General features: G+C 40.4%; 53 protein-coding genes and 1 tRNA gene (1 of these 54 cut by a window edge). 27 read left to right on the top strand and 27 right to left on the bottom strand.

Features of this window, described 5'->3' with window-relative positions:
- Together KSK55_RS01965 and KSK55_RS01960 are read right to left on the bottom strand one after the other, a co-directional pair.
- Positions 1–1,078, bottom strand: the beginning of a protein-coding gene (locus KSK55_RS01965) for an efflux RND transporter permease subunit (RefSeq protein WP_218607972.1). It extends 1,166 nt beyond the left edge of the window; the window shows 1,078 of its 2,244 coding nt (coding positions 1–1,078); its start codon is at positions 1,076–1,078; its stop codon lies off the left edge, out of view.
- Between the two features lie 22 nt (positions 1,079–1,100).
- Positions 1,101–2,450 carry a COG1361 S-layer family protein gene (locus tag KSK55_RS01960; protein WP_218607971.1) on the bottom strand — a complete coding sequence of 450 codons (1,350 nt, stop codon included), beginning with the start codon at positions 2,448–2,450 and terminating at the stop codon, positions 1,101–1,103.
- Between the two features lie 151 nt (positions 2,451–2,601).
- On the opposite strand from KSK55_RS01960, the gene KSK55_RS01955 reads away from it, so the two are divergent.
- Positions 2,602–3,924, top strand: a complete 1,323-nt coding sequence (locus KSK55_RS01955) for a PAS domain S-box protein (protein WP_218607970.1) — start codon at positions 2,602–2,604, stop codon at positions 3,922–3,924.
- Between the two features lie 222 nt (positions 3,925–4,146).
- Positions 4,147–5,337 carry an ammonium transporter gene (locus KSK55_RS01950; RefSeq protein ID WP_214418466.1) on the top strand — a complete coding sequence of 397 codons (1,191 nt, stop codon included), beginning with the start codon at positions 4,147–4,149 and terminating at the stop codon, positions 5,335–5,337.
- Between the two features lie 12 nt (positions 5,338–5,349).
- Here KSK55_RS01950 and KSK55_RS01945 read toward each other — a convergent pair whose 3' ends face one another.
- The 8 genes from KSK55_RS01945 to KSK55_RS01910 all read right to left on the bottom strand — a co-directional run bounded on the left by KSK55_RS01945 (position 5,350) and on the right by KSK55_RS01910 (position 13,236).
- Entirely contained in the window at positions 5,350–6,276 is a 927-nt protein-coding gene (locus KSK55_RS01945; RefSeq protein WP_218607969.1) for a PEGA domain-containing protein, read from the bottom strand.
- Positions 6,277–6,751: 475 nt separating this feature from the next.
- Positions 6,752–8,230 carry an IS66 family transposase gene (gene tnpC, locus KSK55_RS01940; protein WP_218607127.1) on the bottom strand — a complete coding sequence of 493 codons (1,479 nt, stop codon included), beginning with the start codon at positions 8,228–8,230 and terminating at the stop codon, positions 6,752–6,754.
- Positions 8,231–8,449: 219 nt separating this feature from the next.
- Positions 8,450–8,695 (bottom strand): type II toxin-antitoxin system MqsA family antitoxin, encoded by a 246-nt coding sequence (locus KSK55_RS01935; protein WP_218607968.1) that lies wholly within the window; start codon positions 8,693–8,695, stop codon positions 8,450–8,452.
- Positions 8,696–9,079, bottom strand: coding sequence for a DUF4258 domain-containing protein (locus KSK55_RS01930; protein WP_218607967.1), 384 nt, complete (start codon positions 9,077–9,079; stop codon positions 8,696–8,698).
- A gap of 150 nt (positions 9,080–9,229) precedes the next feature.
- Positions 9,230–9,859 carry a type I restriction endonuclease gene (locus KSK55_RS01925; protein WP_218607966.1) on the bottom strand — a complete coding sequence of 210 codons (630 nt, stop codon included), beginning with the start codon at positions 9,857–9,859 and terminating at the stop codon, positions 9,230–9,232.
- Positions 9,860–10,146: 287 nt separating this feature from the next.
- A complete protein-coding gene (locus tag KSK55_RS01920; protein WP_218607965.1) occupies positions 10,147–10,755 on the bottom strand; it encodes a transposase in 609 nt (202 codons plus the stop codon).
- A gap of 701 nt (positions 10,756–11,456) precedes the next feature.
- Entirely contained in the window at positions 11,457–12,131 is a 675-nt protein-coding gene (locus tag KSK55_RS01915) for a DUF4276 family protein (protein ID WP_218607964.1), read from the bottom strand.
- A 4-nt stretch (positions 12,132–12,135) separates the two neighbouring features.
- Positions 12,136–13,236, bottom strand: a complete 1,101-nt coding sequence (locus KSK55_RS01910) for an AAA family ATPase (protein WP_218607963.1) — start codon at positions 13,234–13,236, stop codon at positions 12,136–12,138.
- A gap of 396 nt (positions 13,237–13,632) precedes the next feature.
- Here KSK55_RS01910 and KSK55_RS16650 point away from each other — a divergent pair, with 396 nt between their 5' ends.
- Positions 13,633–13,947: a DUF2637 domain-containing protein gene (locus KSK55_RS16650; protein ID WP_218608848.1), complete on the top strand. Its 315-nt coding sequence runs from the start codon at positions 13,633–13,635 to the stop codon at positions 13,945–13,947.
- An 8-nt stretch (positions 13,948–13,955) separates the two neighbouring features.
- Here the strand turns inward: KSK55_RS16650 and KSK55_RS01900 are convergent, their stop codons facing one another.
- Entirely contained in the window at positions 13,956–14,558 is a 603-nt protein-coding gene (locus KSK55_RS01900) for a hypothetical protein (RefSeq protein WP_218607962.1), read from the bottom strand.
- 57 nt (positions 14,559–14,615) lie between these two features.
- Here KSK55_RS01900 and KSK55_RS01895 point away from each other — a divergent pair, with 57 nt between their 5' ends.
- A complete protein-coding gene (locus tag KSK55_RS01895) occupies positions 14,616–14,798 on the top strand; it encodes a hypothetical protein (protein WP_218607961.1) in 183 nt (60 codons plus the stop codon).
- A 56-nt stretch (positions 14,799–14,854) separates the two neighbouring features.
- Here KSK55_RS01895 and KSK55_RS01890 read toward each other — a convergent pair whose 3' ends face one another.
- The 5 genes from KSK55_RS01890 to KSK55_RS01870 form a co-directional block, all read right to left on the bottom strand.
- Positions 14,855–15,412, bottom strand: coding sequence for a hypothetical protein (locus KSK55_RS01890; RefSeq protein WP_218607960.1), 558 nt, complete (start codon positions 15,410–15,412; stop codon positions 14,855–14,857).
- A gap of 29 nt (positions 15,413–15,441) precedes the next feature.
- Positions 15,442–15,945, bottom strand: coding sequence for a hypothetical protein (locus KSK55_RS01885; RefSeq protein WP_218607959.1), 504 nt, complete (start codon positions 15,943–15,945; stop codon positions 15,442–15,444).
- A 409-nt stretch (positions 15,946–16,354) separates the two neighbouring features.
- Positions 16,355–17,689, bottom strand: coding sequence for a Fic family protein (locus tag KSK55_RS01880; protein WP_218607958.1), 1,335 nt, complete (start codon positions 17,687–17,689; stop codon positions 16,355–16,357).
- 453 nt (positions 17,690–18,142) lie between these two features.
- Positions 18,143–19,450, bottom strand: coding sequence for a condensation domain-containing protein (locus tag KSK55_RS01875; RefSeq protein WP_218607957.1), 1,308 nt, complete (start codon positions 19,448–19,450; stop codon positions 18,143–18,145).
- Between the two features lie 120 nt (positions 19,451–19,570).
- Complete coding sequence (locus KSK55_RS01870) at positions 19,571–20,569, bottom strand: hypothetical protein (protein WP_218607956.1); 999 nt, start codon at positions 20,567–20,569, stop codon at positions 19,571–19,573.
- Between the two features lie 113 nt (positions 20,570–20,682).
- Here KSK55_RS01870 and KSK55_RS01865 point away from each other — a divergent pair, with 113 nt between their 5' ends.
- Positions 20,683–21,951, top strand: coding sequence for a divalent metal cation transporter (locus KSK55_RS01865; RefSeq protein WP_218607955.1), 1,269 nt, complete (start codon positions 20,683–20,685; stop codon positions 21,949–21,951).
- Between the two features lie 11 nt (positions 21,952–21,962).
- On the opposite strand, the gene KSK55_RS01860 is transcribed toward KSK55_RS01865, so the two are convergent.
- The 4 genes from KSK55_RS01860 to KSK55_RS01845 all read right to left on the bottom strand — a co-directional run bounded on the left by KSK55_RS01860 (position 21,963) and on the right by KSK55_RS01845 (position 29,218).
- The gene (locus KSK55_RS01860) at positions 21,963–23,273 is read right to left on the bottom strand and encodes a hybrid sensor histidine kinase/response regulator (protein ID WP_218607954.1); all 1,311 of its coding nucleotides are present in this window, start codon (positions 23,271–23,273) and stop codon (positions 21,963–21,965) included.
- 54 nt (positions 23,274–23,327) lie between these two features.
- The gene (locus KSK55_RS01855; RefSeq protein ID WP_218607953.1) at positions 23,328–25,730 is read right to left on the bottom strand and encodes a hybrid sensor histidine kinase/response regulator; all 2,403 of its coding nucleotides are present in this window, start codon (positions 25,728–25,730) and stop codon (positions 23,328–23,330) included.
- 8 nt (positions 25,731–25,738) lie between these two features.
- Positions 25,739–28,126 (bottom strand): methyl-accepting chemotaxis protein, encoded by a 2,388-nt coding sequence (locus KSK55_RS01850; RefSeq protein ID WP_218607952.1) that lies wholly within the window; start codon positions 28,124–28,126, stop codon positions 25,739–25,741.
- Between the two features lie 87 nt (positions 28,127–28,213).
- Positions 28,214–29,218, bottom strand: a complete 1,005-nt coding sequence (locus KSK55_RS01845; RefSeq protein WP_214418696.1) for a chemotaxis protein CheW — start codon at positions 29,216–29,218, stop codon at positions 28,214–28,216.
- A gap of 223 nt (positions 29,219–29,441) precedes the next feature.
- Here KSK55_RS01845 and KSK55_RS01840 point away from each other — a divergent pair, with 223 nt between their 5' ends.
- The 4 genes from KSK55_RS01840 to KSK55_RS01825 all read left to right on the top strand — a co-directional run bounded on the left by KSK55_RS01840 (position 29,442) and on the right by KSK55_RS01825 (position 35,450).
- Entirely contained in the window at positions 29,442–29,834 is a 393-nt protein-coding gene (locus KSK55_RS01840) for a hypothetical protein (RefSeq protein ID WP_214418697.1), read from the top strand.
- 135 nt (positions 29,835–29,969) lie between these two features.
- Entirely contained in the window at positions 29,970–31,604 is a 1,635-nt protein-coding gene (locus tag KSK55_RS01835; protein ID WP_218607951.1) for a CARDB domain-containing protein, read from the top strand.
- Between the two features lie 73 nt (positions 31,605–31,677).
- Entirely contained in the window at positions 31,678–34,878 is a 3,201-nt protein-coding gene (locus KSK55_RS01830; protein WP_218607950.1) for a methyl-accepting chemotaxis protein, read from the top strand.
- Between the two features lie 98 nt (positions 34,879–34,976).
- The gene (locus KSK55_RS01825) at positions 34,977–35,450 is read left to right on the top strand and encodes a hypothetical protein (RefSeq protein ID WP_218607949.1); all 474 of its coding nucleotides are present in this window, start codon (positions 34,977–34,979) and stop codon (positions 35,448–35,450) included.
- Between the two features lie 21 nt (positions 35,451–35,471).
- On the opposite strand, the gene KSK55_RS01820 is transcribed toward KSK55_RS01825, so the two are convergent.
- Positions 35,472–35,960, bottom strand: a complete 489-nt coding sequence (locus KSK55_RS01820) for a helix-turn-helix domain-containing protein (protein WP_214418701.1) — start codon at positions 35,958–35,960, stop codon at positions 35,472–35,474.
- 131 nt (positions 35,961–36,091) lie between these two features.
- On the opposite strand from KSK55_RS01820, the gene hypD reads away from it, so the two are divergent.
- The 7 genes from hypD to KSK55_RS01785 all read left to right on the top strand — a co-directional run bounded on the left by hypD (position 36,092) and on the right by KSK55_RS01785 (position 39,459).
- Positions 36,092–37,120, top strand: a complete 1,029-nt coding sequence (gene hypD / locus KSK55_RS01815; RefSeq protein ID WP_218607948.1) for a hydrogenase formation protein HypD — start codon at positions 36,092–36,094, stop codon at positions 37,118–37,120.
- A 162-nt stretch (positions 37,121–37,282) separates the two neighbouring features.
- The gene (locus tag KSK55_RS16645; protein ID WP_218607947.1) at positions 37,283–37,405 is read left to right on the top strand and encodes an Ltp family lipoprotein; all 123 of its coding nucleotides are present in this window, start codon (positions 37,283–37,285) and stop codon (positions 37,403–37,405) included.
- Positions 37,406–37,489: 84 nt separating this feature from the next.
- Positions 37,490–37,771, top strand: coding sequence for a hypothetical protein (locus KSK55_RS01805; RefSeq protein WP_214418706.1), 282 nt, complete (start codon positions 37,490–37,492; stop codon positions 37,769–37,771).
- Between the two features lie 69 nt (positions 37,772–37,840).
- Positions 37,841–38,020, top strand: coding sequence for a type II toxin-antitoxin system RelE family toxin (locus KSK55_RS16640; RefSeq protein WP_250545144.1), 180 nt, complete (start codon positions 37,841–37,843; stop codon positions 38,018–38,020).
- A gap of 450 nt (positions 38,021–38,470) precedes the next feature.
- Positions 38,471–38,542 (top strand) — tRNA-Arg (locus KSK55_RS01795).
- A gap of 177 nt (positions 38,543–38,719) precedes the next feature.
- Positions 38,720–39,121 carry a PEGA domain-containing protein gene (locus tag KSK55_RS01790; protein WP_218607946.1) on the top strand — a complete coding sequence of 134 codons (402 nt, stop codon included), beginning with the start codon at positions 38,720–38,722 and terminating at the stop codon, positions 39,119–39,121.
- Between the two features lie 161 nt (positions 39,122–39,282).
- Positions 39,283–39,459: a UPF0175 family protein gene (locus tag KSK55_RS01785; RefSeq protein ID WP_218607945.1), complete on the top strand. Its 177-nt coding sequence runs from the start codon at positions 39,283–39,285 to the stop codon at positions 39,457–39,459.
- Positions 39,460–39,468: 9 nt separating this feature from the next.
- Here KSK55_RS01785 and KSK55_RS01780 read toward each other — a convergent pair whose 3' ends face one another.
- The gene (locus KSK55_RS01780; protein WP_218607944.1) at positions 39,469–41,313 is read right to left on the bottom strand and encodes a PASTA domain-containing protein; all 1,845 of its coding nucleotides are present in this window, start codon (positions 41,311–41,313) and stop codon (positions 39,469–39,471) included.
- Between the two features lie 387 nt (positions 41,314–41,700).
- Between KSK55_RS01780 and KSK55_RS16635 the strand changes: the two genes are divergently transcribed.
- The 10 genes from KSK55_RS16635 to KSK55_RS01730 all read left to right on the top strand — a co-directional run bounded on the left by KSK55_RS16635 (position 41,701) and on the right by KSK55_RS01730 (position 53,055).
- Positions 41,701–41,865, top strand: coding sequence for a VOC family protein (locus KSK55_RS16635; RefSeq protein WP_218607943.1), 165 nt, complete (start codon positions 41,701–41,703; stop codon positions 41,863–41,865).
- 348 nt (positions 41,866–42,213) lie between these two features.
- Positions 42,214–42,633: an HI0074 family nucleotidyltransferase substrate-binding subunit gene (locus KSK55_RS01770; RefSeq protein ID WP_218607942.1), complete on the top strand. Its 420-nt coding sequence runs from the start codon at positions 42,214–42,216 to the stop codon at positions 42,631–42,633.
- Positions 42,634–42,977: 344 nt separating this feature from the next.
- Complete coding sequence (locus tag KSK55_RS01765; RefSeq protein ID WP_218607941.1) at positions 42,978–43,478, top strand: VOC family protein; 501 nt, start codon at positions 42,978–42,980, stop codon at positions 43,476–43,478.
- A gap of 22 nt (positions 43,479–43,500) precedes the next feature.
- A complete protein-coding gene (locus KSK55_RS01760; RefSeq protein ID WP_218607940.1) occupies positions 43,501–44,067 on the top strand; it encodes a dihydrofolate reductase family protein in 567 nt (188 codons plus the stop codon).
- A gap of 87 nt (positions 44,068–44,154) precedes the next feature.
- On the top strand, positions 44,155–45,312 hold the full coding sequence (locus tag KSK55_RS01755) for an aldo/keto reductase (RefSeq protein ID WP_218607939.1): 1,158 nt from the start codon (positions 44,155–44,157) through the stop codon (positions 45,310–45,312).
- Positions 45,313–45,564: 252 nt separating this feature from the next.
- Entirely contained in the window at positions 45,565–46,191 is a 627-nt protein-coding gene (locus tag KSK55_RS01750) for a PAS domain-containing protein (protein ID WP_218607938.1), read from the top strand.
- The gene (locus KSK55_RS01745; protein WP_218607937.1) at positions 46,192–47,994 is read left to right on the top strand and encodes a SpoIIE family protein phosphatase; all 1,803 of its coding nucleotides are present in this window, start codon (positions 46,192–46,194) and stop codon (positions 47,992–47,994) included.
- Between the two features lie 187 nt (positions 47,995–48,181).
- Positions 48,182–49,471 (top strand): COG1361 S-layer family protein, encoded by a 1,290-nt coding sequence (locus KSK55_RS01740; RefSeq protein ID WP_218607936.1) that lies wholly within the window; start codon positions 48,182–48,184, stop codon positions 49,469–49,471.
- A gap of 10 nt (positions 49,472–49,481) precedes the next feature.
- Positions 49,482–50,807: a COG1361 S-layer family protein gene (locus KSK55_RS01735; RefSeq protein WP_218607935.1), complete on the top strand. Its 1,326-nt coding sequence runs from the start codon at positions 49,482–49,484 to the stop codon at positions 50,805–50,807.
- A 25-nt stretch (positions 50,808–50,832) separates the two neighbouring features.
- Positions 50,833–53,055, top strand: coding sequence for an efflux RND transporter permease subunit (locus KSK55_RS01730; protein ID WP_218607934.1), 2,223 nt, complete (start codon positions 50,833–50,835; stop codon positions 53,053–53,055).
- Positions 53,056–53,185: 130 nt separating this feature from the next.
- Here KSK55_RS01730 and KSK55_RS01725 read toward each other — a convergent pair whose 3' ends face one another.
- Positions 53,186–53,569, bottom strand: coding sequence for a DUF1428 domain-containing protein (locus KSK55_RS01725; RefSeq protein WP_218607933.1), 384 nt, complete (start codon positions 53,567–53,569; stop codon positions 53,186–53,188).
- 747 nt (positions 53,570–54,316) lie between these two features.
- On the opposite strand from KSK55_RS01725, the gene KSK55_RS01720 reads away from it, so the two are divergent.
- A complete protein-coding gene (locus KSK55_RS01720) occupies positions 54,317–54,763 on the top strand; it encodes a hypothetical protein (RefSeq protein ID WP_218607932.1) in 447 nt (148 codons plus the stop codon).
- An 810-nt stretch (positions 54,764–55,573) separates the two neighbouring features.
- Here KSK55_RS01720 and KSK55_RS16630 read toward each other — a convergent pair.
- The 4 genes from KSK55_RS16630 to KSK55_RS01700 all read right to left on the bottom strand — a co-directional run bounded on the left by KSK55_RS16630 (position 55,574) and on the right by KSK55_RS01700 (position 57,478).
- On the bottom strand, positions 55,574–55,804 hold the full coding sequence (locus KSK55_RS16630; RefSeq protein ID WP_372238740.1) for a HEPN domain-containing protein: 231 nt from the start codon (positions 55,802–55,804) through the stop codon (positions 55,574–55,576).
- Between the two features lie 170 nt (positions 55,805–55,974).
- Positions 55,975–56,307 (bottom strand): nucleotidyltransferase domain-containing protein, encoded by a 333-nt coding sequence (locus tag KSK55_RS01710; RefSeq protein ID WP_214418722.1) that lies wholly within the window; start codon positions 56,305–56,307, stop codon positions 55,975–55,977.
- Positions 56,308–56,844: 537 nt separating this feature from the next.
- Positions 56,845–57,153, bottom strand: coding sequence for a HepT-like ribonuclease domain-containing protein (locus tag KSK55_RS01705; RefSeq protein ID WP_218607931.1), 309 nt, complete (start codon positions 57,151–57,153; stop codon positions 56,845–56,847).
- A gap of 121 nt (positions 57,154–57,274) precedes the next feature.
- Positions 57,275–57,478: a nucleotidyltransferase family protein gene (locus tag KSK55_RS01700; protein WP_218607930.1), complete on the bottom strand. Its 204-nt coding sequence runs from the start codon at positions 57,476–57,478 to the stop codon at positions 57,275–57,277.
- Positions 57,479–57,671: the final 193 nt, after the last annotated feature.

The raw sequence follows: 57,671 nt of genomic DNA, 5'->3' as shown, positions 1-57,671 counted from the left end.
TTGGTTTATATTTAATTAATACTGCAATCAGGGGAATTCCTATGAGTGAAGTGAAATAACAGACGACAACTCCTATTATCGCAACCAGACCAAAAGATCGTATCATGGGAACAGGAGATATGAACATTGCAATAAAACCCATAGTAGTTGCGAGCATTGCAAACATTACCGCAGGTCCGGTTCTTGTTATTGTCATCCTGACAGCATCAGCAAGTGATCCTTTCCTAGCCTCTTCCTCAAGTCTTGCATGAAATTGAATAGCGTAATCGATACCAAGTCCAATCAACACAGGAAATGCAGCTATTACCGCGGTATTTATACTTACTCCAAATAGCCCCATTATCCCGAAGGTAAGAATAAGACCAATGGCTACAATAAGAACAGGAATAAACCGATGACTGACATATGCAAAGAGAAGTCCAAGAACGATAACCATGAGAACCATAGCTCCCATAATCAGGGTTCCCATGGATTTACTCAGTTCATCACCCATTTCCTGCTGGAATACTGGATTTCCGGTTAAAGTAACAGTAACTCCTGGTGGAGGTGAGGTACTATCTAGAAAAGAGCGAACATTATTCATGACACTCTTTTGTTTTTGTTCTGTCATTCCCACATCCAGCTTAATCATCATCATGGTCAGCAGGTTTGAAGGAATGTATCTTTCTAATACTTCAGAAGGAATCGATTCTTTTAACTTTTTAATCTCTCCAGAAGAACGAGGTATTTCTCCATCATTTGCTTGTTTAACAAGATCTGCAATACTTGATACTGAGGAGATATATTGCAGATTTTGGAGAGGCCTGGAGATTTGATCTAAATATTTGATAACATCCGGACTTAACGGATCATTACTTTCAATAAGAATGACCAGGGTATCCTGGCTGAATGTATCTTCATAATGAGAAAATGCAATCCCTTTCGGGGTGTTTTTATCAAGATATGTATCATTTCCAGTCTGCATTGTAAGCATTGACATGCCTATTACAGAGGTAATAAAAACCAGAAAAAGAACGCCAAAAACAATTTTTGGTTTATTTACAATCAGACTGGAGATACTTTCAAAAATGGAACGCATGGTGGATCTCCAAGGAGGTTCCTTATGCAGACCCTGATTTCCTTCGGGTAGTATGGTACCGGTATGCAGCACCAATGATAATCAGCAGGATTACTGCAATGACGATTGGATTTGATATTATTGCGGAAAGTCCGTCTGGCTTTGTAACCATGACTTGTACTTTGATAGTGTCGGATATCTGACTATTATCTAATGCATCACGATATCTGATTTCTGAATCAAGACCATAGGTCTTTTCAATTGCATCAGAGGTCGTTGTCATCTTAAACTTTGCAACAGCACTTTCACCAGGTTTGACATCTCCAAGATACGCAAGATCATCATCACTTGAGAATGGATCCACTGCACTGATACGAGCTTCTGCACTGTATGCAATAGCATCACCATCATTGCGATATTCTACTTCAACAATCTGTTTTCCACCAGCTTTTACTTGTGGTGGATCATTTACCATTGAAAATTTAATCTTACCGCCAACCGGAATACCAATATTTTCTGCCGTTGTATCAAGGGTTTCCCCATCAGCATTCTGGTAAGTAACCATTACTTCAAGTGGATAGTCCTGGGGTTCTGCATCACGGGTAACTGATACTTTAAATTTAGCCTCAAACTCATCTCCTGGTTTAAACTCACCAATATAAACAGTACTGTCTACTGGTACGACCGGAGAATCTCCAGATCTAGTTAATTTTGCAATTGCCTTTCGACCGGTATCAGCACCACTGTTTTTCAGGGTGATGGTAACAAAACCTTCACCACCTGCATTAATATCTTCAGGAGTTACGTTGACAACATCAAGATTGATCGCTGAACGAACTATAAATGGTACATTCAAATTAAGTTTCTTTGTATTGTAACGGTTTACAACACTGTCTGTTCCTACCTGTTCTGCAGATGCAAGATAAGTATATTCAATCTGAACCGGTAAACTATACGTTCCTGCCTGACCATCATCCTTTACTCGTATCTGGAACTTAACTGGTTTGGATTCTGATCCTGAAATGTCACCAACCATTTGGGTATCTGATTTTACAAGAATCGGAGCGCCATCTGGAAGTAGGGTGACACGGACCATTTTTGCTGTAGAAGGTACATCATCCCGGTCAACAATCCCGGACTGTACCATCTTCATGTGATTAAGCCCGCTGTTTTCAATCAGAATGGGAAGTTCTACGGTAGTTCCCGGAGTGAATTCATTAATTCCAGAGATCGCAACTGAAAGATTTGGTTCACCTGAGAGATATTTTGTTCCGGCCATGACCGGTGATGCACAAAATACAGCTAAACATACCCCAATGAGAAAAATGCTCAAAACACGGGTATATTCCGGTAATTTTCGAGAAATATTACATGAATTCATAAGATATGACATATCTGTTACACCTAAGTTCGACTTCTTTGTGTATTATGTCGTGGTATTGTTGCACATATAATACTTTGCCTTATGTGTAACACATAAGTGTTTCCAACATGTGTATGAAACAGTAGTAACTTATTTGTGTACCCAATTATAATCAATAATCATGCATCGGTTGGCTGACGAGCTTGCTCACATCAAAGATCTTCTCAGAAATCATCCACACGGGATGAGTGTTACTGAGATAGCATCTGCTTTGGGCAGAAACAAACATTCAACCGGGCGTTACCTGGATATTCTACATGCGGCCGGACACATAGACTTACGGACCTTTGGTATGGCGAAAGTATTCACTCTTTCAACCAAAGTTCCACTCTCAGCCCTTCTCTCCTACACGAATGACCTTGTCTTTGTTCTTGACCGTGATATGAGAATAATCCAGGGAAATGATCCTTTTTTTGATCTCATCGGAATAAAAGGAGAAATAGTCCTTCAAAAACGATTGGATCAGCTAGAATTATCCCAACCTGATATCCATACTTTTTTAACTGAATTATCTGACAAAATTTTTACAAAAAATGAGACATTTGAAATTGTCAGACGAGGACAAGAACCAAGATACTACAATGGAAAAGTAATTCCAACCATCTTTGATGACGGAAGTTCGGCAGATACCATCATACTGGAAGATGTAACTCTAGAGAAAGAAGCACTCCGGTCATTGCGAGAAAGTGAAGCATTCTTTAGAAGTGTTTCGGACCATCTTTCTGATGGACTTATCGTCTCAGAATTCGTTGATGGGAAAAAGAAAGTAATTTTTCACAATCAGCGATTGTGTGAAATCACCGGCTTTTCTGCAGATGAGATATCACACGTCTCCCCCGAAGATCTTGCCCTCCCGGAAGAAAAGGGCAGATTTATGAAGGCAATTCGGGAAGCAGAAATTGATCAGGGTTCAATGAAAGAAATCAGGTTTTGGGCAAACCGAAAAGATGGAGTACCGATTTATCTTTCTATCAGAGCAAAAATTGTTCCATTTGGCGATACTGTTCGTGGTTATATCCTTATCACCGACATGACCAAATGGAAAAAACAAGAAGAAGCTCAACTACTCCATGCAACCTTAATTCAGCGCCTCCTTACGAATTTTTCTCATCCTATCTTCATAATCGGTGAAAATGGAGTTTTCTTTACAGCAAATCCGGCATTTTGCGATCTGATTCATTCAAAGCAGGAAGATGTTGTTGGAAAACATGTAACCGAAGTTATGCCTGAAAATGTTGCAAAAGAATTTATTAAAGGCAATGATGAACTGGTAACGAAAAAAGAATCGTCACATGTTCATATGGTTGTTCCTTTCTATAAACCTGGAGGCAGTATCGGAGATGTATTAATAGAAAAATCTCCAGTATCATCAGGAGTGAATGCTCCAACATATATCTTTGGAGTTGTCATTATAGATGATATATGCCCTCATAAAAATCTCTGAAAATATTCCGTATGAATAAATAGACTGAGTTTTTACACATTAACTCTGCTACAAAGTTCCTGCGCTATCATTTTTATTTGATTATTTTTTCTACGAAACCAATTATGAATATGTTACTGATATATAATTGAACATAACTTTATATGTGGTAGAAGTTATTTTCTTTCTATCATTTGATCCATCATCCTGGATAGATGATATTGATGATTATGGTGAAAAGTTATGCAAGCCGTTGATACTGCATTTGTTCTGATTTGTACAACTCTTGTCATTTTAATGACCTTCGGGGTGGGTTTTTTTTATGCTGGACTGGTTCATCGGAAAAATATTATTTCGATGATTACCCTATCTTTCATATCCTTTGCTCTGATTTCACTACAATGGATGTTTTTTGGGTATTCGCTCTCTTTTGGTCCGGATATCATGGGCATTATTGGATCTCCAGATAAACTTGCCCTGATGAATGTTGCAACTGATGGTGAGAAACTTCCCGAAATGGTTTTTATGGTATTTCAGATGGCATTTGCCGCGATTACTCTTGCCATTGTAACATCAGCCGTTGCTGAACGAATCAAGTTATCATCATTCCTTATCTTTGGATTAGCTTGGTCCACTTTTATTTATGATCCGGTCGCTCATTGGGTTTGGGGCGGTGGATGGGCACAGCAATTAGGAGTCCTGGATTTTGCAGGTGGCATTGTAGTTCACATCTGCGCAGGTTTTTCTGCATTGGCTCTTGCATTTGTTATAGGAAAAAGAAGAGGATTTGGAGAATATTCTCTCTCTCCGTATAATATCCCAATAACCTTACTGGGAGGAGCTATGTTATGGTTTGGATGGTTTGGTTTTAATGCAGGCTCTGCTCTATCAGTAAATGCTGTTGCAATCAATGCATTTGTTGTAACCAATATTTCTGCCGCTGCCGGAACGTTTTCATACATGCTTACTTCCTGGTATTATGGAAAACCCAGTTCACTCTCCATGATTTCCGGGACAATTGCAGGACTTGGTGCTATTACACCAGCTGCAGGATTTGTCGGTCCTCTGGAAGCATTTATCATAGGTACAATATCAGGTATCATCTGTTATTACGCCTTAGTATTCAGACTTGCTAGACAATGGGATGAAAGTCTTGATGCTTGGGCAATACATGGGTCCGGAGGATTATGGGGGACAATTGCAGCAGGAATTTTCGCTACGGCAACTATTGGTGGAGTCAATGGTTTAATTGCGGGAAATCCTCAACAAGTGATAACTCAGGCAGGTGGAGCTTTTATTATCCTGGCTTATTCATTCATCGGGACCTGGATTCTTGCATTGGCTATTGATAGAATTATGGGACTCCGGGTAAAAGAAGAAGAAGAGTATGTAGGACTTGATATCTCACAACATGGTGAAACAGCCCGTTCATAATTTTTGGAATTATCAGATCATTTTCTCTAATTTTTTATCAATAGTTATCGTTTCTCCTTCAATTGGAAATACCCATTCAGAATAATTCTGATATCCAGTAAGAGAGAGTGTTATTTTATACCGGTTGGGAGGAATATCATTGAGAATTAAAAATCCGGTTTCTGGTACAGTACCAACCCAGATACCGTTTAATGTAACATCAGAACCAATTGGAATTGTTTTAATTCTGATACTCGAAGATGTGGGAGCCTGATTTACTGAATTTAAAAATAAATGTAAATTTGTAGATAAATCCTGTTTCGTTGATACAGTGGCCATATTCTCACGGTATCCCTGCAATCTTGCCAGAACGGTATGTTGACCATCACCAAGTGGACCGATATAGAGGGGGAGGTTTTTTAAACTGGTTCCACGGTAAATCCCATCTACAATAATATTAGCATCTGGTGGAGAAGTAGTAACTACGAGTTCTTTTCTTTCATAATTGGGTATAAGGTAAATTTGTAATGCTGTGAGTGAATCTGGTTCTACTTGTATCTGCGAATTATGATATGATTTGTAACCTGTTTTACTGATAACAATTGAATGTTTACCTTCTGGTACAGACGTAAAGGTATAAGGAGAAGGCACGGTTTTATTTGTATCTAATTGGATAAGACATCCATCCGGGTGAGAGGTTATGTGAATTTCTCCGGTTTTTGGCACGGGTATTAAATTAAGAGAGATTAATTCTTGAGCACCAGAATGAACTAACTGTGAAACATTCAAAGTAATATTATAATAACCTGGTTTGCCTATGTCTAATGAAAATGGAACCAATATTGAAGAATTTGGGATATATAATAACGGAGTAATACCTATTTGAATACCATTAATCTTGACATAGGCACCAGGTGGAACAGATGTAATTGAATATGATCCTCCATTCTGACTATTCATTTGTACTTCACCCTGTACTGAAAAATTTCCGGTAAGAAATAATATGACAAAAAAAACCAGAATAGGTCCCTTCATTATGCCCACAATAATTCCCTGATAAGGGAATACACCGAGTCACAAAATAAAGGAATCGATATTCAAGATCATGGGGTACGAATACAAGCTATTATATTAAAAAGATGAATCCTACAAATATTACTTAGTGATGAATTAAAACGTCTCTACTATAGAAATATAATATGCTCACTAAAAGAATTTTCCCATAAAAAAGAAAAGATGAGAAAAGAAGATAGTTTACAGGAATTAGAAAATTCTGAAAAGGAGGTGATGTCGATGAAGATGATGAGGCAGAATAGACAGGAGAAGTGCCATTCTACATATCTCATCAATCCCCCCAATTTTTTTCGCATTCAGAATTATATAAAAATATGCCATGCAATAGATAATATAAAAAAAATGTAACTATTCAGTCGGCTTAGGCTAATGCAAGATTTTGAGAGAGTAACGACTCTCCACTAATATCTTTGGTTCTATTTGGTGACCATGGAAAATTATGAAATGCTGAAACAATTCCTTCAATAACATTAATTCCATTTTTTCTTATAGTTGAGATGTAACTTCTGATCAGAGCAATCGCACTGGCTGTATCGAAGCTTCTAAATCCACCTGATATTTTCATTTTTACCTTCATCATACGAATATCTCTCTCGGCCTGATTATTGTCGAATGGAACGAGAGGATCATTTATAAATCTCAACACACTCTCTCTCCACTCTTTTAGCCTTTCGAGTAAGTTTCGTACAAATCCCTTTTTCTTCCTGCCCCTTTTTACTTCATCTACAACCGGTGGAGGATTTTCATCCAGTCCTATCTGTATCAATTCATCGTATGACTCCATCAGACTGGTACGAATGATTGGAGGAATAGGAACCCCAACTCCATGAAATATCTCTTTGTTTTCTTTTGCCCCTAATAATAACTCAATAAGATCATAAGGCCATTTTTGAGAGGTTTCTTCTTCAACCCGGATGAGTTCTCGGATAATATGAGCACAACAAAAACTGTGTTCGCAGGAATAGGAAAGATAAGGACCCCAGAAATCATGAACACTAATCCCATGAAATTCAGGAAGGATTCCAATATTATCCATTCCTTCTTTACCTCTTTTTCTCTGAAGGGAATAATGAGTTAGGTTAGGAGTACAGGTCACATGAAGCCAATGAAGTTTTCCTTCTACTCTGACTCCAGTTTCATCATTATGGATTACGGGCTCATTTTGAAGAACGTTTACAATATCATCCTTAAATGATTGTAATTTCTTCGCTAGATTGTGAGTTAAATTTACGATTGTTCCAGGACTAACAGAAAAACCGAAAAGAACTGAGCAGATTTCAGTTACTCGTTCATAAGGGATTAATTGATGATGAGAAAAATAGGTCAGATAAGATTTGACTCTGGATCCATATTGAACTGGATGTGTAACATCTTCGGGAAAATCCCCTGATGTTTTTAAACCACAATGAGGACAGCAGATAGTGAAAGACTGATGTTCTGTTATCTCGATTGTGGGAGGAGGGGGAAGATCAAAAACCTGTCTTTTTTCAATGCCGAGTATTTTTCCAGAAACAAGGCTATGTCCACATTTGGAGCATTCATGAGGTTTATGATATTCGATATGATCTGGATGAGGACTCTGCCTTAAGGTTGTCCCTTTATGGCCGGGTTGACCTCCCGGATATTTCTTTCGAGAATCTGATTTATTTCGATTCTTTTTAGCATACCCATCAGAAGATGGTGGTTTTCCGCTATTTCGACTATTGAGGTTTAGCCTGGATTCGAGTTCTTTGACTCTGGATTCTAATTGATCAATTCTTTCATGTAGGTGAACAATATATGCAATTACTTCAGGAGGACATTCAAGTATTTTGGCTTTGAGTTCTTCTGGAAAGTCCATTTGATAATTTAACGTTAATAGTCATTATAAAAAGATCTTTCGGTAAAAATGAATTTTTAGAAGAAGAGGACTAATATTAGAGTAGGTTTTCAGATGGACGGGATAAGGGCGCTGAGACCGGCTGAATAGTTACATATTTTTACTGAATTCACTATCAAATAAAAAAAATTCGATTCGAAATGCTGATTATTCGGTCATGGATTTAAAAATATGAAAAAATCAGGCAGGTAATTCGATCTCTCCTGCAGCTAGAGGGCGGACGCAGATTCTTCCGGCATGAACATCATGCATGACTTTATCGATTTTTTCTGAGGTCTCATACGAAAACCATGCTTCCCCACACCGTTCACATACAAAGGCGGGTACATCCTTAATAACGATTACCTGATCCCGAACATGGGCAATGAATTCGGTTTTTCCTTCTTTCATAGTGCCTTTGCAAAACTGACAGAGTCCAGGTTTCATTTATTGTCTCCTTATTTTATGGTGAGTCCACCGGTCATCCGGATGATATACGGTGACGATTTTAATATGATCTACACATACTGCAATAACAATATGTATTGCAGTATCGTGAATGTATCCAAGTATCAGATATGAAGGACATGGGGTATCGTCCTCATATGTTTCAATGATCTCTCCATTAGTCAGGATAGGCAATATATCCTCTGATGAAATATCCCGTTCAAACATTCTGGTTCGTGCATGAGAGGAGAAAATTATTGAGCGGGTATCAACCAATCTGTCTATTTTATCAGATAGTTCCATACTATTATCCTCTGGTTTTTCCGGACCAGAACCGGTCCCAAAGAGTGTCGATGTCAGATTTTGTTCTGGAGCAAGTCTCATGATATGTCCGTTGTGAATGTCCAAATAGGTCGTAAGTTGTCTGAATGAATTAATCGAATAATTGCCGATATTTCAGCGATTAACATCATATTGAGTTCTTCTTATGTGAACTCCCAGCATATGTGGATGTCCGAATATGTCCGAATACTTCTAACACAAATTCTGCGTTTTTGAATGCCATAACTGAAAATCATAAGAGAATTGATGATGGCCAGATATGTTCAGGTAATTATTCGGACATGGGTAATGTCCGTAATGTTTGACATTCTCAATGTTCTTGCCCCGATCAACAATATCAGTATTCACGATCACCGGAGCCTCAAACATCAAATGTTCATTCTGAAACCTGATCCGCTCCAGATCCCGTCGTGAATAAAATCCAGAGACTGTCCTGACACCAGCCCTGCTCCGGTCCCAGAACTTTATCTCTTTCCCATTGGTAAGAAAGATGAAGACATCACGCCCGGTTTGAGAACGGATATCATCAGCATATTCTTCTGCCTGTTTCTGACCGACAAGCGGATCCTTGCTGGTTCGATTAGCCTCTATGACAGCAAGAGGTGCACTGGCGGAATCAAGAAGAATATAATCTGCATACTTACTCTCGGCATCATTCTTGAGGGTTTCAGAAACCGTTCGATATTCTTTTAAGATAAAATCAGATTGCTTGGTATCAATCTCTACCCGGACAAAAGAGCGATCAGAGACATCCCACCCTTGTTCAAAAAGAAGGGGATCTATCTTTTCCTTCCTGGTGAGATACTCTGACCGATCTGACATTCCTGACAAATATCAGTCGTGCACCACTATATAAGTATCAGATTTGAATGTAGAGATACGGGTTAATTCTAGAGGTTGTCCAATGAAGGATTTTTGACTGGACAGAAAACGCTTCCAAAATTTCTCAACTGTCGAAATTTTGAGAAAGATGGGAATCTATTTTCTAATTTGTGAGTTCTTTTTTTGGATTGACTGTACTTTGTTTAGATATCCTGCTATAATTAAGAATTTATCTAAAAGAAATAAATAGCATCCGCTATTATAGAAAAAATGGTGATTTTATGGAATTAATAATATTTAGATAAATCTTGAATGTCTGCTGCGTTATTGAACATTCTTGCCAGTAATACTGTTTGATAAGCAATAAAGTTTAAAGCGATATAAAATTCTTTAGACCGGTTTTGAATCCATTTTACCCGAAAATTGAACATCCGTTTCATATGCGAATGTGTTCTTTCACAATCGCCTCTTGATTTGTATTCATTTTTGAAATCTGATTTTATTATATTCTGATTGCGTAGAAACATTCCAACTTGCCTTTCTCTGCCATTATTACTGAGAAAAAGTAGTTTATCTTCAATTGAATCACGAATATTGCCCCCTTTTTTCCACATTTTATTGAGCCAATGATCAATCCTCTCCATAGTTCCATCTTTGTTTATTACAGCATTCTCATTTGGAGCAATTAATGGTAGAATTCTAAACATTTTCCAATATCCCGTATAAATTGCAAATGAATCGTATCTACCATCGAGTTGAATGGTGGTCATACTTGGATTCATTTTAATCACCGCCTCTGCTAATGGAATTGCATATGGGGCATCATGGTCATTTCCTTCAGAGAAAATCTCAAAAAGAGGAAACTCATTCAAATGGAAGATATGCATTTTATACATTTTACATGAATAATGGGGATTGTAATCCGCAAATTGATCATACCTTGAAGCTTATATAGGGGTTGAATCGACCATACCATGTCCATTCTGAATGTTTTGAGATGTAATGGTACCATTAAGGTACATAATTTTGTAAAAAATTCTAATCCAAGACGATTATAAGCAAAATCATGAACATTACTTGCAGAAGGGATGAGAAATTCTCCATTTTCCATTTCTTGAATGCCAAGAGTAATGCAATCTTCGATAGTCAAAGATTTAACTAACCGGCGATAAGATTGTTTGCGAAATGCAAGGACTAAAAGTAGTTTAAACAATAAAATGGGAGGATATATCCACTTTCTACAATGCGCATAGTTAAGATGTTCATGCAATTCAGTTACAATTCTGAAAAAATCCATCATTGCGAGCAATTCAGTAATTGGAATAAGATTATTCAATATTGAAGGTTCGAATAAATCTTGTACTTCTTCTGAAACACAGAGCATGTGGGCCAGTTTTTTGAACTGTATTAAGGTACCGAAAAGTACGTGCAGCGATATTTAACGATCTTCAAAAAGAATAGCGAATGGTTGAAAATTTAAAAAGATTAATTCGTAGAAGGACTCATTGGACAACCTCTAATCATCAGATGACATGTAAATATTATTTGCGAAATAAATATTTTTTATTTACTGATAATGATCATGCATACCTGAGAATTAATTGAGAGGAGACAAATTCTCTATTTTTAATAGCCACTCATTGAAATGTTTACATCGTTCTCTCATTTTTGATAAAGGAATATCTTCAAAAATATGTATACCATGAAGCATTTTTTGGTAATTTGGATATAATGTTTTTAATCGCCTGGAAGGAGCAGTCACAGGGGAATCGTTAATTAACTCAGGATTCTGAAAGTGTGAGAGAATTTCTTTTAACTTTTTCTTTTGTGATATTCCGGAATAGTGAGATAAGTTATCATCTATTTTTTCAATATCACTGAAAAATAGTGCTTCAAATTCGTGAAGTTGAATATATGGAATAAAAGTGGGGATATCAATAATATCAGATAGCGATTTTTCAATCAATTCAATACGTTTATATGGATTTTTTTCATTTTTACTTAAGTCGTACCCAGGAAATGTTGAGGTTAATCCATATAGATCAAAGAAACACCCACAATAACTTTGATTACTATTAAACCTCAAAATATCTTTTTTCAATATTTCAAAGGTAGCATTTCCTACCCCTCCCTGATATTTTCGCTCTTTGATAGACGTTGTAATTTTCGTTGGAGTGATTCTGATATTTCTATCATAGAGATAAGGATTGATAACATTTTTAATGAATATTTCCTCACTATCTCCTTCGACAAATAGTAACAATTGGATCACAATATCACCAGGAGGGCCGCCCGCCAATGATGTTCTTCTCCCATAATTCTCCTAAATTATAATCTTTTAACCAGTCTTCCAATAAATCAGAACTTAAGCGATTAATTCTGGTTTGATCTCTGTCCCGATCAACAACTAAAATATCTTCGGCATCAAAATGATTTACAAGGTTCACTGACTGTGTCGATATGATTATTTGAGTGTTCAAAGCTGCATTTTTAATTAATGAAGCAAGTATTGTAATTGCTAATGGGTGTAATCCTAATTCGGGTTCGTCAATAATGATTACAGATGGTAGATACTTTTTTGGTTGCAATAACAAAGTTGTTAAACAAATAAATCGTAACGTCCCGTCAGATAAATTGTAAGCTCCAAAGGGATAATCTGAACCCTTTTCATGCCACTCCAATTTTATTACATTTTCGTTAAACGGATCCGGCCTTAAATAAAAATCATCAAAAAATGGAAATACAATACGAATTGTTTTCCGGATATTTTCATAAATCTTATTATATTGATGCTTTAATAAAAAAAGGAAGGCAGCTAAATTTTCTGCATTATAACGAAAAAAGGCATTATCATTGATGTTACCTGGCTTTTTTACTGACGCAGTGGAACTTGTATCATGAAAATGGTAAACTCTCCATTCTTTGATAGAATCAATAATATGTGAACAGACAGGGCATTGATTATTTATGGAACGCGATTTTAATAAACTCTCAATATGTCCTGATGAACCTAATAATGCATCGTAGGGTTGACCATAACCTTCCTTATGAAAATTCGCATGTTCAATTAAAAAGTAAAAAGTATCATTATTCGTACTATCAAGGACAAATGAATATGAATTTGGACCAAATGATACTTTTGAACTTATATACTCTGTATTTTTGATTCCATAATGAAGGATCGCATTTGCTCCTCCTTCTTTTCTTACATCTAGTTGTAGTCGGTTATCAATGATTGAATTTAATAATTTAAAAAAACTGATGAAATTGGTTTTCCCGGCTCCGTTTGCACCAATGAGAATATTAATGGGATTAAACTGAATTGAAATTTCTTTAATGGATTTATATCCTTTTAACTCGAGACTATGTAATGTCATTATTTATGATATCCTAATGATCCAATCCTTCCAAATTCGATTTTTAAATATTCTGAGTTCTAATCTTTTAATAGGTTCTTTTTGTTTGTAGGATTTAATAATAATTATTTTGTAGGGATTATCATTACTCTCACCCTTTCTCCTCCTTTTGCCCTTCCACAAACACATACCCGCACTCCTTACATTGATACTTCTGTCTCCTCCCCCCGGACCGGATCGCAAACCCACACTTTATTACTTTCCCGCCACACTTGGGACAGGAATCTATCCCCATACATACTTCTTCAACCGCTACACTAATGAAACGTGTCGGTTGGAAGGTCGGTAGATATTTTAATCATTAATCCCCACACATACTATCCGAACTCCCCAAGGTGATCCCATCCCTACAACTCCATCCATAAAAAAACCGAATCACTCGTCCCAGCTGCAACCGGAACCCTCACCCTGGCCGTAGCCCTCTGTTCCTTCGTCTTCTCCTTTGAGAGCCTCCGATCATCGGCAGTCGAAGCCGGATTTGATCCTCTTCTCGCCTGGTGTTGGCCGATATGTATTGATGCCCTCCTCATCTCCGGGTCGCTCATGGCCCTCCTGGGAAATAGTCCAAGGATCACCTTCAGCATTCGGGTGGATTTTTTCACCGTCGTTGATATCTTCAATATTCGGGTATTCTCACTTCAAACAACAAACATCCCCCCCAAAAATAAGTAAAAAATAATTTAACACACACAATCGTTACCAATAGCCGTACAAGGACCGGTCGGGCAGCAGATCCATCCCCTGAAATCACCGCAATAAAACCCATTCCATCTACAACCCGGAGGACAGTCTGTATTATCGGGGGCATCAAACGAACCTTCCAGATACATACCAACAGATTTCATCTTCTCTTTTTCGACGGTGTCAATCGGTATAGCATTCTTTGCAAACTCTTTGAGCATCACTCCATCATAAAATTCCAGGGAGGCTATCTGCAAGGTGAGTTCTTTATTACCATCAGATAAGGAGAGATTTGAGATCTGAACAAACGAGACCGATTCTTCATCAGGTCCGGAAAAGACAAGTGCAGCATTCATAGGGAACGAATAAAGAGATATCTGCCTGACCGGGAGTAACAGACTCTTATTTCCGTTTGCTGAAAAGATATACGGAACGATATCCTGAATCGTAATCTGCATTCCTCCATCCGCATCTTCAGTTATGGATGATTCCCCACCCTGAAGATATATTGAATACTCCGGAACCTCTTCGGCAACACAGAACCCAGTCAGAGATATTAGCAGAAAGAAGCAGGTAAACCCCGCTAGTATGCCATAATTCATGCAACTGATATTATCATAGGAGCATAAGTACTGATGGTTCAAGGGAGAAGAGTATCGATGTACAAAGATAACCTCATCAGGTTCTGGTTTTATGCCTGGAAAAAAGAAGAGGGGAGATTGTCACCGTTCATCTGCCTCGGCCTGCAAGACCGACTATCCAGAACTCTCCTTCATCATCCTGCTTATGCGAAAATATCTCATGCATTCTGCGATTATGAATATACCATATCCACAGAATAATTGTGTTCAAACAGGATATAAGAGTCAAACCTATCGATACAACCGAAAAAACACCCTCAAATATCATAATCCGCTCCAAATTCCATCTCCTCTGTCAAATTCAAATCACCCAATGCATCCGAACCATGATTCATCTCTTTCCTTCCGTCATCACTCTCAGCCCTGGACAACAGAATACCAGTCCCGTTTGCATGAACCAGGAACCGTGAATTATTACCTTGCATGAGCATAGACGAATACGAACCCTGCTGCATGAGCCCCAGCACAGTGGTCTCATATCGGCTACGTATCGTTTGATCAAATGTATCAAAGAGACAAACATTCTGATCACCGGTACTATTCGACATTGCTGTGGAGTACTCAAAAATCCCCATCGGTCCCTGTGATTTGACCATGGTATTCGTTTGAACAGTCCCGCCAGAGAGAATATCTCTGATAATCGTGGCAGTATCACTCGTGGACATTCGTTCTGACCATGTAGCATCAGGTTGTACAACCGATGATGAGACAAATGATGCACCATTGCAGGTGAGGGAAGATGTAATTGAATCTGCATAGATCAGAAGTGGTATGAAAAGAAGAACGAGGAGGAGTATTCCAGCCTTGTTCACCATTGTACCATCTTATTCGGAATTTCACATACTCAGGCAAGTGCCGGAATAGTATCTGCCCAGGTTTCAATGGTTGTCAGGATAGCATCAGACTCATAACTGGTCACTGATATCTTATCACGCTTGAAGGTGACATTATATAGTTCTCCGTTCGCAGCATGACACTTCAGGGTAATACTGAACCCGTCCTCTGAACTATCATGGGATCCAGTCCCTCCCATTGCTGTTTCGAGTGCCTCATTCGCAAGAACATTCGTGACGGTTGTGTCAAATCCGGCAGAACTCTGGGACTTTACAGAAATACGACCTATCTGCTTACCATCATTATTTTCATAAATGATTGTTCCAGAATAATATTCAGAACTCTTTGACACTGCAGGAAGGTTTTCTCCACCAGATACATACGATGTGCAGCCCCACGGATTATCCACAAGGATATCGCCGATAAGAGTGTTTAATGCTGCTTTATTTGCAAACGGAGTTGCAAGGATTCGTTCTGCTGATTTTACGGTTGATTTTGATACAAAATCTGCCATTGTTCGTTTTCTCTCCTGTCACCAGTGTGACACTTACCTATTGGGAGGGGAGGTATGAGAGGTTGAAAAGAGTTAGAAAATGAGGCCCGAATTAATAAGATATTCAGGTTTCCCACATTACAAAAGTTCCTTGTTTAAAACAGAAGGGGTAACAGGGAGGTTATTATACGTCAGATTATAATGATTCAATAGTTATGAATATCCAGGATTGGCCTTATCCTTGGGAGTATTGATAGAATTTCCTGTATTATCTGTTCATGGACCATACCTGTTTTCTGATAATTATCATCCGGATTCGTTCAATCAAAACTATTTTTGTGTATCCATGAAGTAGATGAACCAAGTTATAAGAAATCTTTCAGATAGAATTACTCACCTCGTTTTATTAAATTGTTACGGATTACCACCATTAATATTCTGGATTACCAGAATTTATCCTATCAATATATTTCAGATTTTCAAGGTCAACATAGAAATAAAACGTTTTTCCTCTTCTGACTTTAGATATCAGGTTCATATCATGCAGATGAAGTAAATCAGTTCTTGCACTCTCTCTGGCAATGACAAACTTTTCAGAAATTTGAGAAATAGTGTATTCATAATTTGGATTTTCGTTCATATCAGTTAGGATTTCAGCCTGCCTCTGTGTTAATCCTTCAATAGAACGAGAGATCATCTGAGCATTCAATTGCAATTCCTGAACTGATTCTGCATACCTGATAAATTCCTGGAATGCCAGGTTCAAACATTCAAGATTATACCGGATAAAGTAGGTCAGGTCGAGATCATCATATTCGGAATACAAATATGCGAGTGCATATTGATTTTTTGTTCGTAAAATTTCTGGGGAAATTGAAAGATATTCCATGAACCAATACCCATGAGACAAAGTATACCAGTAAAAAAGACTTCTTGCAGTTCTCCCATTCCCATCATTAAAAGGATGAATATACCCGATTAAAAAATGTAATACTATCCCTTTTATGATTGGATGAATAAATGATGAGTCGTTGGTTCTGTTGACATAATCACACACATCATCCATCAATGAGTGTATATTTTTAAAATCCGGGGGAATGTGATGAATTGTCCCATATACTGTATCCATTATCTTTATTTCATTATTATTTCGAAAAGATCCGACATCCTCATCAGGAATGGTTTCTTTTGTAACGGTTCTTTGAATTTCAAGAATAAAATCTGGTGTAAGTGGTTTATTCAGATATTTTTTAATCAGGTGCAGAGTCTCATAATTATTCATCACCATCTGTTCACCATCATTTCGAGGCATCTTTTTCTTTTCCAGCATTTCTCTTGCTTCTCTTCTAGTAGTGACAGCCCCCTCTAATAAACTAGAAGAAATAGACTCTTCAATTAAAGAATTTACAATAAACCTGCCATCTAATTTCAAATCCCGGTTATGAATTTGGATATGCCCGGACAAATATGTATCAAATCGATGAAGATTCTGAATAATTTCAGGCAATTGCGTATATCTCATCAGAATTGGCGAATATTGCAGGAGATCTGAACGCATACTCCGGAGAGTTTTCATCATTACCCAGACATTATTTCTTTCATTTCGGTCAGAGATTCGATATTTTAATTCATCCCAATAGAGGTACTTCTCATTATATTCATTAACGAGGTTTCTAAATTCTTCATTTTCATAATATTTTGTAACGATGGATGGAAGAAGCGATTGATCGATTGATTTTGGTATTTTTTCAGGTAATTTTCTCATATTTATCACTCCATTCAATGGAATCTGGTATTATTATATAGGTAAAATATACCAAAATGGGAGATCTTGGTAGATGTTAGGAAATATGAGTCGATAATATATAAATTCTACCAACATAGGAGATATTGGTAGATGTTAGTAGATAGCAAAAATGATAAAATACGAGATAACGAACGTATTATGTCTCTATCAATCTAAAATTATCAATATTCTCATATATCCATATCCTAATCAGATCATTTAGAGACAGGATACTAAAAATCCAGTCCGTCAGGTACAGCCTTATCAGTTATAAGAACCGGATAATAAATATTTCCCGATTATTTATCCATTATATCAACAATTCTGGAATCCCTTATTAATTACAGAATTCATTCAATGATGAGTTCAAAGCCCGTTTTCCTACGTTTTTATGAATGAATTAAAGATCCCTGACTCCAAAGAAAACAGATTTCAGGGAAGAAGGACATCCATGAGTTTTAGAAATTTTTCAATCGTATCTTTCGAATATGGCCCTTCTTCATAGCCTATTATGAGCGTGAGCCGGTTATTACATGTTGATGCAACAGTTAGGAAACAATACGGCCAGCTGACACAGGGAATGATCCATGCATCTGTCAGGGTGAGAACATGACTATCAATCTTCCTTTGAGGATTAAACCAATCCAAATCAATAACTCCGATGTTTGATAATACCGGATTTTTTAGACCGGTTGATTCATATTTCGAATTCATACCCTCAAAAAATGTCCGGACGGCTGAAATTCCATTTTTGTGCAGATCCTCAAACAGGGTAAAACTGGAAGGTCCAAGACCTCCTTCTTTTCGATATTTAAGTTCTGTTGTCACGTTCCCGATGATATCTGACAGACCAGCACCTTCAAAAATACGGAGTTGTATTTCAAATGCAATTGAATAATTCATTGGATAGATAATATCAGTAGCCGGGAGCAGCCGTCGCATATCAGCAGATGTTAAAATCCCCCGGAAAGAATCATAATCCTGTGGATTATCACGTATCCGTATCATTGCCAGGTAAAATACCGCAATAAGAATATCATGAACACTTGCCCCGTGAGATTTACCATATGCTTTGATGGCACTCATTCTGGTTTCTGGTAATGTCAGGTATGCAAGTTTTGGGATCCCCCGTCCGGTGTTTTCATTTGGAAATCTCCAGTTATCTTCGAATATCTGGGCATTTGCATCTGCATGTTTCAATTCCTCTTCAGTATAAGTGGCTAGCAGAGCCCGTGAGGTTCGATCATAGAGTCCCACAGGTTCTGGAATGTAATCTGGTTCTCTGGCTAACCGATGATAAAGATCGAAGAGTTCTCTGGATAGATAAAGGATAGCTCGTGCATCACAAAATCCATGATGACATGTTACGCAAATCCTATTTGAATCCTCTCCCTCTCGCTGAAACAGAGTAACCCGTATTTGTGGACCGCTATACACATCGAGGGGGAGGGGCATGTGATCAGGAGGTACCGGTTCTATTCCTGAATCAATAACAAAGGCTCGTTCCCATAAATCTTTGGGTAATTCTTCCCAGAACGGGATATCATTAATTATGGTGAATTTCGTATGAAGGTAGGGATTTGCAGCTACCAGCCGAAGGGTTGCTGTTTTTAAGCGTTCAACGGAGATTTCACCAGTACCTTGAAAGACGACATGCATTGAGGGTTCATAGAGACATTCGTATAAGACATTGAAGAGATCAAAAGCAGATGCAGGATGTCTTACTGGTGATTGGAGCATTACTACTGGTTTATTCTTCAGTGCGATTATCCTATTGTTTCCGAATGGATAATGAGTATCAAAACCCCGATGCTGAGATTATTCGAAATAACAAAATACGAATCGGATATTTTATTAAAACTATGAAGAAACAGGAAAAGACCTTATTTGAAGCTGAGGATCTCCCTTTTTTTCATAGGTTACATAGACAATCATCTTATCTGAAATTTCAGGCCAGGCATCATTATCCAAATTCGTAGATATCTGATATTCCTTCTGTTCAGTAAGATTATATCCATAAATATCCCATTTTTTATTTCTTTCATCAACCCATACAATCAAATCCCCACTCATCCGGGGAAGCCATTGCCTGGCTGGGTGATGAGTAACCGAGATCTCTTCCCCGCTTATGAGATTATGAGCATAAATATCAAAATTACCATACTTCTGTGCCTGCCAGACTACCCAACTGCCTGATATTGATGGAAACCAGTCTGCCCAGGAAGAATTTGTGATCTGAAGCTCAGTACTCGTCGGGATATGATACGCATAGATATCTCCTCGTGAAAGGGCACCATCCCGCCAGTCTTCCCAAACCACCCATTCACCATCAATATCCGGCTGCCATTGAACATCATGATCCTGGCAAATCATCTTCTCTTCTCCGGATGAAAAATTTACCAAAACAATATCCTCATTTCCATTCCGTTCGTCAACAAAAACCACATAATTTCCTGATACCCGTGGAGTAGTCTTCCTGAACAGACTCAAAGAGATTGGCTGTATCTTTCCAGTAGAAAGATTACTCATGAAAATCTGCCAGATAAGATCCTTTTTTTCCTGCCAGACCACAACATCTCCATCAATATCTGGTCTGTACCTGGTTACCTGCTCACCCTCAAATGGGTGAAAATTTCCTGATGAATAATTATATGAGACAAGATTTGCATAAGTCCAGTCGATTCGGTTTTCAAACACAATCATACCCTTATCTATTGCAGGGAAAACCGGATTTAATCCGGATATGGTGCCATTTTTCTCTCCCGATATAATGAGATGCATCCCAACTAATATCAGAATAAAGATGAGAAAACGAAAGAACAATTGAATATTCTTATTTTTTATAATGATATGAATCATCTGAACTCTGGTCTCTCATCTGATCTTTTATATTCCCAGCATCAAAAACTCACAATCCCTCATGATCATCCACTAACCACGATCTTCTTACCTGATTCGGTGTAATATTCGATATGGATAACCCGGTTCAGGAAAAAAGAGGTACATACCCCTTACCAGGACCTGGATTACTTATTGCATTATCTTCGAGTGGATGGGTTGGGCTTCTTTCTCTCATCTCATTTGGAGCTGATAGTGGATATGCATTTGTAGGAATAACATTCCTCACCCTTCTTTTCAAATATGCGCTCATTACCGGACTAGCTCGATTCACCATCGCAACAGGAACAGACATTTTCACAGGTCTTGGGACAATCCCAGGTCCGAAAAACTGGGTTATCTGGATGATGAATGGAATTTTATACATAGAAATTTTCATGCTCGGATATTCATCCCAAATAGTTGTCAGGCTGTTCAATGAATTGTTCGGGGTGAATCTCAATCCGTTTCATGTCATCATCGGTATATTTGGGCTCTTGTTTCTACTTGTTGCCCTTGATTCATACTGGTTTTTCAGAGAGATACTCATCCGTGCCATACTCTTTATTATGCTCGGATTTGGACTACTCATCCTCTCAATAACCATACCAATAGACGAACTTACTGCTGGAATCATTCCTGATTTAAATACCTATATTGGTGTATATGAAACAGGAATAATACTCAGCAGCGTTGGATCTGGATTTTCTCTCCTCTTTTATTCGGTTTGGATGGTAAGCCACCTGAGAGGAAAGGTATCAGAACAAGAAAAACCAGAAATTCTACGTCGTGCCAGAATCGATGCAGGACTTGGAATGGCAATCCTCTTTCTTCTCTGTGGACTTTTTTATTCAATAGGTTATGTATTTTTTTACGAACACGGTCTAGGAGCACCTGAACCTGACCTGACCCTTGAAGCAATATTTACAGTTATGAACCTAGGGATATATGGGAACATGATTTTTGCCGGTGTCTGCATCACTGCCTTATTTTGCAGTCTCCTTGGTGGATTATATGGACGGGCACAGGTTCTAGAAGTAACACTTCCCCGGACAATTCCTGGATTTTTCATGTCAAAAAAGAAATATCTCTGTATTGTGTTTGTTCTTGTGTTATCTGCAGTATTTTCTGACTTTTTCTTTACCCAGACGATGGTTCGGGAATTCATTGCCATCAGGATGATTCTGTTTAGTATTCTTGGAATCCTCCTCATATGGATAGATAGAAGTCTTCATGTGCAGGACCGTGGATCAGTATGGTGGTATATTATCATGGCAACCGGAACAGTTGCATCGTTCATTATCGGGATAAACCTGATAGAAAGATATATTCAGATACCGTTCTCCTTCCTTCTTAATCTATAGATACGACAAAGTCAGACAAACCTAATGGTGTCTTCAGGGCAGATGATCTCAAATTTTGCGCCTTTTGTGAATATCCCCATCTCTTGAATGGTTATACCAGTTATCGACAGGATTTCTTTCGATAAAAATAGTCCCTGTCCGGTATTTTTTCCATATTGATAGTTAAAAATCATCCCTTTTTCATTCTCAGGTATACCAGTTCCATCGTCTTCACAGATGATGGAATGAACGCCATTTATATATTCATACCTAATTTGAATCTTTGAGATAGTCTCTCCATACCGCACTGCATTTTCAATAAGATTAGAGAAAACCTTTTCTATAAGTGGATCTGCATAGATCTCTAAATTTTCAGGGATGAGGTTTTCAAGTACTACATGATGCAAGGAGGTGTGTTGTAAAGATTTATTCACAAGTTCTCGGCAATTCTGCCAAACTGGAGATTTTACACCGATTTCGGTATATTCTTTTGTAAATTTTACAGTTGTTATCGTCTGTCCCAGGATATCTGTTGCTTTATCAACATAAGACCAGGCCAGGGCAGGATCTTCATCTCTATCCAGAGAAGATAATTCCAGATACCCCTGCAGAGAATTTAACTGGTTTAAAAGGTCATGGCAGGTAATACTCGCCATAAGATAGAGCTTTTTGTTCGCATTTGCCAATGCCGTTTCAACCATTTTCCGCTCATGATTCTCTAATGAGAGTTCCTGGTTTTTCTTCTGAAGTTCTTCCAGGGTTTTCTGCATCTGGTCATTCAGATAGTGAAGTTTTTCCTGTGCAACCTGAAGATCACTATTATTTTTTACGGCCACTTCATAGGTTGACAAAAGGATATTGATGATTTGCAGCCGTGTTGCTGCTATGGTATAGGAGCGATCAGAGAAAACAACCTGCAGAGGAGTTTTGTTATTATTCGGTTCTTGTGTATTATCAGCCTGTAGAATGCTCATAATCCGAGTATAGATTACATCAGGAGTATAGGGTTTGATAATAAAGTTGTCAGCACCCGCTTCAAGCCCTTTAATGACATCAACCGGATTGAATAAATGAGTGACAAGAATTACAGGAATATTTGATGTATCCGGATTCTTTTTAATGGCTGAACAGAGTTCATACCCATCCATCTCCGGCATCATTACATCAGTCAGGATAAGATGTGGACGACTTTGCGCTATAGCCGCCAGTGCTTCTTTTCCGTTTGATGTAATAGTTACCGGGTACCCTTCTTTCTCCAGGATATACCGCAGATACTCACCCTGTGTCCTGTTATCCTCAACGACGAGAATGAACACTGATGAGTTGTTTCTCTTTTTATTCATTTCATCCTGTTTATTATATATTAATGGATTCTCCCCGGTATGAACTTTTAGTATTTATCTTAATAATCCTTTCACTGTTCGTACCAGATCATTCCTTTCAAAACTTCCTTTAAGTATGTATGCATTTGCTCCGGATGAAAGCCCATGATCGCGATCTTCCCGTGAATCTAAAGCAGTTACTAATACAACCGGGAGATGGCTGAGTCGTTCATCACTTCTGATCTTCTCGGTGAGAGTAAATCCATTCATCCTGGGCATGTCCACATCAGATACTACAAGATCTACAGGCTCCTCAAGGAGTTTGCTCAATGCTTCCATCCCGTCTCCTGCGGTGATGACATCAAATCCTGCTTTTTCCAGGGTATTTCGAAGCAATGCCCGAGAGGTTACTGAATCTTCAACAATTAAAACCCGACCTGATGTTTTCGCTCTGGTTTGATACACCGGTGCCAGTCCAGAAAGGCGTAATCCTTCCTGAATTAACTCCGGAGGATCAAGAACGAGGGCAAGTCTTCCATCACCGAGGACTGCAGCTCCGGTTATTCGTTTAATCCGTCGTAATTGGGTCCCAAGAGGACGCACTACTATCTCCTGAACCTGATGCACTTCATCTACGGCATAGGCAATTTTTCCGGCACCATATGCAACAATAACTATTGGAACTTCTTCCTGTGGATTTCCGGATCCACATCCCTGATTTCCCAATGCCTCAGAAAGCCAGACTATCGGGACCATTTCTCCTTTGTAGGTCACCATCTGCCTGACATCTTTTGACTCAACAGTATCTTTCATCACCCTGACGACCTGAAGGATCTGTTGAACTGGAATAACATAATGACAGGTTCCATTTCTGATAACAAGCCCACGAAGCGTTGCTAGCCGGATGGGAAGGATAAGAGAAAATGTTGTTCCTTTACCAAGTTCAGATGAAACCAGAACCTCCCCACCCATACGGGTAATGGTATCCTCAACAATAGCAAGACCAAGGCCACGTCCAGAGAGATCCGTGATCATAGGGCTTGTGGTAAGTCCGGATCGAAATATCAGCCATATTGCTTCATTTTCGCTCATTGACAGGGCCTCATCTTGTGTGAGAAGACCCTTACCCAAAGCGGTCTGACGGATTTTCTCCCGATCAATTCCCCGACCATCATCAGAGAGGGTGATTTCCACTTTACTGCCAGAATGGGCGGTGATTTTTATCCGAATCTGACCACGTGTCGGTTTCCTATGTTCCTGACGCTCATCAGGATATTCAATCCCATGATCAACACTATTATTTATCAGATGCATCAGAGGGACTTTGAGCATATCAAGGATACGCCGGTCCATTTCGATCTCGCCTCCCTCTGATTTTAATTCAACTTCCTTTCCAAGAGCCCGGGAATTTTGCCTGATCTGTCCGGATATCGGTGTCAGAATGCTAGAAACCGGTACTAGAACTGCGTCATGAATAAGATCAACAATCTCCGTAGTGCTCGCTTCCAGAGCTGATCTATCAAGGTCGGTTGCGTGAATGTGAGCAGCCAGGTCGTGTTGCAGATTTGTCACAAATTCGCGATCATAGGTTAAGAAATCCACAACCCGTTCAAGGAATAGTACCAGTTCAGGAGGTAGGGCGGTCCGGTTCTGACCAAAGAGGGTTTCTCTGATAAGATGCAGATCATTAAAGACCAGGCTGTGATTCCATTTCCACAGAGAAAACCGACTCATCATCTCTTCAAGTTCCTGCATCCGGTGAGTCAGGAAAAGACGAGTTGATAATAGGTCATCAGACCCGATAATAAGCCGATCCAGTTTTTTCGCGGCAATCCGAACGGTTCCTGATTCAGCCATCATATGACCATGGTACATATCATTTCCATATCCCTGGCCGTAGGAATGGAGAGCGGGTTTGACCTCAAGAAATGTACTTGGAGCAGCAAAAGCAGCAGGATCAGGATTTAGCGGGATTATTTTCTTCTTGTCCTCACTGCCAGGTTTTCTAATGAACGGAGAAATTTCAGAAAAAACATCCTCCATTGGAGGAAGAACGATATCCTCTATCCGTTCAGATGGTTTTCGCTCGGCCAGAGAGGCACGAAGACGCTGTACAATCTCAACCGGTTGAGGAGTTTTTCGTTCTCCTTCAGCTAGGAAATTCCTGATACTTTTTACCGAATCATGAAAGAGATCAAACTCTGCTGCAGATGCGATGAACTCTTCACGTTTCATCAGGGAGAAGATATTTTCAAGGTTTAAACATACCGATTCTATCTCCCGGAGATTTACCGCCCGTGCTGCTCCTTTCAGACTATGAGTTTTACGAAACACCTCTTCGATATATGAAGGATCAGGACTCTCCTTTGCTTCTTCCAGTTTGATGAGACCTTCAGTAATTCCGGTCAGTAGCTCTTCAGCATCCTCCCGGAATGTAGCCAGGAGGACGGCATAGAATTCATCGTCCGAATGAGTCATTGGGAGGATTATACCTGATACTGGAGGGTTATCTTCTTCAACCTGATACCGAGTTCATGCAGATCTTCTGCTGTTTTTTCTGCTTTATGTGTAATTTCAAGATTCTTCTGGGCAGCACTCCGGATATTTTCAATTGCACCTGATATCTGGTCCATACCGGCTACCTGATCCTGTATGGATGCAGTAATTTCAATGGCTTCATGAGATGAATCAGCAATAGATCTGGTGAGAACCTCAATCGCCTTTCGTGCATCTGTTGTAAGTCTGACTGCATCTGCAACCGTATTTGATCCTCTTTCTGCAGAGACCACGGTTGATGAAACTCCACGCTGAATATCGGTCAATATTGTCCTGATTGTTCCGGTTGCCTGCTTGGACTGCTGGGCAAGATTATGGATTTCATGAGCGACCACAGCAAATCCTTTGCCAAAGTCTCCTGCTTTTGCCGCTTCGATTGACGCATTTACCGCAAGCAGATTTGATTGTTCGGATATATCGGTCACCGTTGCAATAATCTCCCCGATAGCCTGGCTTTGTTCAGAGAGTTTGACAACATTCATACTGATCATATCCATCTGTCTTTGAATGTGATTCATTCCATCAAGAATTTCCTGAACAGATTGCTGACCGGTCTCTGAAACCTCAATCGCCTTCATGGCTTTTTCAGACATTGACTTTGTCTTCAGGTTTACCAAATCGGTCTTTTTCCGAACCGTTTCAGCCGTGTCAGAAGTTTCATTGACCGTTTCTGCAGTCTGACTGCTGGCTGATGATAATTGAGAGGTAACGGTCAGAATCTCACTTGATGCAACCGATAATACAGACACACCTTCAAAAAGTTCCTCAGTTATTAATTTCATGAGCCGGGAAAGCTCAATACCAATCGTATTAAGAGCATTTCTGTATGCAACAAATTCTCCGGCAACAGGTATCTTCTCATCAAACCGGGCGGTAAAGTCACCGGATGCATAACACCCGGCAAGTCTCATGGCTTCATTCACTGGTTCGGTAATGGTCTCAAGGGTCTTGTTAAATCCGGCGATGATCATCCGGTACCCACCCCGGAATGCCCGTTCATCACCTCGGATGGAGAGATCTCCTGCCCGGGCAGCATCTGTCAGTTTAATTGTCTCTTTATGAAGGTGATCAAGCGACTCAACAAGAAGCCGGAGTGATGGACGTATCTGGTCATGCTCATCCACCGGTCCGGTAAATTCCTGGATATATTCACCATTTGCAATTTTGACTATATTTCCAACGACGTTTGTTTGCAAATCATCGGCAAATTCATCCATCGTTGCTGCCATGATACCGATCTCATCTTCCCGCCTGATATTCAGTCTGGCAGATAAATGACCATTCCGGAGTTCTTTGATCATGACAACCACCTGCTGGAGAGGCTCTGCAATTGACCGGCCAAATAAAAATGCTATGACCGCACCGAGTACGATTGACGCGACAACGATAGCGAGGATGGTGTTTCGAATGGTATCAATAGGACCGTCAAAATCAGACATCTCCGCCCGTGAAACAATGTACCAGTCAAGTGGTTCAAAGTAGGTATATGCATCCAAAACCGTTGTTCCGTTTACCTGGTGGATGATGGCTCCGTCTTTTTTCTCAAGCATCTCCTGGACATATCCCATCTGGGACCAGTTTGCACCATCCTGCGTCGGGTGAACAAGTACAATCCCATTACTGTCCAGAACATACATGTATCCGTTTGTGCCGACAACCGTATCACGGATACTCTTTTTTACAACATCTAATGTCTGTTCTTCCTCAGTTCCGACAAATAATACTCCGATGACCGTACCATTCCGATCCCGGATAGGTTCATATGCGGTGACATAATTCACCCCGAACAGGTCCCTTCTTCCATAATAGGTCTCACCTTCTTTCACCGCTACTTCATAGACATTATCAGTAAGGTGAGTCCCAACGGCACGTTCCCCATCTGTTCCCTTGACATTGGTCGATATTCTGACCGCATAAGTGGTATTTACGACCTGGAAGACAGTAGCAGCACCACCCACCAGGTCCCGGACCCCGTCGACTATCTCGAAATTTCCATTCACGACAAATGGTTTTCCGTTTTTGTCTATCAGAGTCATGTTATTATTGATAATCTCCGGTGATCCTTTGGCATAGAAGTTCTGCCTGAGCACATTCAGATCACTATTGACCTTGTTTCTGGTGAGTTTATAGACATCATTGGTCCATCCCTTCATATCCTGGACCTGTGTTTTTAAAAGCGTCTCTATCTGCTCGTTAATCACATTGGTAGAGCTGGTGTACGATACCACACCCAGGAGTAATGTTGGAATAATTGCAAGAAACAGAGAAATTACCAATATTTTTGTGCCGACTTTCATATTAGAAAAAAACTGAATCATAAAGCCTCCTTACGCAGGTTTATTGCAGGGTGTTCAGAGCGAGAGCATTTGTTTCCAAAAGTTCGGAGATCTGTACAATAGATCATGTTATGTTTCAGTATCATCTATTATCATCCTCGGATCAGTCAGAAGCGATTTAGCATTAAGCACATGCAGTGATTCAATTGTTCCACAGATATAATTCTTCCAAATGGAATTTTCCATCCGGTATTTCCGGTCTATCTCATCTATTTTTATCATCCCGATTCCGGTGATCTGATCAGCAAGAAGACCAAACGTCAGATTTCCATCAGTGAGCACAATAACCCGGTTCAGGTCTGTCAGTCCTTTTTCAGGAATTGAAAGTAATACCCGGAGATTTACAAGGGATATTATCTCCCCCCGGACAGAACAGATCCCGGCGATAAAATCAGGTGTTCCAGGCACTGGGGTTATTTCAGAAGTTTGAATAACCTCTCTGATATATTTCATCTCAACCGCATACTCCTGGTACATCAGATTAAACCGAATCACTTCAATGACCGGAGGACGCTCTGTCTGCTCTTTGGGTAATGCCAGTTGATCTGCCCGTTCCTGTAACAAACAGCCGGTGGTGAGATCATCGCGCAGGAAGGAATCGGATGCAGCATCACTCTCATTATCCTGAATTTGAATAACATCCACCAGTTTTGTTTGTGAATGAATGCCATAATCAAGAAATTCAATGAGATCGAAAAAGATGACCAGGTCTGATCGAATGATCCTGATTCCAGGAATCATCGTCTGAAGCCGTTCAGATCTAAACCGGTCGTCCGCCCTCAGGTCGCCTTCCTGAACAATGAAGGTTTCATCCACCCAGAGAGCAACTGTTTCAAGCCCTTTTTGAACGATTATCAGATTATCCGAGGGGAGGGGAGAGCGCTTTTGAAACCCGAATAGTTCACGGAGCGAATACACCGGTAATGTCTCACCATGAAGGTTTATCACTCCTGTTTGTCCTTTTTGCGGATCAGAATATGGTGAAATGCTGACCATCCGGATCATTGATATCGTATCACTGAGAGGGACACCGCATCGGATTCGTTCCACAGAAAAAAACAGGTAATGCTCCATAACTCTGAACTACCGTGAAAGATATTCAAGTTTTGATGTTTTTCATTATAATACCCCAGCATCTGAGAATGGATGAAAAATTTCTTCTCACCCATTTATAAAACAAGGGCTATTTACACCTAATTATAGCAGATTATTGGATTTAAACCTATAAAATGATAGAAATTTTCAGATCGATATAATAATAATATAATAAAAACAATGGAATGAATCAGGGATGGGGATGGGTCCGGATACAGTAGTTCATCTTTCGGATACCGATATACAGATAATTGATATCCTAACCGACGTTGGTTTGAAGAGCGGGGAAGCCAGAATACTTGTTGTCTTGTTCAAGGGGTATGACCTGACATCACGGGAACTGGAACGGATATCAGATCTTCGGCAGCCTGAAGTCAGTATTGCAATCAACCAACTGATTAAGAGAAGTTGGGTTTTTGTTACAAGCCATATTACTGAAAAGAAAGGCCGCCCGGTAAAAGTGTATAGTCTTCAGCGGACAATTGACGAAATTCTTGATCAGATCAAAGGTGAGATAGAAGGAGATTACCGCAAAAAGATCGAAGTTATCGAGCGTGTCAGAGTTATGGTCAGGGAAGCAAAAGAGACAGAATAATATTTTCCATCCTGAAATAACTCTCTTTTTAAATTTTATTTTTGTGAATTTTTTCTATTCGAATTTATGATAGTTTCCACCAAAAATATCAGTGAATGAAGTAATACCCTACTAGTTACTATCTGGTGATCATCTGTGAAAATTGCGTTCTGGCTAGCTGCTACAATACTTACCCTGATAATTTCTGCCGGTATGGTTACTGGCGAAGACATGACCGACCGGATTATATATCCCGATTACTGGTACCAGCAAGGAGTATCAGAGTTTTTGTTACAACATTATGACCGGGCATTATCACTTCTGGACACTGCTGTTGCTCAGGATCCGGATCTTGCTGATGCCTGGTACTGGCGCGGAGTGGTTCTGAGTGCACTTGGTGATAGCAAAGGCTCTGAAGAATCTATCGCGAAAGCAAAGGCAATGAATCCGATGATTGATGATCCCTATCACCGGAGGGTTGGGCCGCTTTCTGAGTTAGTCATTACACCTGTTCCAACACCCCGGATTATCACAGATGAATCTCAACCGCAGATGGTTGAGACCACGATAGATCTCTCAAAGCAACCAGACCCAACCGGTCCGGATATGATGATAACCTCATTTGTTCCAACCGTTCGGGAAGGAAACCCTCAGCTTGAGATTAAAGCAACCGTCGTAAACCAGGGATACCGCCCATCAACAGACTTTTTCATTACTTTTTACGCATCAGATGATGCAACAATTACCAGAGAGGATACCCCAATTGGTTATTACCTGATTCCGAATCTCAAAACAGGTACAGAAAAGAAACTTACCGGGTACTTCCCGATGGACCGTATGACACCAGGAGACTTTTATCTCGGGGCCATTGCAGATCCGGCTAATGAAATCATGGAAGTATCTGAAGATAACAATGTCAAAGGAACAGATTCAAAGGTAACCATTCCGGATGTGAAGAGTTCGGCATTCCTTGTTACTACCGGATCAGTACCTTTCGTTTCAGAGGAATCAGAAGAAGACTCACGGTTTACGATTACCAGACCTGATCTGGTAATAAGTAAGGTTACCAGTCAGCAGAAGGCGGTTCAGGGTGGCCAACTTCCGGTAAATACGACAGTGAAAAACCAGGGAGATGCTCCGGCAGGACCATTCAGAATTTCACTTTATCTCTCTCCTGATGCACTCATTACCGAACAGGACCGTGAAATCGGCTATGGAGACGTTGCAGACCTGAGCGTTGGAATGCTTCGAGATGGAACCGCTGTAGCTACAGTCCCGTCAGATCTCGCTCCGGGTCCGTACTATCTTGGTGTAATGGTAGACTCTGGAAAAATCATTTCTGAAGGGAATGAGGCAAACAACATTCTTTTCGCAGATAAAATGATTGAAATATCCGGGTCACCTGTGCCAATTCAAACCGCTGTTCCAAGTCTGCCTGATTTAATCGTGCCAGATCTCACATCAGATACAGAAGGAACTGTCGGCGGAAATATCAATGTCACTACATCAATTCGGAATACTGGTTCAGGTGATGCAAAATCATTTATTGTTGAATTATACCTGTCATCTGATGGTACACTTTCCGACGAAGATATTCTCATTGGTATGGGGGAGATACCAGAACTACCAGCAGGAACTCAGTCAGATGGAGATGCCCTTTCACCAATTCCTGCAAATATGACACCAGGTCAGTATTTCTTTGGAATTTTAATAGATAGTGAAAATGCAGTTGCTGAAACTGATGAATCCAACAATATCGGATTTGCAAAAATCCCGGTTACAATACAGTAGATCCCCTTATTTTTTATAGTATAAAGGGGGAAAGACTATGCAGGTCTGAACCATACCTAAATGAGATGTTTATATGACAACCCATCTACGAGATATTCTCATCCATATATTATCTGATGATCCTCAGGGCACAAATCCTGAGTTGGAAATGAGTGAAAACCCTGAAGACAACGAAATACTGTCATCCTTTCTTACAAAAAAACAGGAACTCTTACAAACAAAATCCAGAATGGACGCCATATTTGCGCACAGTCCCCAGCCCATTCTCATATTAACCCCGGATGCAAAAATTTCTGATTTTAACCGATCATTTCAAGCGATATCCGGATATGCATTAGAAGATTGGACAGGAAAACCAGTTCAAAGTATATTCCCAGGATTTAGACTACCTGATGATGGATTTTCCAATACAAACGTTGATTCAGAAATATTCACCATAGATTTTTCTACTGGAACACGGGTATTAGAGCAATATCCAATTCCGGTCACGAATTCATCTGGAACGTTAACGGAAATTATTCTTATCTTTAAAGATATTACCATCCGGGTTCAGGCAGAACAAAAAGCTGAAGAGATCAGACAAAAACTCGCCCATGATTATGGTGAACGGGTCAAAGAACAGAGACTCTTCTATAATACGGCATCTCTTATCCAGGACGATTCAAGATCAATTCAGGATATCCTTAGTGAGATAGCAGTACTCATACCTCCAGGGTGGCAATATCCAGAAGAAACTGCAGCACGAATTCAATACCGGGGGGAAATGTTCCAAACACAGAACTTTAAAGAAACTCTCTGGATTCAGAAAGCAACATTCATACCAAGAACAGGAAATGAAGGAATTATCGAAGTTGTTTACCTGAATGAAAAACCCCAGGAATATGAAGGACCGTTCCTTCTTGAAGAGCGGAATCTTATCAACTCCCTTGCTGAGATGCTCAAGACCTATGTTGATAGGAAAGAAGGGGAACTGGAACTTGCAAAAAAGATGCATGATCTGGGGGAACGGGTAAAGGAGCAACAACTTTTTTATAAGACAGCATCGCTTATCCAGGATGATTCCCGGTCAATCCAGGATATTCTAGGTGAGATAGCAGTACTCATACCTCCGGGGTGGCAATATCCAGAAGAAACTGCAGCACGAATTCAATATCGGGGGGAAATGTTCCAGACACGATACTTTAAAGGAACCCCCTGGATTCAAAAAGCAATATTTAAACCAAGAACCGGTAATGAAGGAATTATTGAAGTTGTTTATCTGAATGAAAAACCTCAGGAACACGAAGGACCGTTCCTTCTTGAAGAGCGGAATCTTATCAACTCGCTTGCCGAGATGCTCAAGACCTATGTTGATAGAAAAGAAGGGGAACTGGAACTTGCAAAAAAGATGCATGATCTGGGGGAACGGGTAAAGGAGCAACAACTCTTTTACAAGACATCTTCTCTTATCCAGGATGATTCCAAGAATATTGCACAGGTTTTACAGGATGTCGTTATGCTTATCCCTCCCGGATGGCAGTACCCGGAAGTGACCGAAGCCAGAATACAATATGGGAATGGTTCATTCAAAACAACGAATTTTAAAGAGACAGGATGGATCCAGACCTCTTCTTTTGTAACCAGAACCGGTACCAAGGGAACTATTGATATTGTGTACCTGATAGAAAAGCCTCCAGAACATGAAGGCCCATTCCTTCTCGAAGAGCGAAATCTTATCAATTCACTTGCAGATATGCTCAAAACCTATATCGATCGAAAAGAAGGAGAACAGGAAATTGAACGACGGATGGTTGAGATAGAAGAACTTGAGCACCTGAACAACACCATCGTTCAACAGATACCAATGCCGGTTCTGCTCATAGACGAAAATCAACAGATCCTTGTCACAAATGATGCATACATCAAGTTAACCGGATATACAAAAGACGAACTCCTTCATATGACACCACGTGATATCACCGTCGTGGAATATACCGGAGAGGGGCTGAAAGAGTTACTGTCTTCGGTAAAACCAACATTTGGAGAACTTACTTGTAAGTTTCCACTGGGAGTCAGAATCCTGGAGCAATATGGTATTCCCATCTTTTCACGATCCGGAGCTCTTGAAAATTATCTGATTGTGTACAATGATATTACCGAACGGAAACGGAATGAAGAAGAAGTCCAGAAACTTCTGACTGATTCAAGGACAATGTCTGAGGTTTTGTCAAAAAGTGCAGAGGATCTTGAAACCGGCATGGCACGGATGGCTGAAGGAGATTTGAAATTCAGAGCTCTTGTGATGGATCATGATCCCTTGTTCAATATCAAGACCGATTATAATACAGCACTTCAGGCCATATCTCTGCTAATCCAGGAGTTGGAAGGATCAATATCTCACCTTACCGGCACAACTGAAAAAACCCTGTCACAGACAGATAATATTAAAAATGCGATTCGTGATATTGCTGAAGAGGTGCAAAGTTCGACAACCGGGGCCAGGGAACAGATGGAGGAGACAAGACGGATTTCGGATGATATCCGGTTATTGTCTGAACGAATAAGCCAGATTGTTGATATAACTTCGCGACTTATGGCACTTGCAACCCAGACTGCACAGCAGGGAGTCGAAGCAGGTCAGATTGGAGGCATTGCTAATGAAAAAATGGAATCTGTCGGAAAGATTAGTGCTGCAAGTAAAGAACAGATTACCGGATTAAATGAACAAATGGCAGAGATCGATAAAATTGTTCGTCTTATCTCTGATATTTCCAGCCAGACCAATCTTCTTGCATTAAATGCTGCAATTGAAGCTGCACGAGCCGGTGAACATGGGAGAGGGTTTGCCGTTGTTGCTCAGGAAGTAAAAAACCTTGCGGGACAGTCCAAAATCGCTACAGCACAGATTGAAGATCTAATCCGGGCTATTCAGACAAAGTCTGCTGATACAGTAACCTCAATTGAAGCTGCATATACAGAAATCCAGGAAGGCATTGCAAGCGTAAACAAAACCATTGAGGCATTATCTTCGATTACCTCACAGGTTACTGAGATATCTGATGGTATCAGCCAAGTCACAAATGCAACACAAGATGAGGAACTTCTCATGCATCGGGTTCAGGAAGGAATTGAGGTGATGAACTCTGAGAGTGAGAAGAACCTTGCCCGGATGGAGGAGATCTCCCACCGTATGGATGAAAGTAGAAAAGCAACCGATGATATTGCTGCTTCGTCCCATGAAATTGCACGCCAGTCTGAACACTTAAAAAAGCAGGCAGATCGGTTTATCGTGTAATTGCGAAATGCAATGGTCAGAGATGAACTAAATACGTGTTTCAACCCATACAGCGTGAAGAGAGTACCCTTATATAAAACCAGGATGAACCTTGTGATATGAATGCACGGATAATCCTAGGGCTTTGTACCCTTTTTTTTATCTTCCTTACCATTCCGACATATGCAGCGGAACTTGAATTAACCGCAGATGAACAAGCCTTTTTATCAGATATGAAAGAAACTGGTATCCCTATGCTGTTTCAGACTCCGGAGGCCATGAGTATCGGGGTGTTTTATGGCAGAGATACCGCTATATCTGATATTGCTGCCAAGAAAACAGAAAATCTTGATGCATTTACTGAAAAGATATCAGCATACACTCTTGGTCAGCAGACAGGATCTCTTCGTGAATCATGGTTATCAGCAGCAAAGGTCTTAAAAACTGATCTTGAAGAATATGGAACTCTCATTCCCGGTTGTGGATCCTGTGTTTCAACCATGAATGAGATGTATCCAAAACTATTGGAATCTGCGAGCGGGGTATATGAAGATATGATCTCGTTTTATCAGGAGAATCAGGTTTCATCCTGATTGTAATCTTTTTATTCTATTTTACTCTATTCGATTACACAGTACGTCTATTGCTTCCTGAAATGTTCTGCTATCCGGCCTTACAATCACTACAGGGATATCAACGATGCGTTCAATCAGGGTTGCAAGGATGGGAGCACAAATTATCCCACCAGCTCCTTCTTTTTCAGCCCGGACAGCAGCAACGATGCAATCTTCCATGGTATTTGCGGTATATCCTTTTATCCGGATTTTTCGTCCATTCTTCTCAATGATCCTTCCACCGACTTCATCAAGGAGAAATTTTGCCGCGATAATTGCTATCATATCCTGATCATATGGCTCAAGTGCCTGAACGATAGCCCTGACCGTTGAAAGACGAGGATCCCGTTCTCCAGATGTTATCTTGTAGAGGGTAGCAGGAGGGATTCCCGCTTGTTCAGCCAGTTCTTTCAGGCTCATATGACGTCTGTCAAGAGCTTCTTCGAGAGCAGATTTAAAATCTTGTCTGAAGATAGAGCGGGAAAACATAATATCAGATATAGATGTTCTCCTATGTCACTGTTCAGGTCAGGTCCAGATTCATCATCACCTGAAATCCTGATTTACTGATATCAAATGAGGCATCTTTTTCACGTTTCAGGTTGACGTTTGAGAGATTTATGGCCGGAAAGAATCCGATTGCAGAAAAAATTCACGAACTCACTGACCGGGATCTTACATTTATGCATGTATGCGGGACGCACGAGGCAGCAATTGCACGCCACGGTATCCGAAGTCTGCTCCCAAAAAATGTGAAGATTGTGATGGGACCGGGGTGTCCGGTATGTATTACTCCACAGGGTGAGATTGATGCCGCTCTTGAACTTGCCACAAAAGGGTGTATCATCGCGACATATGGTGATCTGCTCCGTGTTCCGGGAAGTAATGGATCGCTTGAGAGTTGTGGTGCAGATGTCAGAGTCGTCCAGGGTATTTTCAAAGCGATTGAGATCGCAAAAAGTACCGATAAAGAAGTCGTTTTTATTTCGGTCGGATTTGAAACGACTGCACCAACTGTCGCTGCAATGCTTCTGACAAATCCCCCAAAGAACTTTTCAATTCTCAGCTGTCATCGGCTCGTCCCCCCTGCAATGAAATGGCTCTTGTCACAGGGAGAGGCAGCACTGCATGGATTTGTCCTTCCCGGCCACGTGCTCACGGTAACCGGCCTTGATGAGTATAGACAGTTCCCGGTTCCCCAGGTTGTTGCCGGATTTGAACCTGATGATATCCTTCTTGGTATTCTGATGTTGATCCAGCAGATCAGGGATGGGGTTGCCAGAGTGGATAATGCCTATCCCCGGGTAGTGAATGATGATGGGAATCCAAAGGCCATTGCTGTAATGAATCAGGTCTTTGAACCATGTGATGTTGAATGGAGAGGATTTCCGGTCATTCCTCTTTCAGGCTTAAAATTAAGGGAAGAATTCTCTCAATACGACGCCCAGAAAAAATTTGGTGTGGAGATAAAACCTACAAAGAAACATGCAGCGTGTATTTGTGATAAAATTCTGAGGGGTATTGCATCACCGGTTGATTGTAAATTATTTGATAAAACCTGTACTCCCCGGACTCCGGTTGGTCCTTGTATGGTCAGTCATGAAGGGGCATGTAAAATCTGGCACCATTACCATATCAGGAACGTGTAATTAGATTGAAATCGTTGAGAAAATTAGTAAATCTACGTTATAATCGGATATATTATCCAAATCGATATTTTTTCCTTATTTTTTTCGTCAGGTATAACTGATCTTAATTCCATCATTGAACATTTATAAAATTCCGCCACATTGAGTGAAAGAAATGCTGTGATGAAGGCACTAGATTATTTAAAAATCTCGCCATTTTCAAGAGATAGACATTTGAAACAACTCAAATTTGAAGGATTTACTCCTTCACAAGCAAAGTACAGGACGACTGTTGATGGATATTAAATATATACTCATAACTATGAGTCCGAATCCAAATTTTTAAAAATTGATAGAGACTATTTGATACATTGGAGACAATAGATTATTATGCCCGTCACTGTATCGCTGAGTGAATCAGATTACAAGATAATACAAATACTGAAAGCTCGTGACGATGCATCATCTGATAGCGAAGTCCTTCATAAATGTATTATTGGGGCTATCGATCCAACAGAAGCGGAGATTATCGCTGAACTCTTGGAGCAGGCGAATGAACCAGACGAACCTATTGATGAAGAGACTATGAAAGGGATTCGCCGGGGGCTAGAAGATGTGAAACATGGAAGATACCGGCCTCTTGATGAAATTTCCAAAGAAATGGGGATATGATTACAGTATCGTATCTTCTTTTCAGATGAAGCAAAATACACTCTTGAACGGCTTCAACGGGATGTTGCCGTGAGAATTCGAGATAAAATAAAGTATCTTGAAAAAGTAAACAATCCCAGAAAATATCTCAGAAAAGTCGAAGGAATATCTGATATCCCAACATATAGGTACAGGATCGGAGATTATCGGGCATTTCTGACTTTCGAGGATGACAAACTCATCATAATTGTCATCGGAATTGGAAAATAGGAAAATATTTACTCCAAATAATTTTATTTTTTTTGACTAATAAATTCCCGCCCCTTTTATTGTAGGATTAAGGGTCGAGAGAAGAAAACGACATACCATGAACACCAAAGTTGATTCCCGAATAAGAAGAAAGCAATACCCCTCTCCTCTGTTCTTGGAATCAGATATGATGGTTTGGTAATGACCTCCTTGACAAATTGAGATGAATATTCACCTTTTGACAGGATTTACTTTAACTATTTGGATCAAATTGCTCAACAAATAAAATTATAATAGGCATGCATAATCTGTTTTATTCTGGGTCAAAGCCGACTTCTGCGTGTTATATAAAATACTTCATTTTTGTCTGAATTGATGGAAGGTTATTCAATAATTCCCTCTTGGATTTTAAATAATAAAACAAATTGAACCAGAGCCTTTATCAGTGTTTAGTGAGTATATAGTAGGGTTGCCCCGGTAGGGTAGAGGATATCCTTGGAGCCTCCGGAGCTTTAGACCTGGGTTCAAGTCCCAGCCGGGGCGTACTATAAAAACGTTCTAATACTCTTATTTAATAAAGAAATTTTTATTTTTTCTGATATCTATTTTCATGGCTCCTATCCCCACAACTAAAGAATGACGAACAGATTATGGGTGAGGATCGTATAATTTTGGTCAAGAAACCTTATGATTATCCGAGGATAACATAAGCTGTTTCAAATGGTAAAAATTATCGTTAGTTTATTAGGAATCCTGTTAATATTGGGTAGTCTGGCATCTGTTGGAACAGCAGATACAGAATATGACCCCAATGATTATTATGGATCATGGGCAGCAAAATTAGATGCTGAATTTAAAGCAGGGTCTTTTGATACTTCTGCTCCCAAATATGATCCGAACACTGGGTTTAGCATTACCAGTACACCTCCTGGTGCAGAGATTTTTGTAAATGGTGCAAATGAAGGAATTACCCGCTCCTTAAAAGCCAAGGAAATATTAGGATTGATTCCAGGCGAATATAATGTAACTCTTTCATTCCCCGGCTATTCAGACTTTGCTGGCAACTTTACGGTAAATGAAAGTGAGATAAAGAACATTGAGGCTGTTCTTACATTGATTTAGGTTGTTTACAGAATATCTCGTTTATCCATTTTCTCCCCTTTTTTTTATTGAGTTGGTTAAATTGATAACAATCAAACTAAATTCCACAAAGAACAGAACCTTTTTCAGAAAAAATATTCAATCAGCAAAAGGAAGAACAGTACTATACTATCCAATATAACATGGTGATTCCAAGAGGTACGATTTCTGAAGAAATTCTAGAGGCATTTGATCAATTTCCGGCAAATACAAGAGAGATTCTTAAAATGATAATTGCGGTCGCACTCTACGAATCTCCGGAAATAAGCCTGAGCCCATTCAGACCCATAACACCAGTCGGAAATGATCCCATAATTTAATAAAAAAGGTTATTGGGTATTGTAATCAATACGAATCGGACCAGAAAACGAGTTAAAGAGAGCATCACTATCCTCAAGATACTGAAGAATGGCATAAGCTCCGTTGCCCCCGTTCAGATCGCCAAATATGGTCTGATGAACCGTTTCTCCGGTATCCCAATCAAGACCAAGGATCTCCCAGCCACCTGGTGAGCGATACCCGTTAATCAGAGCCATGTTCCCAGAATCGCTGTGAATGGGAACCATACTTGTGGATGACACATCCGGCCGGCTCCAGACCGAGGACCACTCATTCATTTCCGGATTCCATTCAAACCGCTCTGCACCATACGAAGTTTCATACGCCGGGCCCATCAGTGAAACCTGTAAGATCTTATTTTGTCCGATGAGATCATCAGAGACAGAATTTGGCATATTATTGACGACAAATGCTCCGTATCCTGACACAACCACAGACTGTTCGGACTGAATCCAATCTGGCAATGTAGTAAATCCACACGTTACCGGAATCTGACCTGCAATACGCTCTGATCCTTCAGGGATCTCGTCACGCCAGAAAGCTACAAGGTTCATTTGCTGTGCTCCATCAGTTATGAGCACAAGTCTGTCATCATCCCCAAATCCCATCAGTGTCGGAGTGGAACCGGTCCCGATACCCACCTTGATGATTGGGGGCTGGGTGGAGTGTGTGTAGATAGATGACCAGGCACCATCTGACTCGACATCTGATATAGTTGTGCCATTCCAGACAAGTTTTCGCATGATTTTATCGCTTGCGATGTAGATGCCGTTATTCTCATCTACTGCAAGAGAATTGCTGACATATTCATCATCTCCAAACTGATAGAATGAAGCAGTTGCAATATCAAGGTCACGATTTATGACAGCAACCCCATTACTGAAAGTTACAATAAGGTATCCGTCATAGGTCATTGAAAGGCCAAATAATCGGGCATTTGCCGAATGATCTGCTCCCTGTATTGTAGTAACAATATCTTTAATCACATACCGGGGAGTAATACCAGCTGCTGGATTTTCAGGATCGGTTAGGGCAAATGCATACAGATTTGATCCATAGTTGGTATAGAGAACATTTTCAGAATCTACAACGGAATAAATACCATTCCCAAACCGGAGCGAGTATTTCTTTCCGAAAAGTTCCATGAGGGAGTCATCCATGGTTGTAGTATTCATCCCTACCGCAGTATCTTTCGCAAATGTCTGGAAATTTTCTTTAGGAATTGCCTTTATCAGACCACCGGTGGCATCCTCCAGTGCTTCAAATCCTGCAACTTCTGTCAGCCCTCCATCTCCAACATACACATAACTGACCCGGTCAGACCCGACTCCCCACATGTAATCCTTCTGAGTAGAAGCAAGGGTGATGATGTTTATCGGCCCGGCGTTTACAATAGGCTTTGATGTTGGATCTATGGTGAATACGCCGTTGGGTGGGCCATAGGGTGTTGAATCACTCTGGGAAGAATCAAAGTGAGTGATAGCATAGAGTGAGGATGCCAGATAGGGATTCTGTACAGGACTCTTCCCAGATACTGTATCAGAATCGGTTGTAATCGTACAGATCTCCTGAATTGATACCTCGGTTCCGGCCGGAGGGTTTTGTCCGGTAACTAGAGCATCTGTCACAATATCAGGACTATTCGTAAATCCTGCGTCTTTAAATGCACCAACTGCATCGCCAACAGTCATACCAACAACATCGGGAGTAAATGCAGTCTGGTTGTCATCCGCGACAGATGCTGTAATGCCAAGGAAGGCAAACACACAAAGACCAAGAAAACAGAGATACAAAAGTCTGTTTAAAGAGCAAGGGGTAAAAACCTTTTTCGTCATACGATTATCATTGTTGATACCATGTAATGAATAATATAAATTGTGATTTGAAATCCTGAAATTTTATTGGATTTTTTTGAAATATTCAATCTCTGTCTATTGCTTACATGTATGCTGCATTACAATTGAATGCCTAAAAAAAGGGGTTTTTATCAGGGTATTATTTTTAGTTTTTTCGCTTTCACTATGTCCTATGAACGTTATCTCATTAAATATTTCGTTTTTACCGCCAACGAAATTATTAGGAAGATGCGAGGATTCAATATTTCATCTAATCGCTGTTATACCATAAAATCGATTTTGTCGTTATTTCAAACCAAAAAATCTAGTCCGGACCATTTGTAGAATAAGTATCAGATACAATTATTAGTTCGTAATAGAGTGCATATGGCATCTGTTCAAAAGATTTCAACATGTCTTTGGTTAGATAACGAAACTCTCGAATCTGCACAGTTCTATATATCCATCTTTAATATCACTTCAATCGGAAAGATATCCAGATATCGGAAGGAAAGGCTTGAATTTCACCAAAAACCGGAGGGAGGGTTATGATGGTGGAATTCTCCTGATGAAAGATTCGGTAAAAATGCTCACTGGCTCTCTTTCTTATCATCGGAGGGATCATCCTTCTCTTTGGATTTTACTTCTGGGAGATATGACAGATTAGGAACGGATAAATTATCCTGACACATACAACTATCATTCAATAACGGTCCTTTCTTCCCGGGAGTGTCGTGGCAATCTGCCAGAAATTTATCACTTCCGGTTTTTTCTTTATCTTAATCCTATTTTTAGAAATTATCACAGATGCAACCGTGTGTGAAACCAGTATGGATGGGCTCAAATGGCTTATTGTAAAAATTCAATACTAATATCTATCATTTTTGAGAACTTCTATGAATGCTCGATCTGACATCATTGAAGGATGCAATATCTTCGATGAACAATGCCCTTTCTGTCTATCAGGAGAAAGATAGGATCTGGAATGAGCGGGATAATGTCAGAGAAGTTATTGAGGCCGGAGTAATTCTGAATTTTAAGTTCACCTATGAACTTTCATGGAAGTTTATGGTTCGGTGGATCTCACTTAATATTTCCCCGGATGCAGCATCACCAATGACAAAACGGGATCTTTTTAGGACTGCAGCACGAAACAGGCTGATTCAGGATCCCACTCTATGGTTTACGTTTACTGATGCCAGAAATATTACCTCTCATACGTATGACCGAAAAAAAGCTGAGAAGGTCCTACATCTTGCCACGTCTTTGCTTGAGGAAGCATCTTACCTGTATTCAGTTTTAGAAAGGCAAAATGCTTAATCTTGATCCTGATGATTTTAAGGAAGTTTTGATTATTCTGAGATCTCACCTGAAAAATTGTGATGTTTTTGCTTTTGGATCACGGGTTCATGGAAGATGTCAGAAATTTTCTGATCTTGATTATTGTTGATTATCATGCAGTTTCTGATTCATTCAAAGACGTTCTTGATCATGAAGAAAAAATTCTTCTGATGACGCTATGACACAACACTTACCTACTGTCACGTGTTCGATACACATATAGTGAGCGGATTTATCCAGTTAGTTCAATCCAAAAAAGGCAGATTACCGACCAATTCAATTATATGTATCGGATACAATTATCAGTTCGTAATAGAGTACATATGGCATCTGTTCAAAAGATTTCAACATGTCTCTGGTTTGATACCGAAGCTCTCGAAGCTGCACAGTTCTATACAGCCATCTTTAAAAACGCTTCAATCGGAAGAATAACCCGATATGGAAAGGAAGGGTTTGAATATCACCAAAAACCGGAAGGGAGTGTTATGACGGTGGAATTCACTCTTGATGGAACACCTTTTTTAGCATTAAACGGTGGTTCAATTTTCAAGTTTTCTGAAGCAATTTCTTTTATAATCCATTGTTCTGATCAGGATGAAGTTGATTATTTCTGGGAGAAACTTACTGAAGAAGGCGACCCGGCAGCTCAACAATGTGGGTGGCTGAAAGATAAATATGGAGTTTCATGGCAGGTAATTCCTGTAGAAATGGTCGATCTTCTCAATGATCCGGATACAGAAAAATCACAACAGGTCATGGCAGCAATGCTCCCTATGAAAAAAATTGACCTGGCAACTCTCAAAGAGGTTTACGCCAGGGGATAATTGCGTTTTTTGGTTCTTCAATATGGCATCAGAGAGAAAAGTTATCCTTTACATCGCGATGAGTCTTGACGGGTTTATCGCTGATAGAAATGGCAGCGTAGACTGGCTCCCAGAAGGGGAAGGAGATTTTGGGTATTCAGATTTTTATGAAACGATTGATACTCTTATCATGGGTAGGACTACGTATGACCAGATCTTGTCCTTTGGAATCGAATGGCCATATGCTGGAAAGAAATGTTACGTCTTTACCAATCGGGATCACCCCTGTGATCCTAACACAGAGTTTCTTACAGGTGATATTCTCTCCTTTGTTCATAATTTAAAATCAAAACCTGGAAAAAATATCTGGTTGGTTGGGGGAGCTGCATTAGCGAATACTTTTATGGAGTATTCTCTTATCGATGAATATTGGGTAACGGTCATTCCGGTAATACTTGGAGATGGTGTACGGCTTTTCCGTGATGGGAATCCGAGCATAAGACTCTCACTACAAAATCTGGAGCAGTATGGGGATGTAGTTGTTCTTCATTACATGGCAGACAAAATAAACGAAAGCGGGTTACCGGGTTTTTCCCTACACCGAGATTGATTCTCACCGGCCAATCTTACTAACCTTTTTTTCCCTGATCATTTTTTATCCCCTTGAGACCTTCATACTCCAGAGAAAGGTGTAAAGATGCTATATAGAAAATTCCCCCGGTGCAGTCATGATATCTCTATTCTCGGTTTTGGGGCCATGCGGTTACCACTCGCCGGGGATCAGCAGGATGCGGGTAATATCGATGAGGAACAGGCAATCGAGATGATCCGCACTGCCATTGACAACGGAGTAAATTATATCGATACGGCCTATCCGTATCACAATGGAATGAGCGAGGTGGTTGTCGGGAAGGCACTGGACGATGGATACCGTGACAGGGTTTTTCTCGCTACCAAACTCCCCAGTTGGCTAATCACCAGTCGGGAGGATATGGACCGATATCTGGACGAACAACTTGTCCGGATGAACACAGATCATATCGATTTCTATCTTCTTCATGGGCTTGGCAGTGAAACATGGGAGAACCTCACGCGACTGGGCGTACTAGAATTCCTTGACAGTGCTAAAGCCGATGGACGGATACGGTTCCCCGCATTTTCCTTCCATGACCAGGTTTCGGTCTTTCGGGAGATTGTCGATGCTTATGAATGGGTATTTGCCCAGATCCAGTATAATTACATGGATGAACAAAACCAGGCTGGATCAGAGGGACTGAAGTATGCAGCAGAACAGGGTCTTGGCATTGTTGTCATGGAACCGCTCCGGGGCGGCCTTCTTTCAGGAGATGTCCCGGTAATCCACCAGCATATCCTTAACGCTCCCGTCATGCGAACTCCATCGGATTGGGGACTTCGCTGGGTCTGGAATCACCCGGAAGTCACCGTTGTGCTCTCTGGTATGTCTTCTCTGGAACAGGTAAAAGAAAACCTTGCAAGTGCAACACAGGGACTGCCAAATTCTCTCTCTCCGGAAGAGCTTGCAGTTGTCGAAAAAATGCGGAATACTTTTGCTTCCCGGTTGAAGATCCCATGTACCGGTTGCCGGTACTGCATGCCATGTCAGAATAACGTCGATATCCCTGAGTGTTTCAATTATTATAACCAGGCATACACCTATGAAGCCGAGGAGAAAGCAAAAGGCGTGTACCTTTGGGCTCTTAGCGGTGCCTTTTCCGGAGGTATACCGGGATATGCCTCTTGTTGCATCCAGTGTGGAGAATGTGAGGAGAAATGTCCGCAGGGTCTGCCCATACGAGAATATTTACAGGAAGTAGCCGATTGTTTCGGAAAATAAATGACACTTACATACTGATTCCTTTTCAAGCATTCTACAAATATCTTCACGATCATGTGAGCGTACATATTGGACTTGAATTAAATCATCAACTCATTTTGTCTTCATAATATAGTAGGTACCAGTTGTACGAATTCAAAAACTGAACTCGAAAAACGAATGAATGAGTAAAAAAACGATGGGAATCATATTGATAAGTAGATATAGAGGATCATAACAAATGATAACATTTAGACTTAAATGGAACAAAAAATGGAGGGGTTCAGCGAAGATATAATAAATTTTCTTCCGGATCCAACTTTTGCAATTGATAAAAACGGTATTGTTGTTGCCTGGAACCATGAGATGGAGGCATTTAGTGGAATACCTGCAGAAGAGATGATCGGAAAAGGAAATTATGAATATTCTATCTGGATTTTTGGAAAACCTCGAAAAATATTAATCGATTATGTTCTTCATCAAGATATAATAACACTTAAAAAAATCTATCCCCATCTGCTTATTGAAGGTCAAAAAATTTTTTCTGAATTTACTATGACCCTTTCCGATGGGTCACTTCTCTATTTTTGGATTACTGCCAGCCCCATACTGGACTCTCATGGATCAATAATTGGTGCGATTGAATCAATCCGGGATGTTACTCATCAGAAAAAATCTCAAATAAAATTGATGGAATCACAAAAATATATCGGTGATATTTTCAATTTCCTTCCGGATGCAACCTTTGTCATTGATTTAGATGAAAAAGTCACCATGTGGAACAAAGCCATGGAGGATATTACTGGTGTTCCATCTGAAAAAATTATAGGGAAAGGAGAGTATGAATATGCAATACCCTTTTACGGGATACCAAAACCACTCCTGGCTAACCTCATATAGATGCCTGATGAGGATTTGGAAAAGAAATATGATGAGATCATCCGGGATGGAGATTCACTTGTCGCAAAAATATGTATCCCGACTTTTGGCATAGAAGGAGCATATTTTTGGGCGAAAGCAAGTCCACTCTATAATTCCCAAGGAGAAATCATCGGAGCGATTGAATCAATCCGCAATATTACCGAAAAAGTAAACGCTGAAATAGAGATTAAAAAAACAATTAGCAGACTTGAACAGATAATAAATTTCCTCCCTGATGCAACTTTTGTCATAGATCTGGAAGGGAAAGTAATCACCTGGAATAAAGCGATGGAGGAAATGACTGGAGTATTATCTTTTCAAATACACGGTAAGGGAGATTTTGAATATGCTATCCCATTTTATAGAGAACGAAGACCTCTCCTTGCTAATCTCATATTATGGCCTGATGATGAAGAAGAAAAAAGGTATGCATCAATAATCAGAGATGGAGATGCACTCATAGCTGATTTCTTTCTTCCAACATTTGGGAAAGACGGGACATATATCTGGGCAAAAGCAACTCCGATATATGATAAAGAAGGGGAAATATTTGGAGCGATAGAAAGCATCAGAGATGTTTCCAAAAGAAAATTAGCAGAGAAAGAATCAGAAAATGCAAGAAAAAGACTTGCAGAGATAATTAACTTTCTCCCAGATGCAACCGTTGTAATTGATACAAATGACATCGTAAAAGAATGGAATGTTGCAATGGAGTTGTTATCAGGAATTCCAGCTACAGAAATACTTGGGAAAGGGCAGTATGAATATGCCATTCCTTTTTATGGTGAGAAAAGACCCATTTTAGCCAATTTAGTATTCAAACCAGCTCATGAACTAGAACGTGAATATTCACAAATTACCCGTGAAGGAGATACACTAGTTGTAGATACATATCTTCCAAAATGTGGTATGAATGGGAAATTTGTCTGGGCTAAGGCCACTCCACTCTATGATCCATATGGAAATATCACCGGAGCAATAGAGACCATCAGAGATATCACTGACCGCCGGAAAATGGAAGAACTTCTGGCACGTTCGAAAGCAGAACTTGAAATTGCGGCAGATATTCAGCGAAGTTTTCTCCCGGATAGTATTCCAGTAATACAAGGATTTGATATTACTGCGAAAAGCATTATGGCTAAAGAGGTAGGTGGAGACTTTTTCGATGTTATTCCTATGGAACTTACACCTTTAGGGAAAGGTATGTTTGGCATCCTAATAGCTGATGTTTCAGGGAAAGGAGTTCCGGCTGCATTGTTTATGGCTTTGTCCAGGGTGGTTGTTCGAGTAAATGCTACGTGGTTTTTGGAACCTGAAAAAGTGATCACAACTGCGAATGCGATCATATCACAGGATTCAAAAGCGGGTATGTTTGTAACCTTGTTTTATGGGATACTTTCGGATCAAAACCGGACGTTGACATATGTTAATGCCGGGCATAATCCTCCTTTAATTTATCGCTCAAAATCCAATTCATTTGAGGAACTTCAAATAACCGGAATGGCAATGGGAGTTATTGAAGAAGAAAAATATAAACAGGTATCTATCCAGATTGATGAAGATGATATTATCGTTCTCTATACTGATGGTGTTACAGAATCTGTAAATCCTTCAAATGAAATGTTTGGGGAGGTTCGTTTAAAATCTCTTATTCACAAACATGCATCATTATCATCACATGAAATACTTACCAAAATAATTGATGAAGTTCAGAATTTTAGTGAGTTTCAACCTCAATTTGATGATATCACACTTTTGATAATCAAAGGACAGAATAATTAACTCTTTTTTAATTATTCAATTAATAACCACTCTTTAAGATAAGCTATTGTACCAATTCATGCAAAACCTTTGAAAAAATTTACAGATAAAAAAAATAATCGACAATTTATAAAACAAATATATACAATGGTCTGTACCATGACTCAAACCATTATCTATATATTAAAACCATCTCCAATCCTAACCTATGGTGCTCCCCCCTCTTTTCCGAATAATCGGAATGGTTTTACTCATTTCCATTCTCTGCCTGATATTCCCGGTAATGGCCGGAGATAAGTACTCTTCAGGGCAGCCAGATATCTCTGCCGCAATAGTCGGAAGCAATGAGCTTCATACCGGTGAGCAGATGGAGCTTACCATTGCTCTCTCCAATTCTGGTGTATTCACAATGAAATTTGTGGATGATGGAGCAATTACTCCTGATTATCTCCCGACCACAGCCCTTTCCCTTTCAGCCGGGCTTGGACCCGGGGACAGTCCTGTTCAGATCACTGCAGATCCCCAAATCCTAGGTGATATCAAATCCGGGGACGTTGTTCAGGCCACTTTTCCTGTTACTATTCCGGACTCTGCACGAACCGGTTCGTACCTGCTTTCCCTGACTGTCTCGTACCAGTATATGGACCAGGCTACCCAGACCGGAATTGATGATATTGAGTACTCATTTAAGACGGTGGAAAAAACCCTGACCCTTCCGGTGACCATCAGACCTGCGGTGACTCTTGAGATAACCTCGGTTGATTCCGGCGATCTGAATGTGGGGGGAGAGGGACACATCGTCATCACCGCCCGGAATATTGGATCAGATACCGGAAAAGAAACAGTGTTTGTTCTTGAGCCGGTTGGAAACAGTCCTATTGTTCCCTACCAGGACAGTATTTATGTCGGTAATTTTGCTGAAGGGGAGAGTGCAACCCTTTCCTATAAGGTATCAGTTGCAACCGATGCCGATCCATCGATACAATATCCCCTGAAAGTCTATGCAACATATACCGATTACCAGGGTCTTCCTGCGGAAACCGGATATAAAGATGTGAGTGCAGGGTTCAGCCCAAAAGTAACCTTTGCGGTCATAAGTGATCCTGAAACGCTGAATTCAGGTAAAAAGGGAGAGATTGCAGTAGAATATAAGAATACGGGCTCTGTTCCGGTCTATAATGCCCAGGCGGGAATCAATATTGTCGATCCCTTCACCAGTGAAGATGACCAGTCGTATCTTGGAACGATAGAGCCGGGAGATAATGCAACTGCCCGGTTTAAACTGAATGTAAATGGCGGAGCCACCATGAAACAATATGCTCTGGATTCAGAGATCAGGTATACTGATGTGAATCTGACCGAATATGTATCAGATCCAATCAAGGTCCCGGTACAGGTTACTGATTCATCCGGTGGAGATTTTATCCTGCCAGGATTCATTCTCATTCTTATCCTAATCGGTGGAGGATATCTGTATTACCGGCGAAAACAGATGTGACGGTGCCACCATGAATGAACCGTTGCGTACAAAGACCTGGAATCGTAAAAAATTAATCAGAATAATCCGGATGAGCCTGATGATATGCCTCATCCTTTCACTTAGTTCACTCTCCATATCTGCGGTACCGGTCCCGTTTGGTAAACCGGTATATGTAGCCACTATAACCGGCTCAAGCGAATTGGAACCTGGAAATATCACCCCTCTTACGATTTCAATCAGAAATACCGGTCATGCACCGGAGCTGATCCTGGACCCGGAAGACCCGGTTCTTTCAAGTCCTGCAGTTGGATATGGGGTTACGCTCACTCTTGAGCCGGGAACTGCCCCGGTTGATATTCCTGCAAATCCTTTCACCATTCCAATCCTCCCCCCTGATACCGGTGTTCCCGTTACCTTTCCGGTCATTGTCCCTGCTGATGCTACTGCCGGATCATATCATCTTGCTCTGCGTATCGATTCACAATACGCCCAATCGGTTGCGATGGCAGATCTCTCAAATGTCTTCACCTATGCAGATCAGAACCTGACCCTTCAGATTCCGGTGAGTGTGAAAAGCGTTGTCAGGGCCCAGGTAGATGAGATCTCCGTCTCTAATCTCTCACCCGGTCAGGATGGACGAATAACGGCAAAAATCAGAAATGTCGGACAGTATGCCCCGAAAGATGCTACCGCTGAACTGGTTGTGGAGCCACATGGTCTGCTCAGCCCCTACCAAGGGACCTACTTCCTGGGCACTTTTCCTCCAGGGGAAGAGCGAACGGTTGAGTGGCGGGCATCAGTGCAGGATATAATTGATACCACATCCATTCCCGCTTCTCTTATTATCTCCTATGAGGATAAGAACGGGATCTGGACCAGTTCACATCCGGTGGTAATCGGGATTCCTGTGGGGAAAGGCCCCAAATTTACCCTTACCTATGATAAACCGGTTATTGAACCGGGAGGATCAGTTTCGGTCAGGGTGGTTTATACCAATGTTGGAGATGCCCCGGCATATGATGCTGCTGCAAAAATTGTACCGATTGCACCGCTTTCTTCTCCACAGTCCAGTATTATTCTGGGAACCATTCTCCCGAATGACTCTGCAGAGGCAGTGTATGAGATTGATCTTGACAGTTCTGCATTGGTAAAACCGTATGGACTCCTTACGGATGTCAAATATCGCGGTGAGGATAATCTGATTACACTCTCTGATCCCATGCAGATAGAACTGGAAACAACTGCCCCTGGTGTGGCAGAGGTGCTTCTCTCCCCCTTATCCCTGGTAATTCTTCTGGGGATTCTCCTTATCGGAGGGTATTATTACATGAAACGAATGGGCAGGCTGGCCTGATGATTACTCTACAAAGAGGCTGACAATGTCTCTGGTTCATTGTTTTTATGAAAAAGTAGCAGATCTGGTCATAGCGAAACCTGCCGGTGTACTGCTCGTGATGGCCCTTCTGTTTCTTGCCTCATTTACTGTTATTGGCAATCTCTCCATGGATTCAGGCTCAGATATCATTCTTGCAGCCGATGATCCGTCGATGATATGGTACAATACCTACACCGATGATTATTCTCTTGAAAAAGTTGTTCTCCTCTATATTAATGCTCCACAGCCCCTGGATTACACGCTGCTCCATGATCTGCTGATTATGGAGAGAGAGTTCTCCCGAATTCCGGGTGTTATCGGGACGCAGACGGCAGCGGACGCTATCCTTGCGGCACATGGAGGAACTCTCCCCAAGACAAATGCAGAGATTACTACGGTTTTTCAAAGACTGCCAAAATCGGATCAGGAATCATTGGTGCCGGATTCCCTGCATATGCTCGGTATGATCACCGCCCGGGGTGATCCATCTGCACTCCTCTCTCCAATCCAGACGATCATTGACAGTGCGGTCCTTCCCCCTGGTGTCACGATTGAGGTTTCCGGAACCGACGCTTTTAATGACCAGATGCTGGATAATATGACAACAGAGATTGTTGTTCTTATCCTGGGTGCATTTGCCCTGATGTTTGTCGGCCTTTTCGTCTTATTTGATTCGGTCAGGTACCGCCTCCTTCCCCTGGTGTTTGTTCTTACCGCCCTTGTGTACCTGTTTGGTATTCTGGGGGTGTTACGAATTCCGATGAACATCGGCGCTATTGGTGCATTTCCTGTCCTTCTTGGTCTGGGGATTGATTATGCCGTTCAGTTCCAGTCGCGTCTGAATGATGAACTTCTCATCTCACCGCTTCCGGTAGCGATTCGAACCACTATCTGTAATACCGGGTACGCCGTGCTCAATGCAATGATAGCAACCGCTCTGGGATTCATCGTTCTCTTTATCACTCCGCTCCCGATTCTTACCGGATTTACGCAGACTGCAATAATAGGTATTATTTGTGCGTATGGAGTGACACTCTTTGGATTTCCTGCCCTTGCTATCCTGATGGACTATAAACCCAAGGTCATGGTTTCCGGTGGTTTCAATCTGTTTGATACATATAATCAGTTCCTATCTAAAATGGCTCTTCATATCGCCAGAAGACCGTTTGTTCTTCTGGTTCTCGTGATGATGTTAGCCGGAGTGGGAATGGTCATTGATGATCAGATACCGATTGATACCTCGGAAAATTCGATGGTTCCTCCTGATATGCCTGCAAAGGTTGTCATGGATAAAGTAACCGCAATGCTGGGATCACAAACTCCGGTTGAACTGCTTATTACTGCTCCGGATGTGACATCTCTTGATGTAATCCGATGGATGGACCGGTATGGAAATTTCATCCAGGATGTGTATCCTGATAAAATATTAGGGGTATCCGGAATTTCAAGCCTGATAAAGCAGTATAATAATGGCATTATCCCATATTCGCAAACCGAATTAAATCAGGTCATGGCGGTTATCCCGGCACATGAGAAACGGCAGTATCTTGATGGAATTACTTCCGGGCTTCTGGAATTACAGACCGTTGATCTCACCTCCCAGGAATCGAGTGATATGAGAAAGGTCATTCTTGATACCCTGGGATGGGTTGAGACTCCACCCGGACTTACCGTCAGGACGACTGGTGATTTTGAAATAAATGCGATTACTCTGGATTATATTGTGTATTATAAGCCACTCATGACCGCTCTTGCATTTCTGATGATCTTCCTCTTCCTGATTGTTGCATACCGGCACATTGTGGCAGTTGCTCCGCTGTTTCCCATTATCTGTGTAGTCGGATGGAATGCCGTTGTTATGTGGGTATTTTCGATTGATTACACGTTCATCACTGCATCACTTGGAGCAATTACCATTGGTGTCTCCTCAGAGTATACTATCCTGATGATGGAACGGTACCTGGAGGAGAAGGAGACCAGTCCGGATCCACAGACTGCTATTCAGAACGGTGTACAAAAGATTGGAGCATCGGTTACCGTATCCGGCCTTGTGACTGCATTCGGGTTTTCAGCCTTGCTTCTGTCGTCGTTTCCCATTATTTCAAACTTCGGGATAATGACGGTCATAGCGGTCGTGTTCTCCCTGCTTGGAGCGATTATCATCATGCCGGCAGTTCTTTCTATCATGGGTCGACTGGAGGAGTGGGTAATACACCGGAGATCATAAAAAATATACCCCCTTATCCTGATGATGGATAAACCATTACATATCAAATACGTTTCTCGAAGAAGATATGAGAAAATTAGATCATGATGATGGATGATCTTATTAAGAATCTGAAGTCAAAATGGCACACTTAGGTTCCATCTTTTTTTCCCTCGACGATAACCTTGAATCCCCCGTATGCCATTCGTTCGATGTCGAACGGCATTGTTTTGTCTGTCCAGGCAGGGTCATTCATCATGGGATCGTTCATCACCAGCATGTTGACTTTATCCCGGTGTTCTCTGGATTCGAAGATGATAAACGAGAAGATCACTGTCTCACCAGGTCTGGTATTTGCCATTTTTAAAAAAGTCGTTCCTGGCATATTCCCCGGTTCGAGGTCTTCTCCTACACATTCGAAGTACTCGAGTGCTCCGTGCTTCATCCAGATTTTTTCTCCCATCTTTGCCATCTCACGGTACTCATCGATCTTGTCATTCGGCACCGTTATCACAAACCCGTCGACATACTTCATACTTTCAAGATAGTGTTTCCGGAATAAAAGGTTGCGGGTTTATCATAGATTTTTTTATTTCTTCACCGGATATTTCTATAGAATGGGGAATGGAGCGATTTACATCCGGGTCAAGTCTGATATCATCAAGAGTGAGAGATTCTGTCTTTAAGGATATAGTGTATTTCGTCAAGGATGTGATACAGAAACGGGGCAGAATCTTATGCCCAGATTACCTCCTGGGAAATATAGGGGAGAATGTAAGGGGAACCGACAACCTTAGAGACAAATTCAACCTTTCTTGGAAACAAAGACTGGAGGTATAGTTCAAGATCAAGATATTTTTGATATTGTAATTTAATAATAATCCAACTTTGCCATTACCAACAAAATATGTGTCCTTAGTGATGTTTGAATCGACCAAAAAAAGAACCAATGAACTGGAGTCGAATGAAAATATCTCCTTTCCTATCGGTACCAATTTCCTCAGTGATAGCTGTATGAATACCTTAGTTTTCGCGATATTTCCGGAAACACAAGACGAAGGGTATCGAAATTAATAATCTATTTTGAGCCCTCATCAGCTACAAATTGCCGGATACCTTCAGCATGAAGTAGTCTCACGACCGGATCAACCGGGCTGTAGTACGTGCTATTCCCTCCGTTCCTTCAGTGAAAGAACACTTTACCGTGTCCTTGAAATCCTTGGTCCGAATCGTGATAATATCATCTCTGACATCCCGGATGTCCTATTTTTGAGGTACGATTTTGAGCATACCAGCATCAACAATGACCGAACCAGCCTGGTCCTTCATGGCAAATGAGGCCCGGATTGGAAAGTATGGATACGGTCGGGATCACCGACCCGATAAAACAGATCTCCGTTGGCGTTACAGAACTTTCCGGGCGATACTTATCCTAATTGGGATGATAATCGAACCTGGCAATCTCATTTATCAGACCCATTTCAAGAAGAGATATCAGCAGATACAACCGGCTGTGAATGGATCTCTGGTGATATTTGATACAGGAGCGATCAGGATCGCTGATACAATGTTGATCCGGGCAGATAATCTCCAATACCTCACCGGAAAGAAGCTCAACAAGAGCGATGACAAGATAACCGCTGAAATTGAAGCATATACTATTCAGGTTATTGATGAGGAATCTGGGATTCGCGGAAATAATATCGAGAAGCTGAATAGTACTAACTAATTTTTGTTCTCAAAAAGCTGGAATCCAGAGCCAGAAAAGTCGTCCGGGAGAAAAGGGAACAAACACCATTCAGGAGAATATCGACAAGAAATAGGCAAATAAACGATTCTTGATAAACAGTTTTCTTGTGGATGTGGACTACTTTATCAGGACGAAACTGATGGAACTCTCCGAAGATGGTGCCGTCAGGCTTCATGAAGGAAAGGTCATAATGGTGAGAGAGGGATATTTCTGCCTGAAATTTAGTAAGAATTTGACACGTACAAAAGCCCTTCTGACCTATCGGAAGAGGGACTCGAATGAAGATATTTTACTCCCTCTAGAACGAGATCTAGATAAACCATTGTGGGTATGGGCCGATAATTGTATTTACTGAGCGCTATTCATTGGATTTATTGTACATGTATTTGTCTCATTAATCCGATTTGAGATCCCGGAACTGAAGCATACGTCTAGAAATTTCTTAAAACGGTGCTATCGAATTTGACAGATACGGTTGATTCGTGGATGACGAAGACAAAATAGGACATTTACTTTTATTTTGATGCTATCAACATAATGATTTAGAACCATAATTGGGTGGTTATATGAAGTTTTGATGGGAAAACCTTCAACTGTCAAATACCATTTTCCGGTGAAATTCTGAGAAATTAGATTACGATAGAGTATGTTCTCAATGTGCGTCTGAAGTCGAAATGGGAACTTAGGTTATTATTCCATGGATTTAACAAGAAATAAAAATGTGTATTGGAAAATATTGAGTATTTCTTTCAAAAATTGAATTTCTGTATTAAATCGGAGAATTTCTTATTATTGTTTAATGAGAGTAATCCGAGATAGAACAAATGATCGGACAAATTCAGCCTTTTCTATCGCATCACGTGCTTCTTCTATGCTAGGAAAGTAAAATTCATCAGCGTATCGAATTTCCACAGCAAAATCAGTTAGTTCATCAATATTTTTATCAATAAGTTCACTAAAAGATGTATCGATAAGAATACAATCTCTAATAAGTCTGATTAGAGAATGTGTTTTGGGAATTTCAGTATCTGAGAAAACCAGGAATGCCTTCAGATATTTTTCAACGGTTTACTGAGCATGAAAACATATGGTATCAAGAGCCGGATCTTCGTGTTCAATTTCATGAGAGGCATTTTTTAAGTCACTATCCGCTTTTAGACACCATAGTCGAATTGTTTCAATATTATTGCTCATACCGGTAATCCTTCCCGTAAGGCATAGTATGAGATTCTACCTTTGTCGTTGTTTGCAGATAGGACTTCGTTTTCAGCCAGCAATAAGAAATCTGCATCAATATTAAAGTCAAAAATAAATCGTTTTCTGATTCCAGATATTATTTTTCGTTGTAAAGAATGTAGAATTTTTTCCTGAATGATTATTAAAAAATCCCAATCGCTCTCTGATTTTGCTGTTCCTAGAGCACGGCTACCAAAGAGATATACTGATGTGACAATCACATCTTGCTTTGCAAATTCTTCCCGAATTATATTCGACAGGGTTTCGACAGGAGGTATATTATTCATTTTAATATAAGATTTGATTATAGTAAACTAAGTACTCTTATTCAATTAAATAATATCTGGTTTGAGGGCTTGAGTACTAGCACATATATACCTTGCTATAACGAAACCCACCTCCAACACCTATTCCCCTTTCCTGGATTCGCTCCAACTCCCTGTCCTCTCAACCCACTTTCGAAACTCCCCCCCCTAATATTCACGAAAATACCTGGTCCTTCCAATTAACCGGATTACTAAGAATTCCTGGGATTTCGAGCTTAAACCGATCTCCGTTCGGTGGTAAGATACAGTTCATTCTCCAATCAATTTTTAAGGATTCGTTGGTATAACCGGGAGTAAATAGGAATGAGTGTGCATACTTAATCTGGGAATAAATTATGAGATATTCTGGGAGATGAGCGATGAAGACTGGAATGAAATCCTTCTCAACGAAGAATTATCTGATGATTTATCTCTACAATGTCAAGTTCAAAAGAGAAGTCAATGAATTATTTCGTTTTATTGAAAAAAGACAATTTTTTTTAGTCAAATAATTTTTCTCTATTCGTTTCTCATCTTCTCAATGATCTTTCGAATCTTCATATTAAGGTCAGGAAGATCATTTTTAATGACAGACCAAACTACGATCCATTTAATCCCAAAATATCCATGAATGAGTTTATCCCTCATTCCGGCTATAGCACTCCAAGGAATTTCTGGATGAGCATCCCGAATAGTAGGAGAAAGATTTTTCACCGCTTCACCGATTATTTCTATAGAACGGGGAATGGAACGACTTAAATCCGGGTCAAGTCTGATATCATCAAGAAGAAGAGAATCCGCCTTTAAGGATATATTGTATTTCGTCAAGGGTGTGATACAGAAACGGGGCAGAATCTTATGCCCAGATTACCTCCTGGGAAATATAGGGGAGAATGTAAGGGGAACCGACAACCTTAGTGACAATTTAAACCTTTCTTGGAAACAAAGACTAGAGGTATTGTTCAAGATCAAGAGATTTTTGATATGTAATTGAAACTGGATCTAGTTCAATAAGGAGATCGAGATCACTGGAATCTTTAGCTTCATCCCGTACCACAGATCCGAATAAACCCACATGTGTCACACCAAACCGGTCTTTCAAGTCATTGGCTTCCCTTTTCAAAATTGAAAGTACATCATCCCGTTCTGTCATTGGCATGAACCTCTTATTGTCGCTTATATGTGCTCAGAAATTGCTTTTCTCAGGCAGGTAAAAATAATTATTTTTCATCTTCTTTATAACTACTCATTGTGAATATGGATCTCTTCATGAATTATTCTTTTTACTAAAAATATATTCTTTGATTATTTCCCTTATACTTCCGTTCTCTTCACCCAACTCCGGA

It is taken from the genome of Methanospirillum hungatei (genome assembly GCF_019263745.1).
Classification (GTDB): domain Archaea; phylum Halobacteriota; class Methanomicrobia; order Methanomicrobiales; family Methanospirillaceae; genus Methanospirillum; species Methanospirillum purgamenti.
This window is presented reverse-complemented; position numbering and strand designations above follow the sequence as displayed.

What these genes read in the sequence shown, in the direction of transcription:
- KSK55_RS01960 (WP_218607971.1), bottom strand. Translation starts at nt 2,450, where the DNA reads ATGTCATATCTTATGAATTCATGTAATATTTCTCGAAAATTACCGGAA.
- KSK55_RS01955 (WP_218607970.1), top strand. Translation starts at nt 2,602, where the DNA reads ATGCATCGGTTGGCTGACGAGCTTGCTCACATCAAAGATCTTCTCAGA.
- KSK55_RS01950 (WP_214418466.1), top strand. Translation starts at nt 4,147, where the DNA reads ATGCAAGCCGTTGATACTGCATTTGTTCTGATTTGTACAACTCTTGTC.
- KSK55_RS01945 (WP_218607969.1), bottom strand. Translation starts at nt 6,276, where the DNA reads ATGAATAGTCAGAATGGAGGATCATATTCAATTACATCTGTTCCACCT.
- tnpC (WP_218607127.1), bottom strand. Translation starts at nt 8,230, where the DNA reads ATGGACTTTCCAGAAGAACTCAAAGCCAAAATACTTGAATGTCCTCCT.
- KSK55_RS01935 (WP_218607968.1), bottom strand. Translation starts at nt 8,695, where the DNA reads ATGAAACCTGGACTCTGTCAGTTTTGCAAAGGCACTATGAAAGAAGGA.
- KSK55_RS01930 (WP_218607967.1), bottom strand. Translation starts at nt 9,079, where the DNA reads ATGAGACTTGCTCCAGAACAAAATCTGACATCGACACTCTTTGGGACC.
- KSK55_RS01925 (WP_218607966.1), bottom strand. Translation starts at nt 9,859, where the DNA reads ATGTCAGATCGGTCAGAGTATCTCACCAGGAAGGAAAAGATAGATCCC.
- KSK55_RS01920 (WP_218607965.1), bottom strand. Translation starts at nt 10,755, where the DNA reads ATGTATAAAATGCATATCTTCCATTTGAATGAGTTTCCTCTTTTTGAG.
- KSK55_RS01910 (WP_218607963.1), bottom strand. Translation starts at nt 13,236, where the DNA reads ATGACATTACATAGTCTCGAGTTAAAAGGATATAAATCCATTAAAGAA.
- KSK55_RS01900 (WP_218607962.1), bottom strand. Translation starts at nt 14,558, where the DNA reads ATGAATTATGGCATACTAGCGGGGTTTACCTGCTTCTTTCTGCTAATA.
- KSK55_RS01895 (WP_218607961.1), top strand. Translation starts at nt 14,616, where the DNA reads ATGTACAAAGATAACCTCATCAGGTTCTGGTTTTATGCCTGGAAAAAA.
- KSK55_RS01890 (WP_218607960.1), bottom strand. Translation starts at nt 15,412, where the DNA reads ATGGTGAACAAGGCTGGAATACTCCTCCTCGTTCTTCTTTTCATACCA.
- KSK55_RS01885 (WP_218607959.1), bottom strand. Translation starts at nt 15,945, where the DNA reads ATGGCAGATTTTGTATCAAAATCAACCGTAAAATCAGCAGAACGAATC.
- KSK55_RS01880 (WP_218607958.1), bottom strand. Translation starts at nt 17,689, where the DNA reads ATGAGAAAATTACCTGAAAAAATACCAAAATCAATCGATCAATCGCTT.
- KSK55_RS01875 (WP_218607957.1), bottom strand. Translation starts at nt 19,450, where the DNA reads ATGCTCCAATCACCAGTAAGACATCCTGCATCTGCTTTTGATCTCTTC.
- KSK55_RS01870 (WP_218607956.1), bottom strand. Translation starts at nt 20,569, where the DNA reads ATGATTCATATCATTATAAAAAATAAGAATATTCAATTGTTCTTTCGT.
- KSK55_RS01865 (WP_218607955.1), top strand. Translation starts at nt 20,683, where the DNA reads ATGGATAACCCGGTTCAGGAAAAAAGAGGTACATACCCCTTACCAGGA.
- KSK55_RS01860 (WP_218607954.1), bottom strand. Translation starts at nt 23,273, where the DNA reads ATGAATAAAAAGAGAAACAACTCATCAGTGTTCATTCTCGTCGTTGAG.
- KSK55_RS01855 (WP_218607953.1), bottom strand. Translation starts at nt 25,730, where the DNA reads ATGACTCATTCGGACGATGAATTCTATGCCGTCCTCCTGGCTACATTC.
- KSK55_RS01850 (WP_218607952.1), bottom strand. Translation starts at nt 28,126, where the DNA reads ATGATTCAGTTTTTTTCTAATATGAAAGTCGGCACAAAAATATTGGTA.
- KSK55_RS01845 (WP_214418696.1), bottom strand. Translation starts at nt 29,218, where the DNA reads ATGGAGCATTACCTGTTTTTTTCTGTGGAACGAATCCGATGCGGTGTC.
- KSK55_RS01840 (WP_214418697.1), top strand. Translation starts at nt 29,442, where the DNA reads ATGGGTCCGGATACAGTAGTTCATCTTTCGGATACCGATATACAGATA.
- KSK55_RS01830 (WP_218607950.1), top strand. Translation starts at nt 31,678, where the DNA reads ATGACAACCCATCTACGAGATATTCTCATCCATATATTATCTGATGAT.
- KSK55_RS01825 (WP_218607949.1), top strand. Translation starts at nt 34,977, where the DNA reads ATGAATGCACGGATAATCCTAGGGCTTTGTACCCTTTTTTTTATCTTC.
- KSK55_RS01820 (WP_214418701.1), bottom strand. Translation starts at nt 35,960, where the DNA reads ATGTTTTCCCGCTCTATCTTCAGACAAGATTTTAAATCTGCTCTCGAA.
- hypD (WP_218607948.1), top strand. Translation starts at nt 36,092, where the DNA reads ATGGCCGGAAAGAATCCGATTGCAGAAAAAATTCACGAACTCACTGAC.
- KSK55_RS16645 (WP_218607947.1), top strand. Translation starts at nt 37,283, where the DNA reads ATGAAGGCACTAGATTATTTAAAAATCTCGCCATTTTCAAGAGATAGA.
- KSK55_RS01805 (WP_214418706.1), top strand. Translation starts at nt 37,490, where the DNA reads ATGCCCGTCACTGTATCGCTGAGTGAATCAGATTACAAGATAATACAA.
- KSK55_RS01790 (WP_218607946.1), top strand. Translation starts at nt 38,720, where the DNA reads ATGGTAAAAATTATCGTTAGTTTATTAGGAATCCTGTTAATATTGGGT.
- KSK55_RS01785 (WP_218607945.1), top strand. Translation starts at nt 39,283, where the DNA reads ATGGTGATTCCAAGAGGTACGATTTCTGAAGAAATTCTAGAGGCATTT.
- KSK55_RS01780 (WP_218607944.1), bottom strand. Translation starts at nt 41,313, where the DNA reads ATGACGAAAAAGGTTTTTACCCCTTGCTCTTTAAACAGACTTTTGTAT.
- KSK55_RS16635 (WP_218607943.1), top strand. Translation starts at nt 41,701, where the DNA reads ATGGCATCTGTTCAAAAGATTTCAACATGTCTTTGGTTAGATAACGAA.
- KSK55_RS01770 (WP_218607942.1), top strand. Translation starts at nt 42,214, where the DNA reads ATGCTCGATCTGACATCATTGAAGGATGCAATATCTTCGATGAACAAT.
- KSK55_RS01765 (WP_218607941.1), top strand. Translation starts at nt 42,978, where the DNA reads ATGGCATCTGTTCAAAAGATTTCAACATGTCTCTGGTTTGATACCGAA.
- KSK55_RS01760 (WP_218607940.1), top strand. Translation starts at nt 43,501, where the DNA reads ATGGCATCAGAGAGAAAAGTTATCCTTTACATCGCGATGAGTCTTGAC.
- KSK55_RS01755 (WP_218607939.1), top strand. Translation starts at nt 44,155, where the DNA reads ATGCTATATAGAAAATTCCCCCGGTGCAGTCATGATATCTCTATTCTC.
- KSK55_RS01750 (WP_218607938.1), top strand. Translation starts at nt 45,565, where the DNA reads ATGGAGGGGTTCAGCGAAGATATAATAAATTTTCTTCCGGATCCAACT.
- KSK55_RS01745 (WP_218607937.1), top strand. Translation starts at nt 46,192, where the DNA reads ATGCCTGATGAGGATTTGGAAAAGAAATATGATGAGATCATCCGGGAT.
- KSK55_RS01740 (WP_218607936.1), top strand. Translation starts at nt 48,182, where the DNA reads ATGGTGCTCCCCCCTCTTTTCCGAATAATCGGAATGGTTTTACTCATT.
- KSK55_RS01735 (WP_218607935.1), top strand. Translation starts at nt 49,482, where the DNA reads ATGAATGAACCGTTGCGTACAAAGACCTGGAATCGTAAAAAATTAATC.
- KSK55_RS01730 (WP_218607934.1), top strand. Translation starts at nt 50,833, where the DNA reads ATGTCTCTGGTTCATTGTTTTTATGAAAAAGTAGCAGATCTGGTCATA.
- KSK55_RS01725 (WP_218607933.1), bottom strand. Translation starts at nt 53,569, where the DNA reads ATGAAGTATGTCGACGGGTTTGTGATAACGGTGCCGAATGACAAGATC.
- KSK55_RS01710 (WP_214418722.1), bottom strand. Translation starts at nt 56,307, where the DNA reads ATGAATAATATACCTCCTGTCGAAACCCTGTCGAATATAATTCGGGAA.
- KSK55_RS01700 (WP_218607930.1), bottom strand. Translation starts at nt 57,478, where the DNA reads ATGACAGAACGGGATGATGTACTTTCAATTTTGAAAAGGGAAGCCAAT.